Origin of the sequence: Pseudomonas sp. ES3-33, from assembly GCF_000952175.1 — a bacterium.
Lineage (GTDB): Bacteria > Pseudomonadota > Gammaproteobacteria > Pseudomonadales > Pseudomonadaceae > Aquipseudomonas > Aquipseudomonas gregormendelii.
Genome location: NZ_JZRI01000064.1, coordinates 1 through 52781, shown reverse-complemented (window position 1 = coordinate 52781; position 52781 = coordinate 1). Strand labels below are relative to the sequence as shown.

The following is a 52781-nucleotide window of genomic DNA, read 5'->3' as shown; positions in this document are numbered from 1 at the left end:
TGAAGGTGTACGCCCCGTTTGCCCCGATTACCAAGGTGCCGACATTGGCGATGGTCGCGGTGCTACCAGCGGTGTAAGTGCTAGTGCCGATGGTGAAGTTGACCACAGTCACATCGCCGTCGACGCTTGAGGTACCCGTGAGGACGCTGCCGGTCACGGCAGTGTCTTCCAGGGTGGAGACCGTTTCGCTGGCATCGGTGAAGCTGTCATCAACCGGGGTGACGCTGATGTTCAGAGTCGAAGTGACATTGCTACCGGAACCGTCGGTGACGGTGTAGCTGACCACTGGCACGCTGCCGTTGTAGTTGGCAGTCGGAGTAAAGGTGTAGGCGCCATTGGCCGCAATGACCAGGGTGCCGACATTGGCGATAGTCGCGGTGCTACCAGCGGCGTAAGTGGTTTCGCCGATGGTGAAGTTGAGCACGCTGACCGGGCCGTCGACGCTGGAAGTTCCGGTCAGCACGCTGCCGGACACTGGGGCATCTTCGGTGGTGGTCACGGTTTCGCCGAGATCGGTGAAGCTGTCATCAACCGGGGTGACGCTGATATTCAGAGTCGAGGTGACATTGCTACCAGAGCCGTCGGTGACGGTGTAGCTGACCACTGGCACGCTGCCGTTGTAGTTGGCGGCCGGAGTAAAGGTGTACGCCCCGTTGGCCCCAATCACCAGGGTGCCGACGTTGGTGATAGTCGCGGTGCTACCAGCGGCGTAGGTGGTTTCGCCGATGGTGAAGTTAAGCACGCTGACCGGGCCGTCGACGCTGGAAGTTCCGGTCAGCACGCTGCCGGAGACGGGTGCATCTTCGGTGGTGGTCACGGTTTCGCCGAGATCGGTGAAGCTGTCATCAACCGGGGTGACGCTGATGTTCAGGGTCGAAGTGACATTGCTACCGGAACCGTCGGTGACGGTGTAGCTGACCACTGGAACGGTGCCGTTGTAGTTGGCGGCCGGAGTAAAGGTGTACGCCCCGTTGGCCCCAATCACCAGAGTGCCGACGTTGGTGATAGTCGCGGTGCTACCAGCGGCGTAGGTGGTTTCGCCGATGGTGAAGTTAAGCACGCTGACCGGGCCGTCGACGCTGGAAGTTCCGGTCAGCACGCTGCCGGTAACGGCAGTGTCTTCAAGGGTGGACACGGTTTCGCTGGCATCGGTGAAGCTGTCGTCGACCGGGGTGACACTGATATTCAGGGTCGAAGTGACGTCAGAGCCAGAGCCGTCGGTAACGGTGTAGCTGACCTCAGGCACGCTGCCGTTGTAGTTGGCAGCTGGGGTAAAGGTGTAGGCGCCATTGGCCGCAATGACCAGGGTGCCGACATTAGCGATAGTCGCGTTGCTACCAGCGGCGTAAGTGGTTTCGCCGATGGTGAAGTTGAGCACGCTGACCGGGCCGTCGACGCTGGAAGTTCCGGTCAGCACACTGCCGGAGACTGGGGCATCTTCGGTGGTGGTCACGGTTTCGCCGAGGTCGGTGAAGCTGTCATCAACCGGGGTGACGCTGATGTTCAGGGTCGAAGTGACATTGCTACCGGAACCGTCGGTGACGGTGTAGCTGACCTCAGGCACGCTGCCGTTGTAGTTGGCAGCCGGGGTGAAGGTGTACGCCCCGTTCGCGCCGATCACCAGGGTGCCGACATTGGCGATAGTCGCGGTGCTACCAGCGGCGTAGGTGGTTTCGCCGATGGTGAAGTTAAGCACGCTGACCGGGCCGTCGACGCTGGAAGTTCCGGTCAGCACGCTGCCGGAGACGGGTGCATCTTCGGTGGTGGTCACGGTTTCGCCGAGGTCGGTGAAGCTGTCATCAACCGGTGTGACGCTGATGTTCAGGGTCGAGGTGACGTCAGAGCCAGAGCCGTCAGTGACGGTGTAGCTGACCACTGGCACGCTGCCGTTGTAGTTGGCGGCCGGAGTAAAGGTGTAGGCGCCATTGGCCGCAATGACCAGAGTGCCGACATTGGCGATAGTCGCCGTACTGCCGGCGGTGTAGGTGTTCGCACCGATGGTGAAGTTGACCACGGTCACGTCGCCGTCGACGCTCGAGGTACCAGTCAGCACGCTGCCGGTAACGGCAGTGTCTTCAAGGGTGGAGACCGTTTCGCTGGCATCGGTGAAGTTGTCATCAACCGGAGTGACGCTGATGTTCAGGGTCGAAGTGACGTCAGAGCCGGAGCCGTCGGTAACGGTGTAGCTGACTGTTGGCACTGTGCCGTTGTAGTTGGCGGCCGGAGTAAAGGTGTAGGCGCCATTGGCCGCAATGACCAGGGTGCCGACATTGGCGATAGTCGCGGTGCTACCAGCGGCGTAGGTGGTTTCGCCGATGGTGAAGTTAAGCACGCTGACCGGGCCGTCGACGCTGGAAGTCCCTGTCAGCACGCTGCCGGAGACGGGGGCATCTTCGGTGGTGGTCACGAATTCGCCGAGGTCGGTGAAGCTGTCATCGACCGGGGTGACGCTGATATCCAGTGTGCTGGTCAATCCGGTATTGGTGGTGTAAGTGACTTGCGGTACGGCGCCGTTGTAATTTGCGTCCGGAGTAAAGGTGTAGTTGCCGCTAGTACCGATGGTCAACGTACCGACGCCGATGATGGACGCCGTCTGGCCTGCGGTGTAACTGCCCGTCATGCCGGCGACGGTGAAGCTGGCGACACTGAGGGGCGTGTCGGAATCGCTATCGTTGTTCAGTACGTTGCCGGTCGCGACGCTGTCTTCGGCCTGTGTGCCAGTATCAGCAGTCAGTACGCTCTGAGCGTTGGTGGTTGTGGTGTCCTGGATGCCGGTATCGAGCGTGCTGATTGTGGCAGCGAAATCAAGGCCGTCGGTGGGAAAACCAACGGTCGGGTCAACCCGGCCGGCGGTTGCATCAAGCATCACGAAGCTATGACCACCTCCTGCCGCGCCGCCCGTGCCGGTAGCCGTAGGGCCTGCCGCAGTGGCTTCCAGATCTTTGGTCGGGTCGGCGCCGGCTACGATGGCTTGTTGCAGTTCTTCAACCGATGGCGCGGCTTGCGCGGTGGCCTCGGCCAGGTCGGTGATGGAGTCCGGAGCGCTGCCGCTCCATTGCGTCTCGCGACCCAGGTCCAGTGTGCGGCCGTCGGCCAGCTCGAGGGTGACGGAGCCGGCCAGGCCGGTGTCGACCTGATCACCGACGAACAGGCGGTCGCCTTCAACAAGCACGCGCCGGATGCCCTCTGGGGACACCACGAAAACTTGACCAACAATGCTTTTGACGATGGCAACAACACTGCTCATTGAAGACTCTCCGGGTGTCACGTTCAGTAGACTTCCATGGACCTGACGGCACTGTTGCCTAATCAGTCTGGACGCTCTTTCCTGCAATAATAGTTACAACTTTGACGCTTTCTTGCGTCAATATTCTGTCAATAATTTTCGGCTATAAACCATATGCCAAACTATTGACCTTATGGTTGCCATCCTAAACAATCGCCCCGGTAATGTCACATTGATATTCGGGTGTCGAGCGGTGCCAAACCGTGTGATCCAGTACCCATTTTGGACTTTCCGACAAACGGTATACGGTCTGCTCAGAATCCCCCATAAGTGCACGTTTTGCAGTGATTCAGGACAACGAATTATCAATTATCCAGACTAGCCATTGACCAACGAACCGGTCCGACAATTTCTCCTGATTGCTCGTTTTGCATCATTTTTCCTGGGACTGGGTCTCGGGGGTATTCGCAGGAATTAAATCGCACCTCATGAAGTTCAGGGGTGTCGCAAGTTGCTATTGCCGGATTTGCGGCGTGCTTCTCAGCAACGCGTCAACAATCCGTGCTCTGCGTGGATCAGAAACATTCAGTTATTTACTCAGTACCGAATCAAGGCGACCATGGGCAAGTTGCTCAAGAGCCAGGGAGTGGTCGCACCGTTGGCATCCGTTGTGCAAAACAGCGTAAAGCCAAGGTCCAACTGCCCGGTACGGATTGAGCAGAACCTTAATCGTTCAATTGTTAGCCAAGAGTGCCGAGCGTGGAATCAGAAGTCAGTCGAGTTCATCTCATCCATGATCCACGCGCGTTGCATGACGATCCGTTACTGGACGGTCTGCTAGCCCTTTGCACGTTGCATCAGAAACCCGCCAGCGCCGCGATGTTGACCACTGGCCTGCCATTGCCCAAGCAGCGGCTGAGTGTTGAGTTGCTGCCGCGCGCTGCGGCCCGTGCTGGCCTGCAAGGGCGAGTGCTGGTGCGCAAGCTGGAGCAGATACCAGAGATCGCAATGCCCGCGCTGCTGCTGCTCAAGGACGGTCGAAGCGCCGTACTTCTCGGCTGGCATGGCGAAGACCAGGCTCGCCTGCTGTTGAGCGAAAGCGACGGCGGTGAGAGTCTCGTTGCTCGAGAACTGCTGGCCGACGACTACATCGGCAAAGTGTTCTTCGCTCAACCCCAACATAAATTCGACGTCAATCACGGCACGCTCATTCCCCGCGCGCGGTCGTGGTTTCGCGACACCCTCAAGCGTTCCCGCTGGTTGTATGCCGATGCGATCGCCGCCAGTTTCCTGATCAACATCATCGCCATGGCGGCGCCCTTGTTCGTCATGAACGTGTACGACCGCGTAGTGCCGAACCAGGCCGAGTCCACCCTCTGGGTGCTGGCCATCGGTATCTGCGGCGCCTACATGTTCGACCTGATTCTCAAGAGCCTGCGCAGCCTGTGCCTGGATCTTGCCGGCAAGAAAACCGACCTGATCATCTCGGCAACGCTGTTCGAGCGAATTGTGGGTATGTCGATGAAGTTTCGGCCAGCCCGGGTCGGCAGCTTCGCGCAAAACATCCACGAGTTTCAGAGCCTGCGCGACTTCCTCGCGTCCCTGACCCTCACCAGCCTGATCGACCTGCCGTTCACGCTGCTGATCTTCATGGTTATCGCGATCCTCGGCGGGCACCTGGTGTGGATTCCGGTGCTGGCCTTCCCGATTGCCTTGCTGATCGGTTATGCGCTGCAGAAGCCACTGGTCGCGACCATGGAGCGCACCATGGCGCTCGGCGCAGAGCGCCAGTCGAGCCTGATCGAAACCCTGGCCGGCCTGGATGCAGTGAAGGTCAACAACGCCGAAAGCGAACGCCAGTACCAGTGGGAACAAACCATCGGCACCCTCAGCCGCCTTGAGCTGCGGGTGAAAATGCTCTCCGGCCTGGCCATGAATATCACCCTGCTGATCCAGCAACTGGCCGGGGTGATCATGATTGTGTTCGGCGTGTACCAGATCATCGCTGGCAATTTGAGCATGGGCGGCCTCATCGCCTGCTACATGCTCAGTGGTCGCGCGCTCAGCCCGCTGGCGTCGCTGTCCGGCCTGCTGACCCGCTATCAACAGGCGCGGGTCACCATGACCTCGGTCGACCAGATGATGGAATTGCCCCAGGAGCGCAATTTCGAAGAGCGTCCGCTGAGCCGCAAGGTACTGCAGGGTGGCATCGAATGCCGTCAGTTGAACTTCACCTACCCGCAACAACAGAACCCGGCGCTGAAAAATATCAACCTCGTCATCAAGCCGGGCGAGAAAATCGGCATTATCGGTCGCAGCGGCTCGGGCAAGAGCTCGCTGGCCAAGCTGATAGTGGGCCTGTATCAACCGGATGACGGTGCGTTGCTGGTGGACGGTGTCGACATTCGCCAGATCGACGTCAGCGAGTTACGCCACAGCATTGGCTACGTGGCCCAGGATATCCAGCTGCTGTCCGGCACACTGCGCGACAACCTGGTCTCCGGCGCACGTTACGTGGAAGACGAAATGGTCCTGCAAGCCGCCGAGCTGGCAGGCGTGCACGAGTTCGCCCGCCTGCACCCGCAGGGGTATGAGTTGCAGGTGGGTGAGCGGGGGCAAAACCTGTCTGGCGGTCAGCGGCAGAACGTGGCCCTGGCCCGAGCGCTGCTGCTCAATCCGCCGATACTGTTGCTCGATGAGCCGACCAGCGCCATGGACAACACCGGTGAAGAACGCCTCAAGCAACGCCTCGCAGCGGTGATTGAAAACAAGACCGTGGTGCTGGTGACGCACCGTGCCTCGCTGTTGTCGCTGGTCGATCGCCTGATCGTCATCGACCGTGGGCAGATACTCGCCGATGGGCCGAAAGCCGTGGTGATGGAAGCGTTGAAAAAGGGGCAAATCAGTGTTGCTTAAGTCCGGGATCAAAGGTTCCATCCGCCGCTATTTCAAAGGCACCGATTCACTGCATGGCCAGCCGCTTCCGGAGGTTAACAAGGCCCTCATCGAAGATGCTCCGCGCGTGGTGCGCCTGACCATTTGGGGCATCATCGGCTTTTTCCTGTTCCTCCTGATCTGGGCCAATTTTGCCGTGATCGATGAGGTCACCAAGGGCGACGGCAAGGCGATTCCTTCGTCGAAGATCCAGAAAATCCAGAACCTTGAGGGCGGTATCGTTGCCGAGCTGTTTGTCTCGGAAGGGCAGATCGTCGAGGCCGGTGCCCCTTTGATCCGCCTGGACGACACGCGTTTCGCCTCCAACGTTGGCGAAACCGAAGCTGATCGCCTGGCGATGCTGCTGCGTGTAGAGCGCCTGAGTGCCGAAGTCGATGACCGTCCACTGAAGTTTCCAGCCGACGTGCTGAAGGCCGTTCCGGGTCAGGCCGCCAGTGAGGAGTCGCTGTACATCAGTCGTCGCCAGCAGCTGCACGATGAGATCGGCGGCCTGCAAGAGCAGTTGATCCAGCGCCAGCAGGAGCTGCGCGAGTTCACCTCCAAGCAGTCCCAGTACCGTAATGGACTGGCCTTGCAGCGTCAGGAAATCAACATGTCCGAGCCGCTCGTGGCCCAGGGTGCGGTGTCGCCGGTAGAGGTGCTGCGACTCAAGCGCGCCGAGGTTGAAACCCGTGGCCAATTGGATGCGATGACGCTGGCTATTCCGCGGGCCGAGTCTGCCATCAAGGAAGTGGCGCGCAAGATTGACGAGACCCGGGGCAAATTCCGCAGTGAAGCGCTGACCCAGCTCAACGAAGCCCGCACTGACCTGAACAAGGCCCAGGCTACCGGCAAGGCGCTGGAAGACCGTGTCAGCCGGACCCTGGTGACATCGCCCGTGCGCGGCATCGTCAACAAGCTGCTGGTGAACACCATTGGTGGGGTGATCCAGCCGGGCAGTGATCTTATCGAGATCGTGCCGCTGGACGACACCTTGCTGGTGGAAGCCAAGATTCGCCCGCAGGACATCGCGTTCCTGCATCCGGGGCAGGAAGCGACGGTAAAATTCACCGCCTACGACTACACCATCTATGGTGGTCTGAAAGCCAAGCTTGAGCAGATTGGTGCGGACACCATCACCGATGAAGACAAGAAAACCACTTACTACATCATCAAGCTGCGCACCGATAAGAGCCACCTGGGCACAGATGAGAAGCCGCTGCTGATTATCCCCGGGATGGTGGCTTCGGTGGATATCATCACGGGCAAGAAAACGGTGCTGAGCTATCTGCTCAAGCCGATCATTCGCGCTCGGGCTGAGGCCTTGCACGAGCGGTAGATTTCATCCGCGATGCACCCATCCCTGTAGGAGCGAGCTTGCTCGCGAAAACCCCGAGAGCGCCTCGGGGTGTCAGGAAGCCAGCGTTATCGTTGACGACCATCGCGAGCGAGCTCCTACATGAGGCCCCAAGCCTCACGAAACAAAAGCCATATCGTTATTCAATAACGGTATTTAAATTATAATTCTTATATCTATAAAGTCACTTCCCTGCGTACCTGCCGACCAATCGGCGCGCCGCACGACACGAACCAACACGGGACCTCCGTGAGTTTCTTGATCGACGCGCGCGCCTTTGAGCGTGCCGTGCGTGGGAGTGATTTTTATGTCCGCCGTATCCGCCTCCAGCAGCATCGCGCCACAAACCTTCGACATTCGCCCGTTCACTGGCGCTGTCGGTGCCGAAATCATCGGCCTTGACCTGTCCCGCCCGATCAATGATCAGGATTTCGCCCGCATTCACCGAGCGCACCTTGACCATCACGTGATGGTATTCCGCGACCAGCGCATCACCCCCGAACAACAGATTGATTTCAGCCGCCGGTTTGGCGTGCTGCAAATCCATGTCCTCAAGCAGTTTCTGCTCACCGGCCACCCGGAAATCCTCATCGTTTCCAACATCATCGAAAACGGCCAATCCATCGGCCTCGGTGACGCTGGCAAGTTCTGGCACTCCGACCTTTCCTATAAAGAACTTCCAAGCCTGGGCTCAATGCTGCATGCCCAGGAGCTGCCGTCCGAAGGCGGCGATACGCTGTTCGCCGACATGCACAAAGCCTGGGACAACCTGCCGGACGCGCTACGCAAAGCCGTCGAAGGCCGCTCGGCTGCGCATTCGTACACGGCGCGCTACAGCGAGACCAAGTTCGAAGGCAACTGGCGTCCCACCCTGACACCGGAGCAACTCGCCCAAGTCGTCGAAGTCGTACACCCCATCGTTCGTACCCACCCGGAAAACGGGCGCCAGGCGTTGTTCGTCAGTGAAGGCTTCACCACGCGCATCGTCGGCCTACCCGAAGACGAGAGCCGGCCACTGTTGGCCGAGCTGTACGCCCACTGTGTGCTCGAGCAAAACATCTATCGCCATCAATGGCAGCCCCATGACCTGGTGTTCTGGGACAACCGCTCGCTGATCCACCTCGCCGCTGGATGCCCAAGTCATCTGCGCCGCAAGCTGTATCGCACCACCATCCAGGGCGATGCGCCTTTCTGATTTGCCGGAGAAACACCATGTCCAGACGTCTTCCATTTGCACCCCTGGCGGCCGCTATAGGCCTGGGTTTGAGCCTGATCGCCGGCAGCCTGGTCGCACCCGCCGCAGCCCACGCCGAGGGTGAAATCCGTATTGCTGAACAATTCGGCATCGTTTACCTGCTCCTCAACGTCGTGCGCGATCAGAATCTCATCGAGAAACACGGCAAACAGCAGGGCATCGATATCAAGGTCGACTGGACCCAGTTGTCCGGAGGCGCGGCAGTCAACGACGCCTTGCTCTCGGGCTCCATAGACATCGCCGGCGCCGGCGTAGGACCGTTGCTGACCATCTGGGACCGCACCCACGGCAAGCAGAACGTCAAGGCCGTCGCGTCCCTGGGCAACTTTCCGTACTACCTGGTGAGCAACAATCCCAGGGTCAAGACCATCGCCGATTTTACTGAAAAGGACCGCATCGCGGTGCCGGCGGTCGGGGTGTCCGTGCAGTCGCGCTTCCTGCAATACGCCGCCGCCAGGCAGTGGGGTGACAAGGAATTCAATCGTCTCGACAAGTACACCATCGCGCTGCCCCATCCGGACGCCACGGCTGCGCTGATCGCCGGTGGTACCGAGCTGAGCGGGCATTTCTCCAATCCGCCGTTCCAGGATCAGGCCCTGGAAAATCCCAACGTGCACGTGGTGCTCAACACCTACGACCTGCTCGGTCCAAACTCGCCGACGGTGCTGTTTGCCACCGAGAAATTCCGCGACGAGAACCCCAAGACCTACAAGGCCTTTGTCGATGCGTTGACCGAAGCGGCGCAGTTCGCCCAGAACGACAAAGGCGCTGCGGCTGATACCTACATCCGTGTGACCAAGGCGAAAATCGACCGTGCCGCGCTGCTGAAAATCATCGATAACCCGCAGTACGAATTCAGCGTCACGCCGAAAAATACTTATCCGCTGGCCGAGTTCCTGTACCGCGTCGGCGCGATTAAAAACAAACCGGATTCCTGGAAAGATTACTTCTTCCAGGATGCCAAACCGCTGCAGGGGAGCTGATCAAAATGAACGCCCCCTTGCAAGGCCACACGGTCAGCAAACCGAGCGCAGCAACCCAGGCGTTGCTGTCGGTCGATAAAGTCAGCCTCGAGTACCGCACGCCCCAGCGCGTGGTTCGAGCGACCCACCAGGTCAGTTTCGAGATCGATCCGGCCGACCGCTTCGTGCTTCTTGGCCCTTCAGGTTGCGGTAAATCCACGCTGCTCAAGGCTGTCGCCGGGTTCATTGAGCCCTGCGAAGGCGAGATCCGCCTGCAGGGGCAGATGGTCCATGCGCCAGGCCCGGACCGCATCGTGGTGTTTCAGGAATTCGACCAGCTCCCGCCCTGGAAAACCGTAAAGCAGAACGTCATGTTTCCGCTGCTGGCCTCTAAAACCCTCAAGCGCAAAGAAGCTGAGCAGCGCGCGCTGCACTACCTCGACAAGGTCGGTCTGGGGGCGTTCGCCGATGCCTATCCGCATACCTTGTCCGGTGGCATGAAGGCGCGTGTCGCCATCGCTCGCGCCTTGGCCATGCAGCCCAAAATCCTGCTCATGGACGAACCCTTCGCCGCCCTCGACGCCCTCACCCGACGCAAGATGCAGGAAGAACTGCTGCTGCTATGGGAAGAGGTGCGCTTCACCTTGCTGTTCGTCACCCACTCCATCGAAGAAGCACTGGTGGTGGGCAATCGCATCCTCCTGCTATCGCCGCATCCGGGACGAGTACGGGCGGAAGTCCACAGCCATCAATACGATTTGCACAGCCTCGGCGGATCGCAATTTCAAGCGTCGGCGCGACGGATTCACCGGTTGCTGTTCGATGAAGGCCAGTCGCCGGAAACCGAGCGTGAGCTGGATTTTTCCGACATCCGCATCGCTTATTGAGCCATTGAGAGGAGTGCCCGATGAGCCTTTTATCATCCCCGCGTAAAGAGTTTGAAACTGACCTGCAGCCACTGTTGAGTGTTCCGGTGGAGCGTGAGTTGCCGTTGCGCCAGCGCCTTTGGCAGCAAGGCTGGCTGCGCAAAAGTCTGATCCTGATAATGCTCGCGGTGCTGTGGGAAGTGATTGCGCGAATCCAGAACAACGACCTGCTGCTGCCCAGCTTCATGCAAACCGCCAACGCCCTGTATGGAGGGCTGCTCAGTGGCGAATTGCTGGGCAAGGTGTGGATCTCTCTGGTAGTGCTGCTCAAGGGCTACCTGATCGGCATCGTCCTGGCATTTGGCTTGACCACCTTGGCGGTATCGACCCAGTTCGGCCGCGATCTGCTCAGCACCCTGACCTCGATGTTCAACCCGCTACCGGCCATTGCACTGCTGCCATTGGCACTGCTGTGGTTCGGGCTGGGGCAGAACAGCCTGATTTTCGTGCTGGTGCATTCGGTGTTGTGGGCATTGGCGCTGAACACCTACGCCGGCTTTCTCGGGGTCTCGGAAACCCTGCGCATGGCCGGGCGTAATTACGGGCTCAAGGGGATGAGATTTGTCCTGTTCATCCTCATCCCCGCCGCGCTGCCCTCAATCCTCGCGGGTTTGAAAATAGGCTGGGCCTTCGCCTGGCGTACGCTGATTGCCGCTGAACTGGTGTTCGGAGCTACCAGCGGCAAGGGTGGGTTGGGCTGGTACATTTTTCAGAATCGCAATGAGCTGTACACCGATAAGGTGTTTGCCGGGTTGGCGGTGGTGATTCTGATTGGGCTGCTCGTGGAGAACCTGGTGTTTGATACGTTGGAAAGAGTGACAGTGAAGCGGTGGGGGATGCAGCGGTAAGCCTTCACCTCTCTTAACCTGTGGGAGCAAAGCTTGCTCGCGATTGCCGCAACGCTGTCTAACTGATCAACGCTTCATCGTTCATCGCGAGCAAGCTTTGCTCCTACAGGGTACGGCTTCGCTGTTAGGATTGCGGTTGAGTCAATCCTGATCGTTTACGAGTGCTCAGTATGCAACTTCCGGACATGAATCTTTTAGTCGCCCTCGACGCCTTGCTCGACGAGGGGAGCGTGGTGGGCGCTGCGCGGCGGATGAATCTCAGCCCGGCAGCGATGAGTCGGACGCTGACGCGTATTCGTGAAGCCATTGGCGATCCGATCCTGGTGCGGGCTGGGCGTGGCCTCGTGCCGACGCCCAAGGCGCTGGAGTTGCGTGAGCAGGTGCGGGATGTGGTGGAGCAGGCCTCGTTGCTGTTTCGCTCGGCGGATGACGTGGATCTGAGCAGTTTGCGCCGACGTTTCAGCATTCGCGCCAATGACTTCTTTGTGGGCGTTTACGGCGGCAAGCTGTTCGACACCATGGAGCGCCAGGCCCCGCATTGTGAGCTGCGCTTTGTTCCCGAGGGGGATGGGGATGACGAGGCCTTGCGCGAGGGGCGGATCGATCTGAGCGTGAGCAACAATCGCCCGCTGATGCCTGAGGTTAAAGTACAAAATCTGTTTGCTACGCACTTCGTTGGCCTGGTTCGTGAGGATCACCCGTTGTTCGATGAAGAGATCACTGCCGAGCGATATGCGGGGTTTTCCCATATCAGCATGTCGCGCCGTGGTATTGCCCGGGGGCCGATTGATACGGCGCTCAATGCCTTGGGGTTGGAGCGGCGGGTAGCGGTGATTGCGCCGAGTTTTCATGCGGCGATGTTTGCGTTGCCGGATTCCGATTTGATCCTGCCGGTGCCCAAGGAGGCGCTGCTGAGCATCCGGCGCCTGGGCCTGAAGCTGCGCTCGTTTACCCTGCCGATACCGCTGCCGACCATCATGCTGACGCAGGCCTGGCATCCTCGGTTCGATAAGGATCCAGCGCATCGCTGGCTGCGCGAGACGTTGAAAGCGTGTTGCGATGAGACCTGGTTGGCGGCGCAGCCTTAAAAGATCAGAAGATCGCAGCCGCCTTCAGGTATGCCTGCAGGAGCTGCCGAAGGCTGCGATCTTTTGATCTTTTATGACGATTGCGCCCCACGCACTTATAACCTGCCAATAAGTTGATTTTCGTCAGCTGCCACCCTCCATAAAATAACCGGGTATTCAAATCCCGGAGCCTGCAGTACATGACTTCCCTCACGGTCCCGGCACCTGTCGCCACGACCGCTGCTTCGCCCCCGGTATTCGGCCCGCGAATCATCATTGGCCTGGTCGGCGTGCTCATCGCCGTGCTGGTGTCCGGCCTGAACGAGATGGTCACCAAGGTGGCCCTCGCCGACATCCGCGGTGCGCTGGCCATTGGTTACGACGAAGGTACCTGGCTGGTCGCCAGCTACACCGCCACTTCGGTGGCGGCCATGGCCTTCGCTCCGTGGTGTTCGGTGACCTTCTCCCTGCGCCGGTTCACGCTCTGGGCCATCGGCGTGTTCACCGTGCTGGGTGTGCTGTGTCCGTTCGCGCCGAACTACGAAAGCCTGCTGCTGATGCGCACTTTGCAAGGCCTGGCGGGGGGAGCGTTGCCGCCGATGCTGATGACGGTCGCGCTGCGCTTCCTGCCGGCCGACGTGAAGCTCTACGGGCTGGCAGGGTATGCATTGACCGCCACTTTTGGTCCCGGCCTGGGCACTCCGCTGGCCGGGCTGTGGACAGAGTATGTCGGCTGGCAGTGGACCTTCTGGCAAATCGTCGTGCCGTGCCTGATCGCCATGGCGGCGGTGGCTTACGGTTTGCCCCAGGATCCGCTGCGCCTTGAGCGCTGCAAACAGTTCAACTGGCGCGGTTTGCTGTTGGGATTCCCGGCGATCTGCATGCTGGTGATCGGCATCCTGCAGGGCAATCGCCTGGACTGGTTCGAGTCGAGCCTTATCTGCACGTTGCTCGGCGGCGGGTTGCTGCTGCTGGTGCTGTTCCTGATCAACGAATGGTCGCAACCGATGCCGTTTTTCAAGATGCAGATGCTTGGTATCCGTAACCTGGCCTTCGCGTTGCTGACCCTGGCCGGGGTGCTGGTGATCCTGCTGGCGGTGATCATTATTCCGTCCAGCTACCTGGCGCAGGTCCAGGGTTATCGCCCGATACAAACCGCGCCGATCACCTTGTTGGCAGCACTGCCACAGTTGATCGCGCTGCCCCTGGTGGCGGCCTTGTGCAACCTGCGCTGGGTCGATTGCCGATGGGTACTGGGGATTGGCCTCGGCATGTTGGTGCTGTCGTGCCTCGGGGGCTCGCAACTGACGTCGGTGTGGATTCGCGACGATTTCTACCCGCTGCAACTGCTGCAGATTTTCGGCCAGCCCATGTCGGTGCTGCCGTTGCTGATGCTGTCCACCGGCAGTATCAGCCCGATGGAAGGGCCGTTCGCCTCCGCCTGGTTCAACACGGTCAAGGGCCTGTCGGCGGTGATCGCCACCGGCGTGATCGAGGCGCTGACCACCGCAAGACAACATTTTCACTCGACCATGCTAGTCGACCGTCTCGGCAATTCGCCCCTGGCGGACAGTGACAGCGCCGGCCTCGCTCACCGTTTGCACCAGCAGGTCGTCGTGCTCACCGCATCGGATCTCTATCTGTGCATGGCCGGCGTCGCATTGGCGCTGATCCTGCTGATTTTCTGGATGCCAACGCGGATCTATCCGCCCCGGGCCCCGACTTGAACGCTCCACGAAACAGAAGGTTTTTATGACGACTCTCTCCAGGAAAAAAGCGGCCGTCGGCATCGCGGCGGTGGTTACGCTCGGCGTATTGATTTACCTGCTGGCACCCGGTTTGTTCGGCAAACGTACACACCAGACCACCAATGATGCTTTCGTTTCTGCGGACTTCACCCTGGTGGTCCCGCGTGTTGCCGGGTTCATCAAGGAAGTGCTGGTGGAAGACAACCAGCAGGTGAAGGCCGGGCAGTTGCTGGCGCTGATCGATGACCGGGACCTGCGCGCAGCTGCCCAGGCCGCCGATGCGGAAACGCTGGTCGCCAGGGCTCAATTGCAGAATGTGCGGGCAACGCTGGAGCGCCAGGCCTCCGTGATCGCTCAGGCGCAAGCGAGCGTGGTATCGGCCAAGGCAGAACGGGACTTCGCCGAACATGAACTGAACCGCTACAACCACCTCGCTGGCGTCGGTGCCGGCACGGTACAGAACGCACAGCAAGCCCGCACTCGCATCGACCAGGCGTCGGCGAAGCTGGCCAATGTCACGGCTGTATTGGCCGCAGAGCGCAAGCAGGTGGACATCCTCATCGCCCAGCGGGATGCGGCTGAAGGTGGCCTCAAGCGTGCACAGGCTGCGTTGGAAATTGCCAGTTTTGAGTTGTCGTACACACGCATCGTTGCGCCCCAGGACGGCATGGTTGGCGAGCGCGCAGTGCGAGTCGGCGCGTACGTCACGCCCGGCAGCAAAATCCTCGCAGTGGTGCCGCTGGCGCAGGCTTATGTGGTGGCCAACTTTCAGGAGACCCAATTGGCCGACGTGCGGCCCGGGCAGCAGGTCCAGGTGCGGGTGGACAGCCTGGACGGCGAGGCGCTGACGGGGCGTGTCGAAAGTATTGCACCGGCCACCGGGGTGACGTTTGCGTCGATCAAGCCGGATAACGCGACGGGTAACTTCACCAAGGTGGTACAGCGGATTCCGGTGAAGATTGTGCTTGATCCAGGGCAGCCGTCGGCCGAGCGGCTGCGAGTAGGGATGTCGGTGGAGGCGAGTATCGACACTGCCGCGACCGATAAGCATGAGGTGGCGCAACGATGAAAGGTTTGGTTGATTGGGCCGGCGCCTTCGCGAACATGCCCGCTCCCACAAGGGGCCTGATTCATTCCCCCACGTTTTGCCTGGACTCTGATCACCTGTGGGAGCGGGCTTGCCCGCGAAGAGGCCGCAAGCCAAAACTCACCCTCTGTGCCTTACTGGTAATAAGCCTCTCAGCCTGCACGGTCGGCCCCGACTTCCAGAAACCCCAGGTACAGCAAATGGCCGACTGGTCGCAGCCCACCAAGGCCGCCGCGAGTCAGGCGGTCACCGAAAACATGGACGAGCGCTGGTGGGAAGTGTTCAACGATCCCAAGCTGTCAGCGCTCACCCAGCGCGCCCTGACCGACAACCTGGACCTCAAACTCGCCAGCAGTCGCCTGCAGCAAAGCAGCGCAGCACGCCAGGTGATCACCGCCGACCGTTACCCCAACACCGCCGCCACCGGCAGCTATGGGCGTAAACGCAACAGCGGCGAAGGGTTGAACGACCCTTCGGGCAACAACGGTGATTCGGCCTTCAATTTGTGGGATGCCGGCTTCTCGGCGTCCTGGGAGCTGGATTTCTGGGGCCGGGTGCGGCGCGAGACCGAGGCTGCCGATGCCACCCTCGAAGTCGCCGAAAATGATCGTCGCGGGGTACTGCTGTCGGTGCTCGCCGAGACTGCCCGGGACTACATCCAGCTGCGCGGAGTACAAGGCACACGAGCAGTCACCGAACAAAACCTCGACGTCGCCCGGCACAGCCTCAAGCTGTCACAGCTGCGCCTGGCCGACGGCGTCGCCACGGACCTGGATGTCGCCGAAGCCGCTGCGCAAGTGTCCGCCATCGAGTCGCGCCTGCCGGCGCTTGAGCAACGCCAGTCGCAGTTGATCAACGCATTGAGCCTGTTGATGGGGGAACCGCCCCATGCGCTGTCCGCCGAGTTGGCCGCCGATGCACCGGTACCGCAAAGCCCAAGCCAGATCGCCATTGGCTTGCCTTCGCAACTGGCCGAGCGACGACCGGATATCCGTCAGGCCGAAGCACGCCTGCACGCCGCCACCGCGAGTATTGGCGTGGCCAAAGGCGATTTTTATCCACGGATTACCTTGTCAGGCAACGTCGGCTCCCAAGCGATGCAGTTGAGTGATTTCGGTAGCTGGGGTTCTCGCGCATTCGGCATCGGTCCGCAGTTCAGCGTGCCACTGTTCGACGGCGGTCGCCTGCGCGGCGTGCTCAACCTGCGCGAAGCCCAGCAACAGGAAGCGGCTATCGCCTATCAGCAAACCGTCTTGCGCGCGTGGCACGAAATCGATGATCAACTGAGCGCCTACAACGCCAGCCAACGGCGCCGGGACAGCCTGGCCGAAGCCGTGCGCCAGAACCAGATCGCACTGACCACCGCGCAACGGCAATACGTCGAAGGGGTAGTCGATTTCGTCAACGTACTCACCGTACAAGGCGAACTGCTGGCGACCCAGGAACAGTGGGTGGAAAGCTCGACCGGGGTGTCGTTGGCGATGGTGGGCTTGTATAAGGCGCTGGGCGGTGGATGGGAGTCGGTGTATCCGCTTGAGGCAGCCACAGTTAGCCGTTGATCAATGTCGTTTTGCCAGTTGCCGCAGCCAGTGGGATTGTTGCTACGGCGATGGCCGGACCGTGGTGTCGAGCCTGACTTACGATTGGTAAGGCAAATTGCAGAAACTGTGGGAGCTCGAACGACTCAACTCGAATCGACACCACAAATCCCTGTGGGAGCGGGCTTGCCCGCGAAGAGGCCGTCACATTCAGTACCCATGCTGACTGAGGCACCGCTTTCGCAGTCTAGTAGAGGGCTCGACTGTATGGATCTTGATCAATCGACACACCGCCCCGATGGGCGGATTTCCCCCCGCGATCGCCTTGGCGGGCCTAGACTTTTGTAATGGAGCCAACAGGTTTATCCATCGTCCGCAGGTGAACCCTGCGGACACCGAGGTGCATCATGCGTATGGCAAGAACCGTGCAGAACAGCCTGGACAAGGCCAACTGCGAATTTGACATCGTCAGTCACCCTCACTCGGCCAGCAGCCTGGAAACCGCGCGTGTCGCCGGTATTCCGGCCGAACGAGTGGCCAAGTCGGTGATCCTGGATGATCACCATGGGCGTTACCTGATGGCCGTCCTGCCGGCCAGTCGCCACCTGGACTTGAGCAAGGTCCGCGGCAGCGGCGAGTGGCAGATCACTCGTGAAAGCAACCTGGCGCACCTGTTCAATGACTGCGAACGCGGAGCGGTGCCGGCGCTGGGTGAGTCCTACGGCCTGGACATGGTCATCGACCCGTTGCTGACGCGGCAAAAAGACATCTACCTGGAGGCGGGTAATCACAACAACCTGCTACACATGAGTGTGCCGCAGTACTTGAAAATGGTGCCGCACGCGCAGGTGGTCGAGGTGAGTGATTGAATTCTGCGGCGTCAGCGACCTCTATTCGCGAGCAGGCTCGCCCCCGCAGGGAAAATGCGCTCAACTGTGGGGACGAGTCTGCTCGCGATTACTTCTTGATCACCATAGGAAGCCTGACATGGAATCCCCAACACATAGCTTGCCCTCTCTGTTCAAGCAGCTGGGGCTGGCCGACGATCCGGTCAGCATCGACCAGTTCATCGCCACCCACTCGCCGCTCAAGCCGGAGCTGCACCTGGCGGACGCATTCTTTTGGACCCAGAGCCAGGCAACGTTCCTGCGGGACGAAATTCTGGATGATGCGGACTGGGCGGAGGTGGTTGACCAGTTGAATGTGCTGTTGAGAAAGGGAAGGGGCGTTTAACAGGCAGAGAAAAGTTACTCCAGGGTTGCTGGCCGTCAGAAAAAAGACCAGAATTAAGACCTAAAAGAGGTCTTAATTATGCAAAATGTTCTAGCCGATATGGCTGTCAGTGTTTCAGAGTTGAAGAAAAATCCTTCAGCCGTTCTGAACGGCTCATTGGGTGGTCCTGTCGCAGTGCTGAATCATAATCGCGTCATGGGTTACATGGTTCCCGCGGATGTTTTCGAACGCATGGTTGAACGCCTCGACGATCTCGAGTTGGCAGAAATCGTTCGCTCGCGTCTTCATGAGACACCGGTGCCGGTAACGCTGGATGACTTATAAGCTCGAGTTTCTGCCATCTGCCCGCAAGGAGTGGGACAAGCTGGGACACACATTGCGCGAGCAATTCAAGAAAAAGCTGGCAGAAAGATTAGAGGTGCCTCGAATACCTTCGGACCTACTGCATGGAATGTCTGACTGCTACAAGATAAAACTGAAGGCATCGGGATATCGTCTGGTTTATCACGTAGTGGATGAGCGTGTAGTCGTCTCAGTTGTGGCGGTAGGTAAGCGCGAGCGCAGCGAAGTCTACGAGCGAGCTCGAAAACGCTGAACGCAGCCAAATTGTTTCAAAACTTGACCGGCATTCCCCGCAAATGCGATATTGATAGTTAGCAAACTAACAGTGTGTGCATAGTCTCGTGCCGAAGAACCTCGACGCCCTCCAAATGAACATCAGCAGTGCCATGGTGGTAGCCGCCAGGCACTGGCGCAAAATCTGCCAGACCACGCTGGTCAATTATGGAATTTCCGAAGCCTGCGCCGTCCCGCTCTTGATGATCGGGCGTTTGGGTGAGGGTGTGCGTCAGGTGACGGTGGCGCAGGCGGCGGGGATGGAAAGCCCTTCGCTGGTGCGCTTGCTCGATCAGCTTTGTCATTCCGGCTATGTACGGCGTACCGAAGATGCCCATGATCGCCGGGCCAAGTGCCTGAGCCTGACTGAAACCGGGCGGGAGCTGGTGCAGGCGGTTGAAGCCGAGTTGGTCCGCTTGCGTCATGAAGTGCTCGAAGGCATCGACCAGAGTGACCTGGAAGCCACGTTGCGGGTGCTTCGGGCGTTCGAAGCGGCGAACGCGCCATCGGTGATTGGCTCGTGAGCGGATTTTTTACCGGCATGCCCCCTGCGCGGGACTGGTTCTACGGGGTTCGCACGTTTGCCGCCTCCATGATCGCGCTCTACATCGCCATGCTCATGCAAATGCCCCGTCCATATTGGGCGATGGCCACGGTGTATATCGTCTCCAGCCCTTTTGTCGGCCCCACCAGTTCCAAGGCGCTATACCGTGCGGTCGGGACTTTTCTCGGTGCCATGGCGGCGGTTTTCTTCGTGCCGATGTTCGTGCAAAGCCCTTACGTACTGGTGGTGGTGATCGCGCTATGGACCGGGACGCTGCTGTTTCTGTCCCTGCACCTGCGTACTGCCAACAGCTATGCCTTGATGCTCGCTGGCTACACCTTGCCGCTGATCGCCTTGCCGGTGGTGGATAACCCGTTGGCGGTGTGGGATGTGGCCGAAGCGCGTACGGAGGAAATTTTCCTCGGTATCGCAGTAGCTGCGGTGGTTGGCGCGATGTTCTGGCCGCGACGGCTGGCGCCGGTGTTCAACGACTCGGTGGGCAAATGGTTTACTGACGCTTCGACTTACAGCCTGCGGTTTCTCAATCGCCAGGTGCAGCCCGATGAAGTCAGTGCCCTGCGGGCCTCGATGGTCGCGACCTTCAACACCCTGGAGCTGATGATCGGCCAGTTGCCCCACGAGGGTGCCCGGCCACAAACCGTGCGCAATACCAAAGAGCTGCGTGGGAGGATGATTCATCTGCTTCCAGTGATTGATGCCTTGGACGATGCGCTGTATGCCCTGGAGCGGCGTACACCCGAGCTGGTGGAGAAATTTGCCCCGTTGCTGGCGGCCACCACCCAATGGCTCGAACACAAGGACGCCGACCTGCAGCGCTGGCAGGCCCTGAAAAACCAACTCGAAGCCCTGCAACCGAACGCCGAGGCGCTGGATGATCGCAGGCAACTGTTGTTCTCCAACGCCATCTATCGCCTAGGTGAATGGATCGACCTGTGGCAGGACTGCCGCAGCCTGCAGCATGCCATTGAGTGCGAAAGCCAGGACAGCTGGCGCGCGGTGTATCGGCACTGGCGCCTGGGCCGGCTCTCGCCGTTCCTGGATCGTGGGCTGATGTTGTATTCGGCGGCATCAACGGTCACTGCGATCATCGTGGCGTCGGTGCTGTGGATCTTGCTCGGCTGGACTGACGGCGGCGCTGCAGTGATTCTCGCGGCCGTGGCTTGCAGCTTCTTTGCCTCGATGGACGACCCGGCGCCGCAGATTTACCGTTTTTTCTTCTGGACGGCGATGTCCGTGGTGTTCGCCAGCCTGTACCTGTTTCTGGTCCTGCCCAACCTGCATGACTTTCCGATGCTGGTGCTGGCGTTCGCGGTCCCGTTCATTTGCATTGGCACCCTGACGGTCAAGCCGCAGTTCTACCTGGGCATGTTGCTGACGCTGGTTAACACCTCGTCGTTCATCAGTATCCAGGGAGCCTATGATGCGGATTTCCTGAGCTTCGCCAACTCCAATCTGGCCGGCCCGGTCGGGCTGCTTTTCGCGTTCGTCTGGACCCTGATTGCCCGGCCATTTGGCGCGGAACTGGCGGCCAAGCGCCTGACCCGGTTCAGCTGGCGCGACATTGTCAGCCTCACCGAACCGGCAACCCTGTCCGAACATCGGCACCTGGGCGTGCAGATGCTCGATCGCCTGATGCAGCACCTGCCGCGGCTGGCGATGACCGGCCAGGACACCGGCATTGCCCTGCGCGAAGTGCGCGTGGCGTTGAACCTGCTCGACTTGCTGGCCTACACGCCACGGGTCACAGGCGTTCCGCAGACGCTGCTGCACCAGGTAGTGGCGGAAGTTGGCGCCTACTTCAAGGCCTGCCTCAAGGCGGACGAACGCTTGCCGGCACCGACGGCCCTGCAGATGACGCTCGATCGTACCCGCCGTGCGCTCACCACCGAGTGTGACGAAGGGGCGCGCCTGCACTTGCTCCACGCCCTGAGCGGGCTGCGCCTGGCACTGTTGCCGGGGGTGGAATTTGTCGGCACGGGCGAACTCGAAGAACCGCTTCCCCATGGCATCGATGGAGCGCCTTTATGATCGGTGATCTGGATATCAGCGGTGTTTTCCTGCCCACGCTGCTGGTGCTGATGGGCATTACTTACGTGATTTTCCTGCTGGTGCACGGGCTGCTGACGCGTCTGCACTTTTACCGTCTGGTCTGGCACCGGGCATTGTTCAACGTGGCTCTCTACGCCTTGCTACTTGGCGCCGTGGACTCACTCAGTCGATACCTGATGACATGAAAAAACCTTTTTTGACCCTCGGTCGCGTGGTGCTGACTCTGCTGATCGTGACCTTCGCCGTCGTCGTCGTCTGGCGCATGGTGATGTACTACATGTTCGCCCCATGGACCCGGGACGGGCACATCCGTGCCGACATCGTGCAGATCGCGCCGGACGTGTCCGGCCTGATCCAGACCGTTGAAGTGCGCGACAACCAATTGGTCAAGCGTGGCCAGGTGCTGTTCAGCATCGACCAGGACCGCTTCAGACTGGCGTTGCGCCAGGCCAAGGCTGCCGTGGCTGATCGTCAGGAAACCCTGGCGCAGGCGCAGCGCGAGCACAAACGTAACCGTGGCCTGGGCAACCTGGTGCCGGGCGAGCAACTGGAAGAAAGCCAGTCCCGGGTCGCCCGCGCCGAAGTCGCCTTGATGGAAGCGCAGGTGGCGGTGGACAGTGCCCAGCTCAACCTGGATCGCTCGACCATCCGCAGCCCGGTGGACGGCTACGTCAACGACCGCGCGCCACGCCATCAGGAATTCGTAACTGCCGGGCGGCCGGTGTTGTCGGTGGTGGACAGCAACTCGTTCCACATTGACGGCTATTTCGAAGAGACCAAACTGGACGGGATTCACGTCGGCCAGAGCGTCGATATCCGGGTGGTGGGTGACCGCGCGCGGTTGCGTGGGCATGTTGAAAGCATCGTTGCCGGTATCGAAGACCGCGACCGCACCAGCGGCAGTAACCTGCTGCCCAACGTCAACCCTGCATTCAGCTGGGTACGGTTGGCCCAGCGGATTCCGGTGCGCATTGCTTTCGATGAGGTGCCTGCGGACTTCCGCATGATCGCCGGGCGTACCGCCACCGTATCGATCATCGAGGATCAGCAACAGGAGCCCGCGCAATGAGCAAGGCTTCGGGTTTGGCGGTGATCGGCCTGGGCATGCTGCTGTCGGCCTGCCAGGTGGTCGGGCCGGATTACCACCTGCCGGACGAAGCCGCCGTGCACCGTGATGATTTCCAGGGCGAGCTGGCGGTGAACGACAAGAACGTCGTTTCCGCGCCCGTGCCCGGTGATTGGTGGCGGTTGTACCAGGATCCGCGCCTGGATCAACTGGTGCAGCAGGCCATGGTCACCAACACCGATCTGCGAGTGGCAGCGGCGAACATTTCCCGGGCCCGGGCACAGGTCGATGAAGCGCAAGCCGCAGGCGGCTGGAGCGGCGGCGTGAAAATCGGCGCTCAGCGTTTGCAGGAGTCCGGCGAAGCATTCCTGCTGGCGGACAAGGTGCCGGTGGCCAATGTGGGCGATATTGGCATCACCACCTCTTATCAATTCGACCTGTTCGGCACCTTGCAGCGCGGTATCGAGGCGGCGAAGGCCAATGCCGATGCGACTCAAGCGGCAGCCGATACTGCACGAATCACCCTGGTGGCCGATGTGGTGCGGGCCTACACCCAGGTGTGCGCGGCCAACGAAGAGCAGGAAATCGCCCAGCACTCCCTGGATCTGCAAGCCCAGGGCACCACGCTGGTACAGCGGCTGCGCGATGCGGGGCGCGGTGATGAAACCCAGGTGACCCGCTCGCAAACCCAATTCAAATCCCTGCGTGCCGAAATGCCGCGCTACGAAGCGGCCCGTCAGGCCGGCTTGTTCCGCCTGTCGATGCTACTCGCCCAGCCAGTGGATCAATTGCCAGCCGGGACGGCGACTTGCGCCGAACTGCCAAAAATCGCCCAGCTGTTACCGGTGGGTGACGGTGCCACGTTGCTCAAGCGCCGCCCCGACGTGCGGCAGGCCGAACGACGCCTCGCGGCTTCCACGGCGGGTATCGGCATCGCCACGGGCGAGCTGTACCCGGACATCAGCATCGGCGCGTCGGTTGGAACCGTCGGCATCCTGGAAAACCTCGGCAAACCGGCGACCAATCGCTGGGGCTTCGGTCCGTTACTGAGCTGGACCGTACCGTCCAACGGCTCGCGTGCACGTATTCGTGAGGCCGAAGCGACCACCCAGGGCGCCCTGGCGCATTTCGATGGGGTAGTGCTCAACGCCATTCGCGAAACCCAGACCGGCCTGGCCCAATACTCCGCGTTGCTGCAACGTCGCGATGCGCTGGCCGAGGCGGAACAATCGGCGCAACAGGCAGCAGACCAGACCCACCGCTTCTTCCAGGCCGGCCGGGCGTCGTTCCTCGCGGACCTGCAAGCCACCCGGACCTACACCGACGTACGGGCGCAGTTGGCCGCCGCGAACACCCAGGTTGCCATGAGCCAGATCGATTTGTTCCTGGCGCTGGGCGGCGGATGGGAAAGCGGACGAACGCAAGGTTCGAACTCCAGCAAACCCTGAGGCCGTTGCTATGCTTTGATTTGTTGGGCTGACGCGCCACGAGCCACGCCAGTCCACTGATCAAGGCTCGCGTTGGTCATGGGGACTAAAATAATGAAAAACCCTTATGCTCCCGGCTTCTGGTGCGCTATAGCCGCACTGGTCCTGCTGTCAGCCACCTATTTCTACGGCATCATGCTGGCCCACCAGATCGACAAGGCCCTGATATTTCTCGACAGTGCCTCGGCGCTGATCGCCGTGCTGTCGATTGTGGTGGTCGCCTGGGCTTCTGTTCAGGGCGCCCGTATCAAGAAAAAACACCTCGAACAAGGCAAGACGCTGGTGCTCATCTGGGACACCAAGGTGGCTTTGCGCCGGGTTGAAACCGTGTTTGACCGCTATTTCTGGGGCAGCTACTGGCAACCCGGCCGCACTTTCCAGGAAGTCATGGGCGAGCTGACCGGCACGCCGCTGGAAAAAAGCCTGGAAACCTTAAAGAAGCAGTGCCTGGCACTGGACAAGCAGGTGTCGGACGAGGAGCGGCATTGGCTAAGCAACGCCCGCGAGCTCTCCGATGTCGCCACCGCCATGGCCCGGGAGCGTTACCAGCTGGACTTCTGCGACCCGCGCGCGGAGGTGACGGGTGGGGCGGTGATCAATCGGGATTTTGAGGTGCTGGTGTATACCTGGACCGCGCGGCTGAAGAGTTTTGACCATCAGCTCGATGAAATTGAAGTGCAGTATTCCTGACATCTGAAATCATCCCGGTGGCCCTCAGGGAACTGTGGCAACTGTGGGATCTCTGACACCTGTAGGAGCAAAGCTTGCTCGCGATAACGGTCCGTCAGCCACGCTGCAGGTGGATGAGCCGGAGTCATCGCGAGCAAGCTTTGCTCCTAAACCTTTAATCATTGGGCCACCCAGTGCGCCCGGTGCTAATCTCCATCGCACTTTCAGCTTAGTCGTGTCCGTAACCCGTCACGGGTTCAGGGAAGACGACACACCTTCAAACAACGGACATTGATCGGGTAATTCATGAATAAATCAGCAGGCGTGCTTCTGGGAATTGTCGTGGCAATCGGTGCAATCAGCGCAGGGGGTGCCTGGTACACCGGCACCAAGCTTGAAGGCGTGCTCAATACCTCGATCGCCGATGCCAACAAGGAGCTGCAAGCCGCGCTGGTAGGTTCCAATGGCACCGCGTCGCTGGAGCTGGTGTCGCTGGAGCGCAACGTATTCAGCAGCACCGCGCACTACCGCCTCAAGGGTGAAGGCGAGATGTTCGGTGAAGCCCCGGTGGAGTTACTGTTCGTCGACCACATCGAGCACGGTCCTCTGCCGTTCTCCCGCCTGGTGTCGCTGAAGTGGCTGCCAGTCATGGCCACCAGTCACTACGAACTGGAAAAAACCCCGCTCACCGCCAAATGGTTCGCCGCTGCCAAGGACAAGTCCCCGCTCACCGGCGTGGTCAACATCGGCTACGACAAATCCACCAACGGTAACCTCCAGTTGCTGCCGCTGGACGTCGCCCTTGACGACAAGTCCCAGCTGAAGTTTTCCGGATTGAATGTCGACGTCGATGCCAGCGCCCAGGCGCAAAAGGTCAAGGCCAACGGTTACATGGACAGCCTGACCCTCACGACCGTGGCTGAGGACCTGACGCCGGTTAAAGTCGAACTCGGCGGCCTGACCTTCGCCAGCAACCTGACCAAGGGTACCTACGGGTATTACGTCGGCGAAAACACCGTCGAGCTGACCGACAACAAGACCACCTTCGGCGCCGGCCAGTCAGTATTAGGCCTGAAGAAGTTTGAAATGAAGAACCAGACCGAAGAATCGGGCACCAGCGCTTCAGGCCGTGCCGATTACAAGGTGGGCGAGGTGTCGCTGAACGGCAAGACCATCGGCTCCGCGCAGATGGCCATGAGCCTGAAGAACCTGGACATTCCGGCGACCATGTCGTTGATGCAGGTTTACCAGACCAAACTGCAACCTTACGAGAAGGCCGCGGCTGAAGCGGCAGCAGCAGGTCTGCCGGCGCCGGAGCTGGTGCTGACCCCTGCCGAAGAGGCCCAGGTAAAAACCGGCCTGGAAAAACTGCTGGCCGCCGGGCCGCAGGTTGCGCTGGAAAACCTCTCGCTGAAAACCGCCAACGGCGAAAGCAAGGCCAACCTGGTGCTCGACCTGACCAAGCCGAAATCGATGGACCTGCCGCCGGATCAGTTGACTCAGCAACTGATCGCCCTGCTGGACCTCAACGTGCAAGTGTCCAAGCCGATGCTGGTTGACCTGTTCAGCGTGCAGTCACAAATCGATGGCCAGACCGATGCCAAGCTGATCGCCGATCAGGCCATGGCCACTGCGGACATGTTCGGCAGCATGGCGGTGGGCAGCGAGTTTGCCAGACTCGATGGCAACAACATCGTCACCAAGTTGCACTACGCCAACAACCTGGTGGAGTTCAATGGCCAGAAGATGACCGTTGAAGAGTTTGTCGGCTTCATCATGAGCAAAATCAGTGCTCCGGTGCCCGTCGAGTAAGGCCAACCGTTGCGCAGAAGCGCTCGGCGTCTGCTTCAGGGCGCCTCGCACTTGCGGATAAAACGCTCCCCTGTAGGCGCTGCCGAAGGCTGCGATCTTTTGACTTTCAACATCAAAAGATCGCAGCCTTCGGCAGCTCCTACGGGAAATTTTGCAGCCAAGAATTCATCGGGCATCGCGAATCAGTCGCCAGGCCTCATCCACGGACAACGGCTGTTTCATACGTTCTGCCAGCATCGCCATCGCCCACTCTTCATCGCACGCAACTGCAGCGGAAACCACTCCGTTTTTACCAAACAGCCCAATAAACGGCGGAGGGTAGGGGTCGCCCTTGAACTCCACCTAGTCCCACGTTTCAGCGTGCCCGAGGTAGTCGTAGTTCTTGCCGAAATGCCAGGTCCAGACGCGTTGCAAGGCCATGATCGCTCTCAAGGCAGGCATTTCCATCAAGACGGGGCGGCCGATCGCGAGGTTCAGCCAAATCCCTCTGCCACGGCGCGAACGGTGCGGCTATAGTTCGCAAGCCGACGTTGGCCCCACCCGCACCAGGTGCTCCGCAATGACCCGATTGACCTCTTTGACCCCTTGGCTGGCGGCCCTTGCAGTTGCCTTCTGCGTACAACTGCCGGCCCAGGCCCATGAGCGTTTCACTGTTAACATCCCGGGCGTCTCCGATGACCGGCTGTTCACTGCCGCGGCCGCCAGCGACGCCGAAGGCTGCGGCGGCCACAACGTTTCTCCGGCACTGAGCTGGAATGCCGGCCCGGCCGGCACCTTGAGCTACGCGATCGTGATGCACGACCCCGACGGGCAAAAAGGCCAGGGCGTCGATCATTGGCTGCATTACGGCATCAAGGCCTCTACCCATCAGATTGCCGAAGGTGCGGGCACCAAGCCCACGCTCGACGGAGTCGGTGGCCTGAACAGCAAGGGCACCAAGGCCTACGTCGGTCCTTGTCCGCCTGTCGGCGACAGCGCCCACCACTACATCATCCAGCTTTACGCCCTGGACCTCGCTCCCGACGCCTTGCCCGCCGGCCTGACGCGCACTCAGTTGCTGGAAAAGATCAAAGGGCATGTGCTGAAGAACAGCAGCGTGGTGCGCCGTTATCACCGCTGAATATTTTTTCCGGTGAGTTAACCCGAACCTGCCGGGCTGCCCGTCTCAAAGGATGAATGGATCATCTTCCTTGAGGTCAGCCCCCATGTCCCTCCCTCTGCATTTCCTCCGCCCGGCCGCCCATGGTTTCGCCGCGGGCCTGCTGCTGGCGATGGCCGGTTGCGGTGTCTCGTCCACGCCAGACTCCGCTTCGATTGCCTCAGCACCCGCGCAGGCTGAGTTGAAGACCGAAGCCTTGGTCATTGGCGATGCTTCCGCGGCCAAGCGCACTGTGCGAGCAGCGCCGCTGGCGACTTTTGCGCCAATGCCAGAAGCATCCCCTGCGGGCTACCAGGACCAGCAGCGCGAGCAGTATCAGGCGCTGGCCGATAACCCGATCCACAGCGTGGCTCAAACGCCGGTCTCAACCTTCAGTGCCGACGTCGATACCGGCGCCTACGCCAATGTCCGGCGCTTGCTCAACCAGGGGCGCCTGCCGCCCGAAGGAGCGGTGCGCCTGGAAGAAATGGTCAACTACTTTCCCTACGACTACGCCTTACCCACCGACGGCTCGCCCTTTGGCGTGACCACGGAGCTGGCGCCAACTCCCTGGAATGCGCACACCCGGTTGCTGCGCATCGGCATTAGGGCCTCGGACCACGCAGTGGCTGACCTGGCCCCGGCGAACCTGGTCTTCCTGGTCGACGTCTCCGGGTCGATGGACCGCCGCGAAGGCCTGCCGCTGGTCAAGAGCACGCTGAAACTGCTGGTCGATCAACTGCGCGATCAGGATCGCGTGTCACTGGTGGTATACGCCGGTGAATCTCGTGTGGTGCTGGAGCCAACTTCCGGACGGGAAAAAGCTAAAATTCGAACAGCCATCGATCAGTTATCGGCGGGCGGCTCGACCGCTGGCGCATCAGGCATCGAACTGGCCTACCAGTTGGCAGGGCAGGCGTTCATTGCAAAAGGTATCAACCGCATCCTGCTGGCCACGGACGGCGACTTCAACGTCGGCATCAGCGACTTCGACAGCCTCAAGCAAATGGCGGCGGACAAGCGCAAGACCGGTATTTCCCTGACCACAATGGGTTTCGGAGTGGATAACTACAATGAACACCTGATGGAGCAACTGGCCGACGCGGGCGATGGCAACTACGCCTATATCGACAACCTGCGCGAGGCGCGCAAGGTCCTGGTGGACCAGCTCGGTTCAACCCTCGCGGTCGTCGCGAAAAACGTAAAGCTGCAAGTGGAATTTAATCCGGCCCAGGTCAGCGAGTACCGCCTGTTGGGCTATGAAAATCGCGCCTTGAAACGCGAAGATTTCAGCAACGACAAGGTCGACGCTGGCGAAATCGGCGCAGGCCATACGGTAACCGCCCTGTACGAAATTGTTCCAAAGGGGGAGAAGGGTTGGCTGGAGCCGCTGCGCTACAGCCAGGCCGCCAGCATTGATGCCACCAAGACAACGGAAATGGCCATGCTGCGCGTGCGTTATCAGCTGCCGGAAGGTGGGAATAGTCGCTTGATTGAACGCCCGATCGTTGCAGGCCAAGCCGCAGCCGCCTCTGACGATCTGCGCTTCGCCGCAGCCGTGGCAGCTTTTTCCCAGCAGCTGAAGGACGGGCGCTATACCGCCAGCTTCAGTCTGAAAGACACTGAGGCACTGGCCCGTGGCGCCCGGGGCGAAGACCGGTTTGGCCTGCGAGCGGAGTTCGTGCAGTTGGTCGAGCTGGCGCAAAGCCTGCAAACCACCGAACATCAGGCAATGATCCAAGAGACCCACTGACATGACTGCCCCGCCCCCAAGCTCGGCCACCAGCAGCGACGAATCGCTGCTGGCCCGCTACCGCTCAGGCGACAGCGTGGCGTTCGAGATCCTGTACGCCCGCCACCGCCAGGGACTGTACCGATTCCTTCTTGGCCTCAGCGGTAAAGCCGAGCTGGCCGAAGAGGTGTACCAGGACACCTGGCTGAGCCTGATCCGCAGCACCAGCCAGCCACAAGGCCGGGCGAATTTTCGTACATGGTTGTACCAGATTGCCCGCAATCGACTGATCGACCACTGGCGCAAACACGGAATTCGTAACCCTTTGCACGACAGCTATGACGAACAGGTCCACGCCTTGCCTGATGACGCCGCCGACCCCGCGCAATTACTGAGCTTGAGCCGCGACACCCAGCGCCTGGAAACCGCCCTGCAAGCCCTGCCGGCGGACCAGCGCGAAGTGTTCCTGCTGCGTGCCCACGGCGATCTCGACTTGCCACAGATCGCCACCCTCACTGAAACACCGCTGGAAACCGTCAAGAGTCGCTTGCGTTACGCCCAGCAAAAACTGCGTCGGCTGCTGGCCGAGGAGGTACTGACATGACTGACGCCCGTAAAGCACCTGAAGAGGAAGTGGTGAAACACTTTCGTGAACAGTCTACCGACGAGCCACCGGCACACCTGGATGCGTTCATCCTCGCCGCAGCGCATCGAGAAACCACGGCACCCAAGGCAAGCCTCTGGCAGCGGTGGTCGCAAGCCTGCCAAAAGCCGCGCTGGCAAGTCGCATTCGCCAGCCTGGTCGGCGTAGCGCTGATGCTGGCGCTGGTACAACCCGGTCCCGAGCAGGAGCCCGTCTACGACTTCGCGCCAACCCCCAAAGCCTCCGCCCCGGCACCTGCAGCGCCGATGGCCGAACTCGCCGCGCCTGCGCAGCGTGAATCCATGCGTGCGCAAATGGCCGACGAAGCCAAAGTCAGCAAACGCATGGCGGCGCCGGCAAAGAGCCTGGATGAGCAGTTGCTTGAGGTGGTACGCCTGCAGGAAACCGGTCAGAAACCAGCGGCGGACAAGTTGTTAGAGTCGCTGAAACAACGTTTCCCCAACGAAAACCTCGACGACCGGCTCAAGGAACTGCAGAACAACCAGCACCGATAACCGTCCGCCATTTGGCAACCACCCCCGAAAGCGCGCACTATCGGGCCATAGCCGATGCGTTGGAGGAAGCCATGGCGAAAAAAATCGACCGCATCGCCCAAATGCTCAACTGCCCGGTGAAGGGAGAGGAACTAAGGCGGGCAGTGACCGAGAGCCGCAAGGAATTCCTGTTGGCTCAGGAGGAGGAGCAGGCCTTGGAGGAGGATGACCTTGATGATGGGGTGTTCGAGGATGAGGAGGGGGATGATGAATATGATGAGTTTGATTGGACTACGGAGTGAGGGAGCTGCGGAGTAAACCTGATTCAGGTCGAGACACCACCCACAAAAAAAGCCCCAGACCTTAAGGCCTGGGGCTTTTTCGTTTCTACTATGGTGCACCAGGCGGGATTCGAACCCACGACCACTGCCTTCGGAGGGCAGTACTCTATCCAGCTGAGCTACTGGTGCAAGCGGGCGCCATGATACTCATAAGCGCTGCGGGCGTCCATGCTGCTGAATCGCCTGTGTTTTTTTGGCCGCCGAACGGACGGTTGTCACGTTGATCAGAAAAAATGGGCAAAAGAGCGGTTTTCGTTCTTTTTTTCGAACAGGCTATTGTCCTTTACCCCCTTTGATCCTAGGATTCGTTTGAGATTTCAAACGCTCTTGTCTGGGTGCTGAACCGCGCGAGTCCAATCCGTGCGCTATTTATGTGCTTCAGCCCGGTGAATGATTTCCCTGACGGCAGCCTATAAGGCGCCTTTCTACAATCATAATTTGCTCCGCGCCCGGCGCGGTGCTGTTAAGGAAAGCCGACATGCAGCTTAAAGACACCCAGTTGTTCCGCCAGCAAGCCTTCATCGATGGCGCTTGGGTCGATGCGGACAATGGTCAGACGATCAAGGTCAACAACCCGGCAACGGGCGAAATTCTGGGCACCGTGCCGAAAATGGGCGCTGCCGAAACCCGCCGGGCAATCGAAGCCGCAGACAAGGCGCTGCCGGCTTGGCGTGCACTGACCGCCAAGGACCGTGCGAACAAGCTGCGTCGCTGGTTCGAACTGATCATCGAAAACCAGGACGACCTGGCTCGCCTGATGACCCTGGAACAGGGCAAGCCATTGGCCGAAGCCAAGGGCGAAATCGTCTACGCGGCTTCCTTCATCGAGTGGTTCGCCGAAGAAGCCAAGCGCGTCTACGGTGACGTGATTCCGGGCCACCAGCCAGACAAGCGCCTGATCGTGATCAAGCAGCCCATCGGCGTGACCGCGGCAATTACCCCGTGGAACTTCCCGGCCGCGATGATTACCCGTAAAGCCGGCCCGGCCCTGGCCGCCGGTTGCACCATGGTGCTCAAGCCTGCTTCGCAGACTCCGTTCTCGGCGTTCGCCCTGGCTGAGCTGGCCCAGCGTGCCGGCATTCCTGCTGGCGTGTTCAGCGTTGTTTCCGGCAGCGCCGGCGACATCGGCAGCGAGCTGACCAGCAACCCGATCGTGCGTAAGTTGTCCTTCACCGGCTCGACTGAAATCGGTCGCCAGTTGATGGCTGAATGCGCCAAGGACATCAAGAAAGTGTCCCTTGAGCTGGGTGGCAACGCGCCGTTCATCGTGTTCGACGACGCGGACCTGGATAAGGCCGTCGAAGGCGCGATCATTTCCAAGTACCGCAACAACGGCCAGACCTGCGTCTGCGCCAACCGCCTGTACATTCAGGATTCGGTCTACGATGCGTTCGCTGAAAAACTGAAAGTGGCTGTGGCCAAACTCAAGATCGGCAACGGTCTGGAAGACGGCACCACCACTGGCCCGCTGATCGATGAAAAAGCCGTGGCCAAGGTCAAGGAACACATTGCCGACGCGGTGGCCAAAGGCGCCACCGTGCTGTCGGGTGGCAAATCCATCGAAGGCAACTTCTTCGAGCCGACCATCCTGACCAACGTGCCGAACAACGCAGCCGTGGCCAAGGAAGAAACCTTCGGCCCGTTGGCGCCGCTGTTCCGCTTCAAAGACGAAGCCGAAGTGATCGCGATGTCCAACGACACCGAGTTCGGCCTGGCGTCGTACTTCTATGCCCGTGACCTGGGCCGTGTATTCCGTGTGGCTGAAGCCCTGGAATACGGTATGGTCGGCGTCAACACCGGGTTGATCTCCAACGAAGTCGCGCCGTTTGGTGGCATCAAGGCGTCGGGCCTGGGCCGTGAAGGCTCCAAGTACGGCATCGAAGATTACCTGGAAATCAAATACCTCTGCCTGGGCATCTAAGCGCGGCAGACGGGAATGCAATAAGCGGAAAGGGCACGAGAGCGCTGACCCTTTCTGCGTTTCAACCGGAATTTTCTCTGTGGCCGGGAAAGCTATGGCAGTCGATCATCGCATGCTGCCGTAGTTGCCTCCCCGCCGCATTTTCCTTGAGCCACGCCGCCCGATGAGCGGCGAATGAGGACTTTATGAGCAAGACTAACGCTTCTTTGATGAAACGCCGCGAAGCCGCTGTACCACGCGGTGTTGGCCAGATTCACCCGATCTTCGCCGAGTCCGCGAAGAACGCTACCGTTACCGACGTTGAAGGTCGCGAGTTCATCGACTTCGCCGGCGGTATCGCAGTACTGAACACCGGTCACGTGCACCCGAAAATCATCGCCGCCGTGACCGCGCAGCTGAACAAGCTGACCCACACCTGCTTCCAGGTGCTGGCCTACGAACCGTACGTAGAGCTGTGCGAAAAAATCAACGCCAAGGTGCCTGGTGATTTCGCCAAGAAAACCCTGCTGGTGACCACCGGTTCCGAAGCCGTAGAGAACGCCGTGAAAATCGCCCGCGCCGCCACTGGCCGTGCCGGCGTGATCGCGTTCACTGGCGCTTACCACGGTCGCACCATGATGACCCTGGGCCTGACCGGTAAAGTCGTGCCTTACTCGGCCGGCATGGGCCTGATGCCAGGCGGCATCTTCCGCGCGCTGTACCCTAATGAACTGCACGGCGTGAGCGTCGACGACTCGATCGCCAGCATCGAACGCATTTTCAAGAACGACGCCGAGCCGCGTGACATCGCTGCGATCATCATCGAGCCGGTTCAGGGTGAAGGCGGTTTCTACGTCGCGCCTAAAGAGTTCATGAAGCGTCTGCGCGCCCTGTGCGACCAGCACGGCATCCTGCTGATCGCTGACGAAGTGCAGACTGGCGCTGGCCGGACCGGCACGTTCTTCGCCATGGAACAGATGGGCGTGTCTGCCGACCTGACCACCTTCGCCAAGTCCATCGCTGGCGGCTTCCCGCTGGCGGGTGTGTGCGGTAAGGCTGAATACATGGACGCCATTGCTCCAGGCGGCCTGGGCGGTACCTACGCCGGTAGCCCGATCGCGTGCGCTGCTGCGCTGGCAGTGATGGAAGTGTTCGAAGAAGAGCACCTGCTGGATCGCTGCAAGGCAGTCGGCGAGCGTCTGGTCACTGGCCTGAAAGCCATTCAGTCCAAGTATCCAGTGATTGGTGAAGTACGTGCCCTTGGCGCGATGATCGCGGTCGAGCTGTTCGTAGACGGTGACAGCCACAAGCCAAACGCACCGGCAGTCGCCGCCGTTGTGGCCAAGGCTCGCGACAAAGGCCTGATCCTGCTGTCGTGCGGCACCTACGGCAACGTTCTGCGCGTACTGGTACCCCTGACTTCGCCGGATGAACAACTGGACCAAGGTCTGGCAATCATCGAAGAGTGCTTCTCGGAGCTTTGATCTACAGTGCTCGTATGAAAGTGTGAGCTGATCGACAAAAAAACCCGCCTAGGCGGGTTTTTTTTGTACGTGAAACCCGCAGCGCTGTTTCCTGTGGCCTGCATTGAATATGGTGCATGCATTGAGAGGGGAGCCTGTTTGCATGAGAGCTGTTGAGTTACCCGCTGTACCTCGAGTGCTGATTGCCGAGGCGGATCCGTGGTCGCGGGATTTGCTCCAGCAAGTACTGCTGAACGTGCGCTGCGATGCTCGCATCGATCTCTGTGCCGATGGCCAGGACGCGTTGTCGCGACTCGCGGAAAACGCCTACGACCTGGTGATCGTCGACTGGGAGTTGCCTGGTGTGGATGGCTTGAATGTGTTGCGCAGCGTTCGCCAGCGCAAGCGCAATCCGCCGTTGCCGTTCATTCTGATGAGCAGCCGCAATGACAGCGCCAGCGTGCGCGAAGCCTTACCGTTGGCACCTACGGCTTACCTGACCAAGCCGTTGAACATGGAAAACCTGACCCAGCGATTGCAGGATCTGCTGCTTGATGCCGGGCAGGAAGTTTTTTGTGAAGTGCCGGCCCTGGCGGCGGGCATGACCTTGGCGGTGTATCTGGAGCGCCGGCGGACTCTGGCTGACGGTGCACCACTGATGACCGATGTGGAGGTAGCGGTCAAACGCAGCCTCAACCCCGGCGGGCTTGACCTGACCGTCCTCGAAGAGGGAACGCGTACCGATCCGCAGATTACCGCCGTGCTGATCGCTGCCGCCAACAGCGCCGCCCAACACCGCGGCGCTGCCGTGCAAACCCTGGCCCAGGCCCTGCATCGCCTGGGCTGCGGGCAGAGCATGAACCTGATTCTGGGGCTGACCCTCAAGCGCACCGCGCGGCTCAGCGACCCGTACCTGGCTGACTACGCCGAGCGTTATTGGGACCTGTCGCTGCATACCGCCGAATACGCGCGGACCCTGGCCCGTCTTCTCGACCTGGACCAGGAGCGCTGTTATTGCGCGGGCATGCTGCATCGGCTGGGTGACCTGGCCTTGCTGCGTTGTTTGCAGGAATGGAAGCAGGCCGGCGGCGAGCTGGACGAGTTGGCTGACGTCGACGAAGCGCTGAGTGGATTTGCGGCCGCTTACGGTTCGGCGCTGCGCACCCGCTGGCGCCTGCCGCTGCAGCTGCGAGAGCTGATCGCGGCGGTCTATCAGCTCGGTGGCGGGGTTTATTCCCGCGAAGCGCTGGTGATGAACATGGCGGCTCAACTGGCGGGCCTGGGCGAGGATGAGGGGCTTGAGGCGCTGGCCAAGGGGCGCACGGCGAGGTTGCTGCAGATCGGCCTGCCGGAGTTGGTGCGGTTGCGCAAAAAATAGCCACCCCCGCCCCGCAGGAGCTGCCGAAGGCTGCGATCTTCTGATCTTTGGTTAGCCCCAAATCAAAAGATCGCAGCCTCTTTTCTCTCGGCAGCTCCTACAGGGGGGCGAATCAGCCGGGGATGATCCGGTTCTTGCCCTGTCGCTTGGCTTCATACATCGCGGCATCCGCCCGGGAGAACAGGCTGTCGACACTTTCATCCTCAGGTAAGAGGCTGGTCAGGCCCTGGCTGATGGTGATGGTGAAAGTCCGGCTGTCGTGGCTGAAACTCAGTTGTTGAATTTCCCGTTGCAGGCGCTCGGCCACCTGCATGGCCACCCCGGGCTCACAGCCTGGAAACACTGCCGCAAACTCCTCTCCGCCGATGCGCCCGAACACGTCACCACGACGCAATGCGGCGCGACCGCACTCAGCGATGCGTTGCAACACGTTATCGCCTTCCTGGTGGCCATAGGTGTCGTTCACGGTCTTGAAATCATCGATATCCAGCATCAGGAACGACAGCGGGGTGCCCTGGGTTCGCGCCCGCTCGAACTCGTGGTTGGCGCATTCAAAAAAATGCCGGCGGTTGCTGCTTTCGGTCAATTCGTCGGTAGTGGCCAGGCGTTGCAGTTCGGTTTCGAGGTGCTTTTTTTCGGTGATGTCTTCAGCAATGCCGACGATGATCAAAGGCTGGCCCGGCTCGCCCTGGCGGTTGATAAAGCACTTGTCGCTCAGCCAGCGTACCTGGCCGTCGGCGGTAACGATTCGATACTCACGGTCTTCGACCGAGCCTTTGTCCAGCACGGAGGCCAGGCTGCGTTCGGCTTCTTCCAGGTCATCCGGGTAAACGCTGTCGCGCCACTGGTTGTAGTCGGCCAGCAACGGGTCGGTGGGGCGCCCAAAAATTCGTTCGTAGGCCGGGCTGACATAGAGCACCTCGCGGGTTTCCCAGTTGAATGCCCACAGCACCGCATTGACGCTCACCAGCAGCGAGCTCAACAGCTGTTCGCGTTCACTCAAGCGCGCGACCTCGCCTCGGGCCTGCATCAGCGCCATCAGGGTCTGGGCGGCCTCTGGCCATTGCGGCGGGGAAGAATCCTGCGGGTTTTTATCGACCATCGACACTAATCTCAAAGAGCGTGCCGCGAGTTCGGCAGCGGCTGCAACGAAGACCGCCAGGGTGGCGAAGTGCTTTTGAGATAGGGGATTTGGAACTAAGTTCCCGGGGCAGGGAGAGCAGGGGGATGCACCCGCCGGGCGGTAAGCTAAGGGTTTTATCGCGTGCAGCGGTTGTTCAGGGGGCGTTTGCTGCGCAAAAAGCGAGCGGGAGCAAGCATACTCGCCACAGGAGCGCGCCTTGCTGTCGCGGAGCACCTCGGGCGAGGTGCTCTGCGTGGGGTCAGGCGTTGGCGGGGCGCAAGGAGTAGGTTTTCAGCTGGTCGGCGAAGTCACGCAGGGACTGAATCCCGCTGGCTTCAGCCTCGTGAATCCATTCCTTGATGGCTGCCAGCATGTCGTGACCATTGGAACTGGTCTTGACCCAGATCTGCTGCAAAGCCAGGCGCTTCTCGTAAATGACTTTCAGGGCCTGACTGTGCTCGAGCATGGTCTGGATCCGCACATGGTGCTTGTCATCCAGCAGGCTGGTTTCACGCGACAACAGACGCTTGGCCCGGTGAAACTGGTGGCGAACGGAGTGATCGACCTTTTCCAGCTCTTGCTTGACCAGGGGCGCGATGACCAATTTGCGGTACTGGGCCATGATCTGGAAACGATTGTTGAGGATCGCCATGGCGGTATCCATGTCCAGGTTGCCTTTGCCTTCAACCCGATGGGCAATTGGCGCGACCCGCTGAACCTTGGCCAGGCGCAGGAAGCTGAAAACCTGGATCCAGGCCCAGCCGAGGTCGAACTCCCATTTCTTCACCGACAGTTTTGCCGAGTTGGGGTAGGTGTGGTGGTTGTTGTGCAGTTCTTCGCCGCCAATCAGGATGCCCCACGGCACCAGGTTGGTGGCCGCATCGCGGCATTCGAAGTTGCGATAACCGATGGCATGGCCCAGGCCGTTGACCACGCCGGCCGCCCACACAGGGATCCACATCATCTGGATGGCCCAGATGGTGATGCCGATGGTGCCGAACAGCAACACGTCGATGACACCCATGATTGCCACGCCCAGTAGCGGAAAGCGGCTATACAGGTTACGTTCGATCCAGTCTTCCGGGCAGTTCTTGCCATAGATGCGCAGGGTCTCCGGATTTTCCGCTTCGGCGCGATACAGCTCCGCACCTTTGCGCAAAACGGTGGACAGGCCCTTGACGACGGGGCTGTGCGGGTCATCGCCGGTTTCGCATTTGGCGTGATGCTTGCGGTGGATAGCGGTCCACTCACGGGTGTTCTGCGCCGTGGTCAACCACAGCCAGAAGCGGAAGAAATGTTTCAGGCCGGCATTGAGCTCAAGGGAGCGATGGGCTGAATAGCGATGCAGATAGACAGTGACGCCGATGATTGTGATGTGGGTCATCAGCAGGGTGACTGCCACCAGTGACCAAGGCGACAAGCCAAGAAAACCTTCGTACCACATAGGCTGTAGGGCCCTCGATAAAGAAAAAAACAGCCCTCGCATTATCACCAAGCGCACAGATAAAACCAGTCACCCTTTCAGATAAGAGTGGCTGGATGTTTCTTTACCCTATAATTCCAATCATTTGAGGGACATGGACGACCGAATGTCTGCCACCTATCGCGACGCCCTGCGTGCAGCGCTGCTGTATCTGCTGCTTTCCGTCCTCTGGGTTTCGCTCAGCGGTTTTGCATTAAACAGTTTCTTCGATGATTCGGCCGAAGCGTTGCATTGGCAAACGATCAACGGCTACATCTGGCTGATTCTAAGCGCGGGCATTATTTTCATTGCCCGCACGCGTTTGTTCCGCTGCCTTGGGATCGGTGCGCAGTTGCGTGAGCGTTCTGCGGATAGAGAGCGGCTGCGTCAGGCGGCGGCCGTGTTCGATTGCACCCGCGAAGGCGTGCTGGTCACAAATGACAAAGGATTGATCGTTCACGTCAACCGGGCGTTTATGCAGATCACCGGCTATCAGCGCGAAGAAGTGATGGGCCAGCAACCGAGCCTGTTCAAATCCGGTCGCCATCCGGCGAGCTTCTACCAGGCCATGTTCAAGACGCTCAACAGTGTTGGCGAGTGGAGCGGTGAAATCTGGAATCGGCGCAAAAGCGGGGAAATCTACCCGCAGTGGCAGACGATCCGTATCGTTCGCGACGATGATGGACGGGTCAGCCAATACGTGGCGGTATTTTCCGACATCAGTGCAATCAAGAACTCCGAGAATGAGCTGACCCATCTCGCCCATCACGACCCATTGACCGACTTGCCCAATCGCCTGCTGTTCACCGACCGCGCCGAACAGGCCGTGGCATCGGCACAGGTGCACAAGCGCGGCTGCGCCCTGCTGGTGATCGACCTGGATCACTTCAAGATGATCAACGACAGCCTCGGTCACACCGTGGGCGATCAGATGCTCAAGGCCGTGGCCGAGCGGCTGCTGGCGATGTTCGGGCCAGGCATTACCCTGGCCCGCCTCGGGGGCGATGAATTTGCAGTCCTGGCGGAAGGTTGCCCGCAACTGGTCCATGCGGCGGCGCTGGCCCAGCGGATCATTGACGGCTTCAAGGAAGCCTTCGTGATCGACGGCAATCAGCTGTTCATCAACGCCAGCGTGGGCATCAGCCTGTTTCCCAGCGACGCCCTGAGTGCCGCGCAGTTGCTGCGTAATGCGGACGCGGCCTTGTTCAAGGCGAAAAATGCAGGCCGCGACAGCTATGCGCTTTATACCGAAGAACTGACGGCCCAGGCCCAGCAGCGGGTCGAGACCGCGTTCGAATTACGCAGGGCGCTGGAGCAGGATGAGCTGCGGGTGTATTACCAGCCGGTCCACGACCTGAAGACCAGTCGCCTGATCGGCGTCGAGGCGCTGGTGCGCTGGGAGCACCCTCTGCGGGGTTTGGTCTCGCCTGCCGAGTTCATTCCCATCGCCGAGCGTACCGGCCTGATCGCGGAAATCGATGCCTGGGTCATGCAGCAGGCGTGTCAGCAAATGTGCCAATGGCAGCAGTCCGGCGTTGTGTTGTCGTTTGTTGCGGTGAATGTGTCTGCGCGGCTGTTTGCCCGTCGTGAGCTGTACCAGCAGGTGGCGCAGGTGCTGCGCGACACAGGGCTCAACCCGGCGTTTCTGGAGCTGGAGGTGACAGAAAGCGCGGTAATGGATGACCCGGAAGTGGCGCTGGAGCAGATGCATCGCTTGCGTGAGCTGGGCGTGCGCCTGGCGATCGATGATTTTGGCACCGGCTATTCATCCTTGCTGCGGCTCAAGCGCTTGCCAGTACAGAAACTCAAGATCGACCAGGGTTTCGTTGCCGGGCTGCCGTGGGACGACGACGACGTGGCGATCGTGCGGGTGATTATCGCGTTGGCCAAGAGCATGGGCATGCAGGTGCACGCCGAAGGGATCGAGCAGGTCGAGCAGGCCAGTTTCCTGCTCGAGCACGACTGCGATCTTGGCCAGGGCTACTGGTTCGCGCGACCAATGCCTGCTGCGCAGCTCGACTGGGCGCGGGCGCCGCTTATCGGTTAGACGTTCTTGTGGTCCCCTTGAAAGATTGCGCAGCATCAATCGCAGCCTCGTTTCACTCGACAGCTCCTACGGGGCGGAGGATGGGCGGTGTTCGTCATGAGTACTTCTGGTTATATAAACATTCTTAAATAGTCTTTTTAAGAATATCCGCACCTATCTACTATTGGTCTCACGCCGCAAGCAGTGCCGCCACTGCCAGGCAACCTCTCAGTCGAAGGAGCAGCACCATGAGCGCATCCCTACGTAGCGTTGACGGCCAGGACGAAGCAACCATCCTGCGCGAGATCCAGAGCGCACTGCGCGACCTGCGGTTCGGGGCAGTGGAAATCACTGTGCACAACGCTCAGGTCGTCCAGATCGAACGCAAGGAAAAATTCCGTCTGCAGCAGCCGGGCAACAAGCCGGGCTGATCAATGATCACGCACTTGGCCGAACGATCTTTGAGCCGTACCGCGATTCCATAAAATCAAAAAAAGCCAACACAATCAGAATTCCAGGAGCTTTCACCATGTCGTCGATTCGTCATTTCGCTTTGGCCGCCCTGGCCAGTGCCCTTTTTGCTGGTTCCGCGGTTGCCAAGGACTACGAGCTCCTTAACGTGTCGTACGACCCCACTCGCGAGCTGTATCAGGAATACAACGCAGAATTCGTCAAATTCTGGCAGAAAGACCACGCCGGCGATTCGGTGAAAATCCAGCAGTCCCACGGTGGCTCGGGCAAGCAGGGCCGTGCGGTCATCGACGGCCTGCGTGCCGACGTCGTAACCCTGGCACTGGCCGGCGACATCGACGAAATTGCCAAGCTCGGCAAGACCTTGCCAGCCGACTGGCAGAAGCGTCTGCCGGAGGCGAGCACCCCTTACACTTCGACCATCGTGTTCCTGGTGCGCAAGGGCAACCCGAAAGGCATCAAGGACTGGGGCGACCTGGTTAAAAATGATGTGTCGGTGATCACCCCGAACCCGAAGACCTCCGGCGGCGCACGCTGGAACTTCCTCGCGGCCTGGGCTTATGGCCTCAAAGCCAACGGCGGTGACGAAGCCAAGGCCAAGGAATATGTGCAGACGCTGTTCAAGCACGTCCCTGTGTTGGACACCGGCGCTCGCGGTTCGACCATCACTTTCGTCAACAACGGTCAGGGCGACGTGTTGCTGGCTTGGGAAAACGAAGCGTTCCTGGCTCTGAAGGAAGATGGCGGCGCCGACAAATTCGAGATCGTCGTGCCTTCGCTGTCGATCCTGGCCGAACCTCCAGTGGCTGTAGTCGACAAGAACGCCGAGAAAAAGGGCAACCAGCAGATCGCCGAAGCCTACCTCAAGCACCTGTACAGCCCGGCCGGCCAGGAAATTGCAGCGAAGAATTTCTATCGCCCACGTGACAAGGAAGTCGCCGCCAAGTATGCCCAGCAGTTCCCGAAACTGGAGCTGGTGACCATCGACAAAGACTTCGGCGGCTGGAAAACTGCCCAACCGAAATTCTTTAATGATGGCGGGGTGTTCGACCAGATCTATCAGGCGCAGTAATCTCACTCGAAACGAGCCCCAACATGTGGGAGCGAGCTGGCTCGCGAAGGCGGTATTTCAGTGACAGGGATGTTGACTGATTCTTCCTCTTCGCGAGCAAGCCCGCTCCCACATTGATGCGTTTTTAACCAAGGACTTTTATGTCGCGTCGTATCTCCCCCGTCATACCCGGCTTCGGGCTGACGCTGGGCTACACCTTGGTGTACCTCAGCCTGATTGTGCTCATTCCACTGGCGGCGATGTTCGTGCACGCCTCTCAACTCACCTGGGATCAGTTCTGGGCAATCATCTCCGCGCCTCGAGTGCTGGCGGCGTTGAAGCTGAGCTTCGGCACTGCGCTCTATGCCGCGATCATCAACGGCATCATCGGCACGCTGCTCGCCTGGGTGCTGGTGCGCTATACCTTCCCGGGGCGCAAGATCATCGATGCGATGATCGACTTGCCCTTCGCCTTGCCGACCGCCGTAGCCGGCATCGCGCTGACTGCCCTCTACGCGCCTAACGGCTGGGTTGGCCAGCTGGCGGCGGATTTGGGCTTCAAGATCGCCTACACCCCCCTGGGTATCACCCTCGCGCTGACATTCGTTACGCTTCCATTCGTGGTACGTACGGTACAGCCGGTATTGGCCGATATCCCTCGTGAAGTCGAAGAAGCGGCGGCGTGCCTGGGTGCCAAACCCCTGCAGGTGTTTCGCCATATCCTGGTGCCAGCGCTGTTGCCAGCCTGGCTGACCGGCTTTGCCCTGGCCTTTGCCCGGGGGGTTGGCGAATACGGCTCGGTGATTTTCATCGCCGGCAACATGCCGATGAAAACTGAAATCCTGCCGCTGCTGATCATGGTCAAGCTCGACCAGTACGATTACACCGGCGCCACGTCCATCGGTGTGTTGATGTTGGTGGTTTCCTTCGTCCTGTTGCTGCTGATCAACCTGCTGCAACGCCGTATCGAAACCCCATAAGGAGGCGCACACATGTCCCAATCGTCTATTGCTGCTGCTTCCTCGAACGCTGCCCGTCGTGGCAGTGCCAGTTCCCGTCGGGTGCTGATCGGCCTCGGCTGGCTGGTGTTCGCCCTGTTCCTGTTGCTGCCGCTGATCATCGTGGTCTCCCAGGGTTTGAAAATGGGTATCGGTGCATTCTTCACCGCGATCTTCGAGCCTGATGCGCTCTCCGCGCTGAAGCTCACCCTGATTGCCGTATTGATCTCCGTGCCCCTGAATGTCGTGTTTGGTGTCAGCGCCGCGTGGTGCGTGAGCAAGTACTCATTCCGTGGCAAGAGCATGCTGGTGACCCTGATCGACCTGCCTTTCTCGGTCTCGCCAGTGATCGCCGGTCTGGTCTACGTGCTGATGTTCGGCGCCCAAGGGCTGTTCGGGCCGTGGCTGCAGGATCATGACATCCAGATCGTCTTCGCCTTGCCGGGCATCGTGCTGGCGACGATCTTTGTCACCGTGCCATTCGTGGCGCGGGAACTGATCCCGCTGATGCAGGAACAGGGCACCCAGGAAGAAGAAGCCGCCAGGCTGCTGGGGGCCAATGGTTGGCAGATGTTCTGGCACGTCACCGTGCCCAACATCAAGTGGGGCCTGATCTACGGCGTGGTGCTGTGTACCGCACGGGCCATGGGTGAGTTCGGTGCGGTGTCGGTGGTCTCCGGGCACATTCGCGGGGTGACCAACACCTTGCCGTTGCATGTCGAGATCCTCTACAACGAATACAACCACGTGGCCGCGTTCGCGGTAGCGAGCCTGTTGCTGATCATGGCGCTCTTCATCCTGCTGCTGAAGCAGTGGAGCGAAAATCGTATTAACCGCCTGCGCGCCAGCGCCGCGGAGGAATAATTCATGTCGATCGAAGTGCGTAACGTCAGCAAGAATTTCAACGCGTTCAAGGCGCTGGACAACATCAGCCTGGACATCCAGAGCGGTGAGCTCGTGGCGCTGCTCGGCCCCTCCGGTTGCGGCAAGACCACGCTACTGCGGATCATCGCAGGCCTGGAGACGCCGGATCAGGGCAATATCGTGTTCCACGGTGAAGACGTTTCCGGCCACGACGTGCGTGATCGTAACGTCGGCTTCGTGTTCCAGCATTACGCGCTGTTCCGCCACATGACGGTGTTCGACAACGTCGCGTTCGGCCTGCGCATGAAGCCGAAAAACCAGCGTCCGAGCGAAAGCCAGATCGCGGTCAAGGTTCACGAATTGCTCAACATGGTGCAGCTGGACTGGCTCTCGGATCGTTATCCGGAACAGCTTTCCGGTGGTCAGCGCCAGCGTATTGCCCTGGCCCGCGCCCTGGCGGTAGAGCCCAAAGTCCTGCTGCTCGACGAACCGTTCGGCGCCCTCGATGCCAAGGTCCGCAAGGAACTGCGGCGGTGGTTGGCGCGCCTGCACGAGGATATCAACCTGACGTCGGTGTTCGTGACCCACGACCAGGAAGAGGCCATGGAAGTCGCCGACCGCATCGTGGTGATGAACAAGGGCGTGATCGAACAGATCGGCTCACCGGGTGACGTCTACGAGAACCCGGCCAGCGATTTCGTCTACCACTTCCTGGGGGATTCGAACCGGTTGCACCTGGGCGAAGACAATCACGTGCTGTTCCGTCCTCACGAAGTGTCGCTGTCGCGTCATGAGCTGGAGGATCACCATGCGGCCGAAGTGCGCGATATCCGCCCACTGGGTGCGACGACCCGGGTGACGCTGAAAGTCGAAGGCCAGAGCGAGCTGATCGAAGCGGAAGTGGTCAAGGACCACGACAGCCTGACCGGGTTGGCGAAGGGGGAGACGCTGTTCTTCAAGCCGAAGGTCTGGCAGAAACTCGCCAACATCTAAAAGCATCGCGGGCAAGCCCGCTCCCACAGGGTTTGAGGTTGGTCACAAGTTTTGTGTTCAACACCCATCCACTGTGGGAGCGGGCTTGCTCGCGAAAGCGATCTACGCCGCCGCGTTTTTCTGACGCAGACGCACACCCCCCGCACGCGTCTCGATCTGCTCTTTCAGGTCATGTCGCAGCCCCAGCAGAAACGCCAACTCCGCCACCACAAACAACGGACCGACAATCAACCCCGTCACATCATCGACAAAGGCCGGTTTACGTCCTTCATAGTGATGCCCCACGAACTGGATCGCCCAACCCACCACAAACATGCCGATGCCGCTGGCCAGCCATACCGGGGTGCTTTGCTGGGCTAACACATGACCGGCCCAGACGCACAAACCCAGGAGTATCGTCATCAGTAGCCCGAGACGCAGTTCCAGACGCAGGTAGAACCAAGCCGACGCCAGCGACACCAGCACCGCCGGCGAAAGCCAGCCTCCAGCCCATTGCGGGCGGGACAGCAACACCGCTACCGCGACCACAATCAGCGGAATTCCGATGAAATGACTGGCGATGTTTCTCGGGTCGCGGTGATAAGCGGCATATTGACTGAGGTGGTCAACCAGGCTTTTTTTCATTGTTATTCCTCCTGTAGGGTGAGTGATCATCCACCGGTTGGATGTTTTGCTCTGTCAGCCAGGCGACAATCTTGAGGAGTTTTCATGGACATGCAGGTCTGGCGTGCGCGCTTGATGAACGGTCAGTGGTTCAGTCATCTGCCTGCTCCTCTACAGGATAGTCTGCTGGCAGCGGCCCGGCTGCGACGCTTGTCTGCGGGGCAGCGATTGTTCAAACGTGGTGACCCGCCATGCGGGCTGTACGCGGTGCTCGAGGGTGCCGTGCGCATCGGCGCAGTTAACGAGCAGGGCAAGGAAGCGCTGTTGAGTCTGGTAGAGCCGCCGCACTGGTTCGGTGAAATCTGCCTGTTCGATGGGCAGGCGCGCACCCATGACGCTTTTGGCCTGGGCCAGTGCACCCTGCTGCATATCCCGCAGACAGCGCTGTTGGCGATGCTCGATGAGCAGCCACTGCATTGGCGGCAACTGGCATTGCTGATGAGCCAGAAACTGCGCCTGACTTTTATCAATCTCGAACAGCTGAGCCTGCTGCCAGCCCCGGCACGCCTGGCGCACCGCTTGCTGATGATCGCCGACAGCTATGGCGAAATCGATCCGCCACGTCGTGTGCTGCACCTGCCACAGGAGCAATTGGCGTCGATGCTGTCACTCTCGCGCCAGACGACCAACCAGTTGCTCAAGGAGCTGGAAGGGCAGGGCGTCGTCAGCTTGAGGTACGGCGAGATAGAAATTACCGATGCCGAGCGGCTGCGGGCATTGGCGGTCATCTTTTAGTGGGTTTTGTCCCCGAACGCGCATAGCCTGTAGCGACGACAAATGAGGTGTGCCATGCGTGTGTTGTTAGTAGAAGACGAGCCGGAGACCGCCAAACTCCTGGCCAACGGCCTGGGTGAAGCGGGCTATACGGTCGATGTAGCGCTGAACGGGATGGATGGCCGACGTTTCATCGAGTCCGGCGCGTACGAGATGATCATCCTCGACGTCATGCTGCCGGGCCTCAACGGCTGGCAGCTGCAGCAACAGATCCGCAAACTCGGCGACACGCCGGTGTTATTCCTCACCACCAGGGACGGCATCGAAGACCGCCTGCGAGGGCTGGAACTGCACGAAGAAGACTACTTGCTCAAGCCTTTCAAGGTGAGTGACCTGGTGGCGCGGGTGCGCAAATTGTTGCGCCGGGATCGTGGGCGTTAACATCACCGCAATCCATCGCGAAACTGCCCCGGTGTCATCCCGGTCCAGCGCTTGAAGGCGCGGCTGAAGCTGCTGGTGTCGGCAAACCCCAGCAGGTAGCTGATCTCGCTCAATGAGCATTGCGGGTCCCGCAGGTGCAACAACGCCAGGTTCTCGCGGCTTTCGTTGAGCAACGTGTCAAACCGGCAACCTTCATCTGCCAGGTGCCGCTGCAGGCTGCGCAAACTCAAGTGCAGCGTGTGGGCGATGTGTTCTGCGCTGGGCTCGCCTTCGGGCAGTTGTTCTTCTATGGCGTCGCGGACCTTGCGTTCCCAGGTCAGCGGCTTGAGTTGCGCCAGGGTGCGCTTGAGCACGGTTTCGTTGTGCTCGGCCAGCTCCGGGTTGGCGTCGTCCAGATGACTTTCAAAGTCCACCAGGGAAAACTCCAGGCGGTCCTCGTCGGCGGCGAAGTGCACCGGTGAGCGGAAAACCTTGTGCCATTGGTGCGCATCAGCCGGTTCCGGACGCCGCAGGTACACCGCCATCGGCGCGTATTCGCGGCCCAGCCGGTTACGGCAGGTACGCACATAAATCGCAGTGAAGGCATCAATGGCTTCATAGGCCGGCGCCGGGCTGCCCGGCGGGACTTTCAGGCGGAAGCGATAACGATCCTCGCAACGGGTCAATTCGAGTTCAAGGGCATCGCTGACCACTTGGTGATAGCGCACGATGCGTTCGAAGACTTCGCGCAAGCTACCGCTGGCCACCAGCGCGTACCCGAGTGCGTGAAAGGTGGTCGGGCTGACAAAGCGTGAAACCCGCAGGCCGATCGCCGGGTCCCCACTGACCTGCACGGCAAGTTCCCACAGCCGCGTGGTGCCGGACAACGGATAACGGGCGTTAGGGTCGTCCATCCACAGCGGGTCGAGCCCCGCCTGGTGACACAGGGCGGTGCTGTCGAGGCCCAATGCGTCCAGTTGCTTGCGCAGGGCACGGGTCCAACTGGCGAGGGAGGTCGGTTCAGTCATGCTGATTGGCGCTTCCGGTCAACAGGTTGGCGTTCACGGCTACCGCCTTGCGAGGGTTCGCAAGGCAGGATGCGAACATCAATAACCAGAGGATGGAAGCATGGACCGTACTTCTGCAAGTCCCCAACGACTGAATGCATCCCAACGATCAGCGCATATTCGCGAAGTGGTGTTGGCCAAGGGCGTTGAATTGCGTCAGCGCTACCCCCTTCTCAATCATCAAGACGCCTTGGGCGCGGGGATTCTGGCCTTTGCGCTGGCTGGGATGATCGGTTCTGCAGCGCTGTACATCAACGGTCATATGGCCTGGTGGGTGTGCCTGCTGCTCAACGCATTTTTCGCTTCACTGACCCACGAACTGGAACACGATCTGATCCACAGCATGTATTTTCGCAAGAAGCGCATCCCGCACAACCTGATGATGGCTCTGGTGTGGCTGGCGCGGCCGAGCACGATCAACCCATGGATCCGTCGCCACCTGCACCTCAATCACCACAAGGTGTCCGGCACGGAAACCGATATGGAAGAGCGTGCCATCACCAACGGCGAGCCTTGGGGTTTCGCGCGATTCCTGATGATCGGCGACAACATCATGTCGGCGTTCATTCGCATGCTGCGGGCCAAAACCTGGGCGCATAAATTCAGCATCATCAAGCGCACGCTGAAAGTGTATGCGCCGCTGGCGTTGGTGCACTGGGGCGCCTGGTACGTGTTTCTCGGGTTTCATGCAGCCAATGGCGTCGCACATCTGATGGGCGCACCCATTGAATGGTCGGCCACCACGTTGTCAGTGATGCAGGTGATCGATATTGCCGTGGTGGTGATCATCGGCCCGAATGTGCTGCGTACTTTTTGCCTGCACTTCGTCAGCTCTAACATGCACTACTACGGCGATGTGGACCCGGGCAATGTGATGCAGCAGACCCAGGTACTGAATCCCTGGTGGATGTGGCCGATGCAGGCGTTCTGCTTCAACTTCGGCAGCAGTCACGGGGTTCATCATTTTGTGGTGAAGGAGCCTTTCTACATTCGCCAGATGACGGTGCCGGTGGCGCATAAGGTCATGCGCGAAATGGGGGTGCGGTTCAATGATTTCGGGACGTTCAAACGGGCTAACCGGTTTGTGCGCAAGGAAGAAGTTCAGGGGCAAACCGTGGAGGGTCTACGGGTCTGAAGCCCTCATCGCTGGCTTGCCAGCGATAGCGGTGCGTCAGGCAACAAATCAGTCCGGCTGGAAAGGCGACTCACTCAATATCACCCCGGTCTCATCGACATACTTCTGCCAATGCTCGATCAGGGCGTTCAGTTTCTCTGGCTGAAGCAACGCCAAATCATGAATTTCCCCCGGATCACTGCCCAAATCATACAGCTGCCAGGTCGCCGGCCCGACCGGCCCCGGAATGTAAACCGCTTTCCACTGCCCCTGCCGAATAGCCCGGCGCCCGAACAACTCCCATCCCGTCACCGTGTGCTCGTCGTGCACCTGCGCGGTCTCGCCCGACAGAAATCCCAGCCACGATTTGCCGCGAACCTCTGCCACTGACTTGCCACGCCAGCGCTTGCCGGGATGGCGAACGCCAGCCAGGTCGAGAATGGTCGGCGTGATGTCCATCACCGTGCCAAACCCATGACTGATCTGGCCCTTGAGTGGCAGTTGCGGATAGTGCACCAGCGCCGGCACTCGAATTCCCCCTTCAGTGGTGAAGGCCTTGAACAGCCGCGAGGGTGCAGTGGCTGTCTGCGCCCAATTCGGCCCGTACCAGACGTAGGAGTTGGCACGGCCGATATTGTCCAGGCTGTTGTCGTAATGCTGATTCAAATAAGTCAGCAACTCCGGACCGAATTTTGGAAACGCTTCCAGCAACGCGCCTTCGGCACCGTTATCGGACATGAACAGGATGAACGTATTGTCCAGCTGCCCTTGCTGGCGCAGGTAGTCGACGACGCGTCCGATGTTCCAGTCCATGCGCTCGACCATCGCCGCGTAGACCTCCATGGCCCGTGCGGAGATCTGTCGTTGCTCATCGCTCAATGCATCCCATTGCGCGCTCAGCTCAATCAACGGATGGGGCTCGACATCCGGCTCAATCAACCCCAGGGCCTTGAGTTTTTCCAGACGTTCCAGGCGCAGTACTTCAGGACCTGCGTCATAGCGGCCGCGGTACTTCTCGACCACATCGACCGGTGCCTGCAGCGGCCAGTGCGGCGCGGAAAAAGGCAGGTAAGCAAAGAATGGCCGGGTCTGGTCACGTTCCTTGAGGTACTGCAGAAGCTTGTCGCCGAAGGCATCGGAGGAATAGAAATCCTTCGGCAATTGGTCGATGAACGTGTCGTCCTCGATGTACAACGCCGGGGTGGATTTCAGCAGGCCAGGGGTTTGCTCGTCGTAGGTCGGTTCAAAGCCATAATGGTTGGCGGCGCCGGGCAGCAGCGAAAACGAGCGCTCGAAACCCCGTGCGTGCGGCGCCAGCTCTGCGGTCAGGCCCAAGTGCCATTTGCCGCTCATCAAGGTCTGGTAACCCGCCTCGCGCAGCAGCTCGGGCAGCGCCACGACTCGATCATTCAGATAGCCTTCGTAGCCCGGTTTGCCGATCAGGTCCGGGGTCAGCGCCTCGGCCATGGTGCCAATGCCAGCGATGTGATGGTCGGTGCCGGTCAGCAACATCGAACGGGTCGGCGAACAGGTGGGGGCTGTATGAAAGTCGGTCAGGCGCAGGCCGTTGCTGGCCAGGGCGTCGAGGTTCGGCGTCGCGATCTCGCCGCCGAAGGCACCGATGTCAGAGAAGCCCAGGTCATCGGCTAGGATCACTAGAAAATTGGGACGTTGCGGCATCGAAAATCTCCTGTTCAGCAGGCAATGAAGGACAGCGGCAGGTCACGTACCTGCACCGGCACGGGCGGTTGGTAATGGCTGTCGCTGGTCAGTTCGTGAAGCAGTTCTTCGCGCAGTTGATGAAAGTCGAAACTGCTGCGCTGACGCGGATGGGGCAGGGCGATGTCGACCACTTGCTTGATCCGCCCGGGACGAGGCTCCATCACCACTACGCGGTCAGCGAGGAAGATCGCTTCCTCGACATCGTGGGTGACCAGAATGGTGGTGATTTTGGCCCGTGCGCGGATCGCCAACAGCTCGTCCTGCATCTGCTGGCGGGTCAGCGCGTCGAGGGCGCCGAAGGGTTCGTCCAGCAGCAGGATTCGCGGGCTGGCCACCAGTCCGCGGGCGATGGCCACACGCTGTGCCATGCCGCCTGACAGCTGATGCGGATAAGCGCGGGTGAAATTGGTCAGGCCCACCAACTCGATAAAGTCTTTGATGCGTTTTTGCTTCTGTTCGGTGCTCAGTGGTTCGTTGACCAGGCCGAGGCCGATGTTGTCGGCCACCGTCAACCACGGAAACAGGCGATGTTCCTGGAAGACAATGCCGCGCTCGCCACCGATGCCGGTCACGGCTTTTCCGTCCACGCTGATCTGCCCCCGGAACTTCGTGTCGAGGCCCACCAGGAGCCTGAGCAACGTGGATTTGCCGCAGCCGCTGGAACCGACGATGGCAACAAATTCGCCCTCGGCAATGTCCAGGTTGAATTCGCCAATGGCCTCCAGTTCGACGCCGTCGACATCGAAGGTTTTGCCCACGTTGTTGAAGCTGACAATCGGTGCGTTCATGCGTGTCTCCAGCGAGTAGCGCGTATTTCGAGGCGTTGGCCAATGAGATTGAGCAGCGCACCTGTCAGGCCGACCAGCAGCATGCCCGCCATGATCAGGTCCATGCGCAGCAGTTGCTGTGCGCCGATCATCTGGCTGCCGATACCGCCGTTGGACGGCATGAAGTATTCAGCGCCGATGGTGCCGAGCCAGGCGTAAATCAGGCTCAGTCTGAGCCCGGCGAAAATCCCCGGCGCAGCCCCCGGCAATATCAGTCGACGCAAGCTTTGGCGCAGGTTCAGGCGCAGCACTTGAGCGGCTTCATTGAGTTGTGGCGAGAGATTGGCGACGCTGCGTTGAGTGGCGATAAACAGCGGGAAAAACGCGGCGAGGGCGACAAACACCCACTTGGCCAATTCCCCGAGACCGAACCACGCGGTGAGCAACGGCACCCAGGCGAAAATCGCAATCTGGCGGATCGCGGCGAGGGTCGGGCCGAGCACGCGTTCGCTGTTGCGCGACAGGCCCAGCAGCAAACCGAGCGCAAATCCCAGCCCGCCGCCCAGCACCAGGCCGCCAAGTGTTCGACCCAGGCTCAGGGCCATGCCGCTGATCAGCGTACCGTCGAGCAAACCCTTAACGGTTGTGGCTAGAACTGCCAGCGGACTGACCAGGATGTTGGCGTCGACCCACTGTTGTTCCGTGGTCAATTGCCACAAGGCCACTAGGGCAAAAGGCAGCAACCAGGGTTGTAGACGTTGCCAGCCCTGATACCTCGGACCCCTGCGGATCTCCGCCGTGGCCGGGTGCGGCCAGTGGACCAGCTTCTTGTCCAACAGACCGATCCCGCGATCCATGATCACGCCAATCAGGCCAATCACCACCATGCAGACAAACACAATGTCGAGCATGAACAACTGCCGCGCCCACACCATCAGGTAACCAATGCCTTCACTGGAGGCGAGCAATTCAACCGCCAGCAATGACGTCCATCCGGCGGCCAGCGCCAGGCGTACGCCCGCCATGAATGCCGGCAGTGCGGCAGGCAGCACCAGACGACGGATCAGTAGGCGAGGGGGTAACCGCAGCACGGCAGCGGCTTCACGTAATTTGGGTTGGGCATCACGCACACCCACCAGCGTGTGCAGCGTCACCGGCACCACGATGGCCTTGATCAGCACCACTAGTTTCAGTACTTCGCCAATCCCGAAAAACACCATGAACAGCGGGATCCACGCCAGGGTCGGGATTTGTGCCAGACCTGCGAAGGTCGGGAACACCAAGCGCTCAAGACGTTGACTGAATCCCAGCGCGGCACCTAATGCAGCGCCGGCAGTGATGCCGGTGAGCAGGCCCCAGAACAGGCGCTGCAGGCTGATCCACAAGTGGCTCCACAGTTCGCCCTGCGCAAGTTCGATGGCACTGCTCCAGACCAGCGAAGGCGCCGGCAGAATCTGCTCGCTCATCCAGTGATTGCGGCTGGCGAGCCACCACAGGGCGAACAGGCTTAAGGGCACTATCCAGGGCAACACGCGCTGGCCCAGTGTTGGCCAAAGACGGCCGTTAAGTGGCGCAGCGGCCAGCGGCAGGCTCAGCAGGGAAACACGGGCCATGGATGACCTCCGTTGTCGGTTTTATCGGGTCGTGGATTTAGATCAAAAGCTCGCAGCCTTCGGCAGCTCCTACAGGGGATCGACGTGCGTCCTTAGGGGGGCTCGACATGCATCCGTAGGAGCTGCCGAAGGCTGCGAGCTTGGCGATGCAATACCAGTGCCTGTCTCTTATACACATCT

The 52781-nt window shown here is 60.2% G+C and carries 46 protein-coding genes, 1 tRNA gene and 3 pseudogenes; 39 read left to right on the top strand and 11 right to left on the bottom strand.

All coding sequences use genetic code 11. The features are described 5' to 3' along the window. Positions 1–3247 (bottom strand): retention module-containing protein (locus tag UB23_RS11855; RefSeq protein ID WP_045059505.1); only part of this gene is annotated, 3247 nt, incomplete at its 3' end. A 547-nt stretch (positions 3248–3794) separates the two neighbouring features. Between UB23_RS11855 and UB23_RS30725 the strand changes: the two are divergent. The 3 genes and pseudogenes from UB23_RS30725 to UB23_RS11845 form a co-directional block, all read left to right on the top strand. Continuing rightward, positions 3795–3943, top strand: a pseudogene (locus UB23_RS30725) (TolC family outer membrane protein); the annotation flags it as partial. 42 nt (positions 3944–3985) lie between these two features. Beyond that, complete coding sequence (locus UB23_RS11850) at positions 3986–6142, top strand: type I secretion system permease/ATPase (RefSeq protein WP_045059504.1); 2157 nt, start codon at positions 3986–3988, stop codon at positions 6140–6142. After that, positions 6132–7499, top strand: a complete 1368-nt coding sequence (locus UB23_RS11845; protein WP_045059503.1) for an HlyD family type I secretion periplasmic adaptor subunit — start codon at positions 6132–6134, stop codon at positions 7497–7499. The genes UB23_RS11850 and UB23_RS11845 overlap by 11 nt, the downstream gene beginning before the upstream one ends. A gap of 25 nt (positions 7500–7524) precedes the next feature. On the opposite strand, the pseudogene UB23_RS30575 reads toward UB23_RS11845, so the two are convergent. Beyond that, a pseudogene (locus UB23_RS30575) lies at positions 7525–7602 on the bottom strand (outer membrane lipoprotein carrier protein LolA); the annotation flags it as partial. A 222-nt stretch (positions 7603–7824) separates the two neighbouring features. Here UB23_RS30575 and UB23_RS11840 point away from each other — a divergent pair. From UB23_RS11840 to UB23_RS11750, 19 genes are all read left to right on the top strand, one after another. Then, positions 7825–8712, top strand: coding sequence for a TauD/TfdA dioxygenase family protein (locus UB23_RS11840; RefSeq protein WP_045059502.1), 888 nt, complete (start codon positions 7825–7827; stop codon positions 8710–8712). 17 nt (positions 8713–8729) lie between these two features. Next, positions 8730–9755, top strand: coding sequence for an ABC transporter substrate-binding protein (locus tag UB23_RS11835; RefSeq protein WP_045059501.1), 1026 nt, complete (start codon positions 8730–8732; stop codon positions 9753–9755). A 5-nt stretch (positions 9756–9760) separates the two neighbouring features. Further along, positions 9761–10621, top strand: coding sequence for an ABC transporter ATP-binding protein (locus UB23_RS11830; RefSeq protein ID WP_045059500.1), 861 nt, complete (start codon positions 9761–9763; stop codon positions 10619–10621). A gap of 20 nt (positions 10622–10641) precedes the next feature. Beyond that, positions 10642–11508: an ABC transporter permease gene (locus tag UB23_RS11825; RefSeq protein WP_045059499.1), complete on the top strand. Its 867-nt coding sequence runs from the start codon at positions 10642–10644 to the stop codon at positions 11506–11508. A 170-nt stretch (positions 11509–11678) separates the two neighbouring features. Beyond that, positions 11679–12596, top strand: a complete 918-nt coding sequence (locus UB23_RS11820; protein ID WP_045059498.1) for a LysR family transcriptional regulator — start codon at positions 11679–11681, stop codon at positions 12594–12596. Positions 12597–12775: 179 nt separating this feature from the next. After that, positions 12776–14302, top strand: coding sequence for an MFS transporter (locus UB23_RS11815; protein WP_045059497.1), 1527 nt, complete (start codon positions 12776–12778; stop codon positions 14300–14302). Between the two features lie 25 nt (positions 14303–14327). After that, positions 14328–15392 (top strand): HlyD family secretion protein, encoded by a 1065-nt coding sequence (locus tag UB23_RS11810; protein ID WP_045059496.1) that lies wholly within the window; start codon positions 14328–14330, stop codon positions 15390–15392. After that, positions 15389–16969 (top strand): efflux transporter outer membrane subunit, encoded by a 1581-nt coding sequence (locus tag UB23_RS11805; protein ID WP_045059495.1) that lies wholly within the window; start codon positions 15389–15391, stop codon positions 16967–16969. The genes UB23_RS11810 and UB23_RS11805 overlap by 4 nt, the downstream gene beginning before the upstream one ends. A 386-nt stretch (positions 16970–17355) precedes the next feature. Further along, positions 17356–17817: an aminoacyl-tRNA deacylase gene (locus UB23_RS11800; RefSeq protein WP_045059494.1), complete on the top strand. Its 462-nt coding sequence runs from the start codon at positions 17356–17358 to the stop codon at positions 17815–17817. 118 nt (positions 17818–17935) lie between these two features. Continuing rightward, the gene (locus UB23_RS11795) at positions 17936–18181 is read left to right on the top strand and encodes a DUF2789 domain-containing protein (protein WP_045059493.1); all 246 of its coding nucleotides are present in this window, start codon (positions 17936–17938) and stop codon (positions 18179–18181) included. 78 nt (positions 18182–18259) lie between these two features. Beyond that, positions 18260–18505: a type II toxin-antitoxin system Phd/YefM family antitoxin gene (locus tag UB23_RS11790; protein WP_045059492.1), complete on the top strand. Its 246-nt coding sequence runs from the start codon at positions 18260–18262 to the stop codon at positions 18503–18505. Beyond that, a complete protein-coding gene (locus UB23_RS11785) occupies positions 18495–18776 on the top strand; it encodes a type II toxin-antitoxin system RelE family toxin (RefSeq protein WP_045059491.1) in 282 nt (93 codons plus the stop codon). Before UB23_RS11790 ends, UB23_RS11785 begins: the two co-directional genes overlap by 11 nt. A 115-nt stretch (positions 18777–18891) precedes the next feature. Then, positions 18892–19320, top strand: coding sequence for a MarR family winged helix-turn-helix transcriptional regulator (locus tag UB23_RS11780; protein ID WP_045059490.1), 429 nt, complete (start codon positions 18892–18894; stop codon positions 19318–19320). Continuing rightward, positions 19317–21389, top strand: coding sequence for an FUSC family protein (locus UB23_RS11775; RefSeq protein ID WP_045059489.1), 2073 nt, complete (start codon positions 19317–19319; stop codon positions 21387–21389). Before UB23_RS11780 ends, UB23_RS11775 begins: the two co-directional genes overlap by 4 nt. Beyond that, positions 21386–21595 (top strand): DUF1656 domain-containing protein, encoded by a 210-nt coding sequence (locus UB23_RS11770; RefSeq protein WP_045059488.1) that lies wholly within the window; start codon positions 21386–21388, stop codon positions 21593–21595. Before UB23_RS11775 ends, UB23_RS11770 begins: the two co-directional genes overlap by 4 nt. Beyond that, positions 21592–22479: an efflux RND transporter periplasmic adaptor subunit gene (locus UB23_RS11765; protein WP_045059487.1), complete on the top strand. Its 888-nt coding sequence runs from the start codon at positions 21592–21594 to the stop codon at positions 22477–22479. The genes UB23_RS11770 and UB23_RS11765 overlap by 4 nt, the downstream gene beginning before the upstream one ends. Then, a complete protein-coding gene (locus UB23_RS11760) occupies positions 22476–23924 on the top strand; it encodes an efflux transporter outer membrane subunit (protein ID WP_045059486.1) in 1449 nt (482 codons plus the stop codon). Before UB23_RS11765 ends, UB23_RS11760 begins: the two co-directional genes overlap by 4 nt. Before the next feature lie 93 nt (positions 23925–24017). Beyond that, a complete protein-coding gene (locus UB23_RS11755; protein ID WP_045059485.1) occupies positions 24018–24653 on the top strand; it encodes a hypothetical protein in 636 nt (211 codons plus the stop codon). 285 nt (positions 24654–24938) lie between these two features. After that, complete coding sequence (locus UB23_RS11750) at positions 24939–26444, top strand: YdgA family protein (protein ID WP_045059484.1); 1506 nt, start codon at positions 24939–24941, stop codon at positions 26442–26444. A 165-nt stretch (positions 26445–26609) separates the two neighbouring features. Here UB23_RS11750 and UB23_RS28475 read toward each other — a convergent pair. After that, positions 26610–26846: pseudogene (locus UB23_RS28475) on the bottom strand (pyridine nucleotide-disulfide oxidoreductase); the annotation flags it as partial. 157 nt (positions 26847–27003) lie between these two features. Between UB23_RS28475 and UB23_RS11745 the strand changes: the two are divergent. The 5 genes from UB23_RS11745 to UB23_RS11725 all read left to right on the top strand — a co-directional run bounded on the left by UB23_RS11745 (position 27004) and on the right by UB23_RS11725 (position 30753). Then, entirely contained in the window at positions 27004–27564 is a 561-nt protein-coding gene (locus UB23_RS11745) for a YbhB/YbcL family Raf kinase inhibitor-like protein (protein WP_045059483.1), read from the top strand. An 85-nt stretch (positions 27565–27649) separates the two neighbouring features. Next, positions 27650–29335 (top strand): vWA domain-containing protein, encoded by a 1686-nt coding sequence (locus UB23_RS11740; RefSeq protein ID WP_045059482.1) that lies wholly within the window; start codon positions 27650–27652, stop codon positions 29333–29335. Position 29336: 1 nt separating this feature from the next. Further along, positions 29337–29918 carry an RNA polymerase sigma factor gene (locus tag UB23_RS11735; RefSeq protein ID WP_045059481.1) on the top strand — a complete coding sequence of 194 codons (582 nt, stop codon included), beginning with the start codon at positions 29337–29339 and terminating at the stop codon, positions 29916–29918. Then, positions 29915–30472, top strand: coding sequence for a hypothetical protein (locus UB23_RS11730; protein ID WP_045059480.1), 558 nt, complete (start codon positions 29915–29917; stop codon positions 30470–30472). Before UB23_RS11735 ends, UB23_RS11730 begins: the two co-directional genes overlap by 4 nt. Before the next feature lie 11 nt (positions 30473–30483). Further along, complete coding sequence (locus tag UB23_RS11725; protein WP_236695853.1) at positions 30484–30753, top strand: hypothetical protein; 270 nt, start codon at positions 30484–30486, stop codon at positions 30751–30753. A gap of 91 nt (positions 30754–30844) precedes the next feature. Here the strand turns inward: UB23_RS11725 and UB23_RS11720 are convergent. Continuing rightward, a tRNA-Arg gene (locus tag UB23_RS11720) sits at positions 30845–30921 on the bottom strand. A gap of 349 nt (positions 30922–31270) precedes the next feature. Between UB23_RS11720 and gabD the strand changes: the two genes are divergently transcribed. The 3 genes from gabD to UB23_RS11705 all read left to right on the top strand — a co-directional run bounded on the left by gabD (position 31271) and on the right by UB23_RS11705 (position 35533). Next, entirely contained in the window at positions 31271–32713 is a 1443-nt protein-coding gene (gabD, locus tag UB23_RS11715) for an NADP-dependent succinate-semialdehyde dehydrogenase (RefSeq protein ID WP_045059478.1), read from the top strand. A gap of 185 nt (positions 32714–32898) precedes the next feature. Next, entirely contained in the window at positions 32899–34176 is a 1278-nt protein-coding gene (gabT, locus tag UB23_RS11710; protein ID WP_045059477.1) for a 4-aminobutyrate--2-oxoglutarate transaminase, read from the top strand. Positions 34177–34318: 142 nt separating this feature from the next. Next, positions 34319–35533 (top strand): HDOD domain-containing protein, encoded by a 1215-nt coding sequence (locus UB23_RS11705; protein ID WP_045059476.1) that lies wholly within the window; start codon positions 34319–34321, stop codon positions 35531–35533. 112 nt (positions 35534–35645) lie between these two features. On the opposite strand, the gene UB23_RS11700 is transcribed toward UB23_RS11705, so the two are convergent. Together UB23_RS11700 and desA are read right to left on the bottom strand one after the other, a co-directional pair. Beyond that, positions 35646–36635, bottom strand: a complete 990-nt coding sequence (locus UB23_RS11700; RefSeq protein ID WP_045059475.1) for a GGDEF domain-containing protein — start codon at positions 36633–36635, stop codon at positions 35646–35648. Positions 36636–36915: 280 nt separating this feature from the next. Next, the gene (gene desA / locus UB23_RS11695; protein ID WP_045059474.1) at positions 36916–38100 is read right to left on the bottom strand and encodes a delta-9 fatty acid desaturase DesA; all 1185 of its coding nucleotides are present in this window, start codon (positions 38098–38100) and stop codon (positions 36916–36918) included. A 145-nt stretch (positions 38101–38245) separates the two neighbouring features. Between desA and dibA the strand changes: the two genes are divergently transcribed. The 6 genes from dibA to UB23_RS11665 all read left to right on the top strand — a co-directional run bounded on the left by dibA (position 38246) and on the right by UB23_RS11665 (position 44521). Next, positions 38246–40165, top strand: a complete 1920-nt coding sequence (gene dibA, locus UB23_RS11690; protein ID WP_045059473.1) for a phosphodiesterase DibA — start codon at positions 38246–38248, stop codon at positions 40163–40165. A gap of 227 nt (positions 40166–40392) precedes the next feature. Further along, positions 40393–40575, top strand: coding sequence for a sulfur starvation response protein OscA (gene oscA, locus UB23_RS11685; protein WP_007975618.1), 183 nt, complete (start codon positions 40393–40395; stop codon positions 40573–40575). Between the two features lie 98 nt (positions 40576–40673). After that, entirely contained in the window at positions 40674–41687 is a 1014-nt protein-coding gene (locus UB23_RS11680; protein WP_045059472.1) for a sulfate ABC transporter substrate-binding protein, read from the top strand. A 140-nt stretch (positions 41688–41827) separates the two neighbouring features. Beyond that, positions 41828–42646, top strand: coding sequence for a sulfate ABC transporter permease subunit CysT (gene cysT, locus UB23_RS11675; RefSeq protein WP_045059471.1), 819 nt, complete (start codon positions 41828–41830; stop codon positions 42644–42646). Between the two features lie 12 nt (positions 42647–42658). Then, positions 42659–43528 carry a sulfate ABC transporter permease subunit CysW gene (gene cysW / locus UB23_RS11670; RefSeq protein WP_045059470.1) on the top strand — a complete coding sequence of 290 codons (870 nt, stop codon included), beginning with the start codon at positions 42659–42661 and terminating at the stop codon, positions 43526–43528. A gap of 3 nt (positions 43529–43531) precedes the next feature. Next, on the top strand, positions 43532–44521 hold the full coding sequence (locus tag UB23_RS11665; protein WP_045059469.1) for a sulfate/molybdate ABC transporter ATP-binding protein: 990 nt from the start codon (positions 43532–43534) through the stop codon (positions 44519–44521). A gap of 102 nt (positions 44522–44623) precedes the next feature. Here the strand turns inward: UB23_RS11665 and UB23_RS11660 are convergent, their stop codons facing one another. Further along, positions 44624–45145 carry an Mpo1 family 2-hydroxy fatty acid dioxygenase gene (locus UB23_RS11660; protein ID WP_045059468.1) on the bottom strand — a complete coding sequence of 174 codons (522 nt, stop codon included), beginning with the start codon at positions 45143–45145 and terminating at the stop codon, positions 44624–44626. A gap of 84 nt (positions 45146–45229) precedes the next feature. Here UB23_RS11660 and UB23_RS11655 point away from each other — a divergent pair, with 84 nt between their 5' ends. Together UB23_RS11655 and UB23_RS11650 are read left to right on the top strand one after the other, a co-directional pair. Beyond that, positions 45230–45919, top strand: a complete 690-nt coding sequence (locus UB23_RS11655) for a Crp/Fnr family transcriptional regulator (protein WP_045059467.1) — start codon at positions 45230–45232, stop codon at positions 45917–45919. Between the two features lie 54 nt (positions 45920–45973). After that, the gene (locus UB23_RS11650) at positions 45974–46339 is read left to right on the top strand and encodes a response regulator (protein WP_045059466.1); all 366 of its coding nucleotides are present in this window, start codon (positions 45974–45976) and stop codon (positions 46337–46339) included. Positions 46340–46341: 2 nt separating this feature from the next. Here UB23_RS11650 and UB23_RS11645 read toward each other — a convergent pair whose 3' ends face one another. Next, positions 46342–47346: an AraC family transcriptional regulator gene (locus UB23_RS11645; protein ID WP_045059465.1), complete on the bottom strand. Its 1005-nt coding sequence runs from the start codon at positions 47344–47346 to the stop codon at positions 46342–46344. Between the two features lie 100 nt (positions 47347–47446). Between UB23_RS11645 and UB23_RS11640 the strand changes: the two genes are divergently transcribed. Further along, positions 47447–48520: a fatty acid desaturase gene (locus UB23_RS11640; RefSeq protein WP_045059464.1), complete on the top strand. Its 1074-nt coding sequence runs from the start codon at positions 47447–47449 to the stop codon at positions 48518–48520. A gap of 48 nt (positions 48521–48568) precedes the next feature. Here the strand turns inward: UB23_RS11640 and UB23_RS11635 are convergent, their stop codons facing one another. Genes UB23_RS11635 through UB23_RS11625 form a run of 3 tightly spaced genes read right to left on the bottom strand, consistent with a single transcriptional unit; the run spans position 48569 to position 52601 of the window. After that, a complete protein-coding gene (locus UB23_RS11635; RefSeq protein ID WP_045059463.1) occupies positions 48569–50179 on the bottom strand; it encodes an arylsulfatase in 1611 nt (536 codons plus the stop codon). Positions 50180–50193: 14 nt separating this feature from the next. Continuing rightward, a complete protein-coding gene (locus UB23_RS11630) occupies positions 50194–51009 on the bottom strand; it encodes an ABC transporter ATP-binding protein (RefSeq protein WP_045059462.1) in 816 nt (271 codons plus the stop codon). Beyond that, positions 51006–52601 (bottom strand): ABC transporter permease, encoded by a 1596-nt coding sequence (locus tag UB23_RS11625; protein ID WP_045059461.1) that lies wholly within the window; start codon positions 52599–52601, stop codon positions 51006–51008. Before UB23_RS11625 ends, UB23_RS11630 begins: the two co-directional genes overlap by 4 nt. Positions 52602–52781: the final 180 nt, after the last annotated feature.

Bases quoted from the DNA above. Each gene is read 5' to 3' on its own strand.
- UB23_RS11650 (WP_045059466.1), top strand. From the start codon at position 45,974: ATGCGTGTGTTGTTAGTAGAAGACGAGCCGGAGACCGCCAAACTCCTG.
- gabT (WP_045059477.1), top strand. From the start codon at position 32,899: ATGAGCAAGACTAACGCTTCTTTGATGAAACGCCGCGAAGCCGCTGTA.
- UB23_RS11780 (WP_045059490.1), top strand. From the start codon at position 18,892: ATGAACATCAGCAGTGCCATGGTGGTAGCCGCCAGGCACTGGCGCAAA.
- UB23_RS11820 (WP_045059498.1), top strand. From the start codon at position 11,679: ATGCAACTTCCGGACATGAATCTTTTAGTCGCCCTCGACGCCTTGCTC.
- UB23_RS11760 (WP_045059486.1), top strand. From the start codon at position 22,476: ATGAGCAAGGCTTCGGGTTTGGCGGTGATCGGCCTGGGCATGCTGCTG.
- UB23_RS11805 (WP_045059495.1), top strand. From the start codon at position 15,389: ATGAAAGGTTTGGTTGATTGGGCCGGCGCCTTCGCGAACATGCCCGCT.
- gabD (WP_045059478.1), top strand. From the start codon at position 31,271: ATGCAGCTTAAAGACACCCAGTTGTTCCGCCAGCAAGCCTTCATCGAT.
- UB23_RS11815 (WP_045059497.1), top strand. From the start codon at position 12,776: ATGACTTCCCTCACGGTCCCGGCACCTGTCGCCACGACCGCTGCTTCG.
- UB23_RS11655 (WP_045059467.1), top strand. From the start codon at position 45,230: ATGGACATGCAGGTCTGGCGTGCGCGCTTGATGAACGGTCAGTGGTTC.
- cysT (WP_045059471.1), top strand. From the start codon at position 41,828: ATGTCGCGTCGTATCTCCCCCGTCATACCCGGCTTCGGGCTGACGCTG.
- UB23_RS11700 (WP_045059475.1), bottom strand. From the start codon at position 36,635: ATGGTCGATAAAAACCCGCAGGATTCTTCCCCGCCGCAATGGCCAGAG.
- UB23_RS11665 (WP_045059469.1), top strand. From the start codon at position 43,532: ATGTCGATCGAAGTGCGTAACGTCAGCAAGAATTTCAACGCGTTCAAG.
- UB23_RS11630 (WP_045059462.1), bottom strand. From the start codon at position 51,009: ATGAACGCACCGATTGTCAGCTTCAACAACGTGGGCAAAACCTTCGAT.
- UB23_RS11835 (WP_045059501.1), top strand. From the start codon at position 8,730: ATGTCCAGACGTCTTCCATTTGCACCCCTGGCGGCCGCTATAGGCCTG.
- UB23_RS11640 (WP_045059464.1), top strand. From the start codon at position 47,447: ATGGACCGTACTTCTGCAAGTCCCCAACGACTGAATGCATCCCAACGA.
- UB23_RS11750 (WP_045059484.1), top strand. From the start codon at position 24,939: ATGAATAAATCAGCAGGCGTGCTTCTGGGAATTGTCGTGGCAATCGGT.
- UB23_RS11825 (WP_045059499.1), top strand. From the start codon at position 10,642: ATGAGCCTTTTATCATCCCCGCGTAAAGAGTTTGAAACTGACCTGCAG.
- UB23_RS11785 (WP_045059491.1), top strand. From the start codon at position 18,495: ATGACTTATAAGCTCGAGTTTCTGCCATCTGCCCGCAAGGAGTGGGAC.
- UB23_RS11765 (WP_045059487.1), top strand. From the start codon at position 21,592: ATGAAAAAACCTTTTTTGACCCTCGGTCGCGTGGTGCTGACTCTGCTG.
- UB23_RS11800 (WP_045059494.1), top strand. From the start codon at position 17,356: ATGCGTATGGCAAGAACCGTGCAGAACAGCCTGGACAAGGCCAACTGC.
- UB23_RS11735 (WP_045059481.1), top strand. From the start codon at position 29,337: ATGACTGCCCCGCCCCCAAGCTCGGCCACCAGCAGCGACGAATCGCTG.
- UB23_RS11645 (WP_045059465.1), bottom strand. From the start codon at position 47,346: ATGACTGAACCGACCTCCCTCGCCAGTTGGACCCGTGCCCTGCGCAAG.
- UB23_RS11625 (WP_045059461.1), bottom strand. From the start codon at position 52,601: ATGGCCCGTGTTTCCCTGCTGAGCCTGCCGCTGGCCGCTGCGCCACTT.
- UB23_RS11755 (WP_045059485.1), top strand. From the start codon at position 24,018: ATGAAAAACCCTTATGCTCCCGGCTTCTGGTGCGCTATAGCCGCACTG.
- desA (WP_045059474.1), bottom strand. From the start codon at position 38,100: ATGTGGTACGAAGGTTTTCTTGGCTTGTCGCCTTGGTCACTGGTGGCA.
- UB23_RS11705 (WP_045059476.1), top strand. From the start codon at position 34,319: ATGAGAGCTGTTGAGTTACCCGCTGTACCTCGAGTGCTGATTGCCGAG.
- UB23_RS11830 (WP_045059500.1), top strand. From the start codon at position 9,761: ATGAACGCCCCCTTGCAAGGCCACACGGTCAGCAAACCGAGCGCAGCA.
- UB23_RS11745 (WP_045059483.1), top strand. From the start codon at position 27,004: ATGACCCGATTGACCTCTTTGACCCCTTGGCTGGCGGCCCTTGCAGTT.
- UB23_RS11840 (WP_045059502.1), top strand. From the start codon at position 7,825: ATGTCCGCCGTATCCGCCTCCAGCAGCATCGCGCCACAAACCTTCGAC.
- UB23_RS11790 (WP_045059492.1), top strand. From the start codon at position 18,260: ATGCAAAATGTTCTAGCCGATATGGCTGTCAGTGTTTCAGAGTTGAAG.
- UB23_RS11660 (WP_045059468.1), bottom strand. From the start codon at position 45,145: ATGAAAAAAAGCCTGGTTGACCACCTCAGTCAATATGCCGCTTATCAC.
- dibA (WP_045059473.1), top strand. From the start codon at position 38,246: ATGTCTGCCACCTATCGCGACGCCCTGCGTGCAGCGCTGCTGTATCTG.
- UB23_RS11795 (WP_045059493.1), top strand. From the start codon at position 17,936: ATGGAATCCCCAACACATAGCTTGCCCTCTCTGTTCAAGCAGCTGGGG.
- UB23_RS11635 (WP_045059463.1), bottom strand. From the start codon at position 50,179: ATGCCGCAACGTCCCAATTTTCTAGTGATCCTAGCCGATGACCTGGGC.
- UB23_RS11730 (WP_045059480.1), top strand. From the start codon at position 29,915: ATGACTGACGCCCGTAAAGCACCTGAAGAGGAAGTGGTGAAACACTTT.
- UB23_RS11740 (WP_045059482.1), top strand. From the start codon at position 27,650: ATGTCCCTCCCTCTGCATTTCCTCCGCCCGGCCGCCCATGGTTTCGCC.
- UB23_RS11810 (WP_045059496.1), top strand. From the start codon at position 14,328: ATGACGACTCTCTCCAGGAAAAAAGCGGCCGTCGGCATCGCGGCGGTG.
- UB23_RS11680 (WP_045059472.1), top strand. From the start codon at position 40,674: ATGTCGTCGATTCGTCATTTCGCTTTGGCCGCCCTGGCCAGTGCCCTT.
- UB23_RS11770 (WP_045059488.1), top strand. From the start codon at position 21,386: ATGATCGGTGATCTGGATATCAGCGGTGTTTTCCTGCCCACGCTGCTG.
- cysW (WP_045059470.1), top strand. From the start codon at position 42,659: ATGTCCCAATCGTCTATTGCTGCTGCTTCCTCGAACGCTGCCCGTCGT.
- oscA (WP_007975618.1), top strand. From the start codon at position 40,393: ATGAGCGCATCCCTACGTAGCGTTGACGGCCAGGACGAAGCAACCATC.